This is a genomic window from Glutamicibacter nicotianae (assembly GCF_006539525.1).
Classification (GTDB): Bacteria; Actinomycetota; Actinomycetes; order Actinomycetales; family Micrococcaceae; genus Glutamicibacter; species Glutamicibacter nicotianae.
The window spans coordinates 115,343-171,015 of sequence record NZ_BJNE01000001.1 but is presented as its reverse complement, the minus strand read 5'-3'; the positions used below and the strand labels follow the sequence as shown (position 1 = coordinate 171,015).

Annotated in this window: 57 protein-coding genes and 3 pseudogenes (2 of these 60 running past the window's edge); 14 read left to right on the top strand and 46 right to left on the bottom strand. The window is 64.4% G+C overall.

Translation table 11 applies throughout. The annotated features are described in order from the left end of the window. The 21 genes and pseudogenes from carA to ANI01nite_RS00695 all read right to left on the bottom strand — a co-directional run. Positions 1-975, bottom strand: the 5' portion of a protein-coding gene (gene carA / locus ANI01nite_RS00790) for a glutamine-hydrolyzing carbamoyl-phosphate synthase small subunit (RefSeq protein ID WP_066138470.1). The gene continues 195 nt to the left of window position 1, outside the view; only the first 975 of its 1,170 coding nucleotides appear in the window; it begins with the start codon at positions 973-975; its stop codon lies beyond the left edge, outside the window. Continuing rightward, positions 976-1,482: a PH-like domain-containing protein gene (locus ANI01nite_RS00785; protein ID WP_066138472.1), complete on the bottom strand. Its 507-nt coding sequence runs from the start codon at positions 1,480-1,482 to the stop codon at positions 976-978. It lies immediately after the preceding gene. Further along, positions 1,475-2,779 carry a dihydroorotase gene (locus ANI01nite_RS00780; RefSeq protein ID WP_141355296.1) on the bottom strand — a complete coding sequence of 435 codons (1,305 nt, stop codon included), beginning with the start codon at positions 2,777-2,779 and terminating at the stop codon, positions 1,475-1,477. Before ANI01nite_RS00780 ends, ANI01nite_RS00785 begins: the two co-directional genes overlap by 8 nt. A gap of 11 nt (positions 2,780-2,790) precedes the next feature. Next, complete coding sequence (locus tag ANI01nite_RS00775; protein ID WP_141355295.1) at positions 2,791-3,753, bottom strand: aspartate carbamoyltransferase catalytic subunit; 963 nt, start codon at positions 3,751-3,753, stop codon at positions 2,791-2,793. Further along, positions 3,750-4,319, bottom strand: coding sequence for a bifunctional pyr operon transcriptional regulator/uracil phosphoribosyltransferase PyrR (gene pyrR / locus ANI01nite_RS00770; RefSeq protein WP_128470252.1), 570 nt, complete (start codon positions 4,317-4,319; stop codon positions 3,750-3,752). The genes ANI01nite_RS00775 and pyrR overlap by 4 nt, the downstream gene beginning before the upstream one ends. 267 nt (positions 4,320-4,586) lie before the next feature. Further along, positions 4,587-4,880 carry a mycothiol transferase gene (locus ANI01nite_RS16930; RefSeq protein ID WP_255314328.1) on the bottom strand — a complete coding sequence of 98 codons (294 nt, stop codon included), beginning with the start codon at positions 4,878-4,880 and terminating at the stop codon, positions 4,587-4,589. A 17-nt stretch (positions 4,881-4,897) separates the two neighbouring features. After that, positions 4,898-5,095 (bottom strand): annotated as a pseudogene (locus ANI01nite_RS16925) (mycothiol transferase); the annotation flags it as partial. 158 nt (positions 5,096-5,253) lie between these two features. Next, complete coding sequence (gene nusB / locus ANI01nite_RS00760) at positions 5,254-5,664, bottom strand: transcription antitermination factor NusB (RefSeq protein ID WP_038991129.1); 411 nt, start codon at positions 5,662-5,664, stop codon at positions 5,254-5,256. Next, a complete protein-coding gene (gene efp / locus ANI01nite_RS00755; RefSeq protein WP_038991131.1) occupies positions 5,664-6,224 on the bottom strand; it encodes an elongation factor P in 561 nt (186 codons plus the stop codon). Before efp ends, nusB begins: the two co-directional genes overlap by 1 nt. 110 nt (positions 6,225-6,334) lie before the next feature. Continuing rightward, on the bottom strand, positions 6,335-6,865 hold the full coding sequence (locus tag ANI01nite_RS00750; protein ID WP_038991136.1) for a tetratricopeptide repeat protein: 531 nt from the start codon (positions 6,863-6,865) through the stop codon (positions 6,335-6,337). 4 nt (positions 6,866-6,869) lie between these two features. Beyond that, positions 6,870-7,961 carry a 3-dehydroquinate synthase gene (gene aroB / locus ANI01nite_RS00745; RefSeq protein ID WP_066138477.1) on the bottom strand — a complete coding sequence of 364 codons (1,092 nt, stop codon included), beginning with the start codon at positions 7,959-7,961 and terminating at the stop codon, positions 6,870-6,872. A gap of 80 nt (positions 7,962-8,041) precedes the next feature. Beyond that, positions 8,042-8,530: a shikimate kinase gene (locus tag ANI01nite_RS00740; RefSeq protein ID WP_066138479.1), complete on the bottom strand. Its 489-nt coding sequence runs from the start codon at positions 8,528-8,530 to the stop codon at positions 8,042-8,044. Between the two features lie 13 nt (positions 8,531-8,543). Further along, positions 8,544-9,743 (bottom strand): chorismate synthase, encoded by a 1,200-nt coding sequence (gene aroC / locus ANI01nite_RS00735; protein ID WP_038991142.1) that lies wholly within the window; start codon positions 9,741-9,743, stop codon positions 8,544-8,546. Positions 9,744-9,772: 29 nt separating this feature from the next. Then, the gene (locus ANI01nite_RS00730) at positions 9,773-10,621 is read right to left on the bottom strand and encodes a shikimate dehydrogenase family protein (RefSeq protein WP_141355294.1); all 849 of its coding nucleotides are present in this window, start codon (positions 10,619-10,621) and stop codon (positions 9,773-9,775) included. Between the two features lie 65 nt (positions 10,622-10,686). Further along, positions 10,687-12,108: an endolytic transglycosylase MltG gene (gene mltG, locus ANI01nite_RS00725; RefSeq protein ID WP_141355293.1), complete on the bottom strand. Its 1,422-nt coding sequence runs from the start codon at positions 12,106-12,108 to the stop codon at positions 10,687-10,689. A gap of 45 nt (positions 12,109-12,153) precedes the next feature. Continuing rightward, positions 12,154-12,627: a Holliday junction resolvase RuvX gene (ruvX, locus tag ANI01nite_RS00720; protein ID WP_066138484.1), complete on the bottom strand. Its 474-nt coding sequence runs from the start codon at positions 12,625-12,627 to the stop codon at positions 12,154-12,156. Then, a complete protein-coding gene (gene alaS, locus ANI01nite_RS00715; protein ID WP_141355292.1) occupies positions 12,620-15,310 on the bottom strand; it encodes an alanine--tRNA ligase in 2,691 nt (896 codons plus the stop codon). The genes ruvX and alaS overlap by 8 nt, the downstream gene beginning before the upstream one ends. Positions 15,311-15,329: 19 nt before the next feature. After that, positions 15,330-15,539 carry a hypothetical protein gene (locus ANI01nite_RS00710; RefSeq protein WP_038991150.1) on the bottom strand — a complete coding sequence of 70 codons (210 nt, stop codon included), beginning with the start codon at positions 15,537-15,539 and terminating at the stop codon, positions 15,330-15,332. Positions 15,540-15,619: 80 nt separating this feature from the next. Continuing rightward, the gene (locus tag ANI01nite_RS00705; protein ID WP_038991152.1) at positions 15,620-15,991 is read right to left on the bottom strand and encodes a DUF948 domain-containing protein; all 372 of its coding nucleotides are present in this window, start codon (positions 15,989-15,991) and stop codon (positions 15,620-15,622) included. 125 nt (positions 15,992-16,116) lie between these two features. Beyond that, complete coding sequence (gene rpsD / locus ANI01nite_RS00700; protein WP_038991153.1) at positions 16,117-16,740, bottom strand: 30S ribosomal protein S4; 624 nt, start codon at positions 16,738-16,740, stop codon at positions 16,117-16,119. A 187-nt stretch (positions 16,741-16,927) separates the two neighbouring features. After that, positions 16,928-18,334, bottom strand: a complete 1,407-nt coding sequence (locus ANI01nite_RS00695; protein WP_022875202.1) for a replication-associated recombination protein A — start codon at positions 18,332-18,334, stop codon at positions 16,928-16,930. 89 nt (positions 18,335-18,423) lie between these two features. Between ANI01nite_RS00695 and dtd the strand changes: the two genes are divergently transcribed. Continuing rightward, entirely contained in the window at positions 18,424-18,861 is a 438-nt protein-coding gene (gene dtd, locus ANI01nite_RS00690; protein ID WP_073706204.1) for a D-aminoacyl-tRNA deacylase, read from the top strand. Here the strand turns inward: dtd and ANI01nite_RS00685 are convergent. From ANI01nite_RS00685 to hisS, 4 genes are all read right to left on the bottom strand, one after another. Next, complete coding sequence (locus tag ANI01nite_RS00685) at positions 18,858-19,136, bottom strand: PadR family transcriptional regulator (protein WP_255314323.1); 279 nt, start codon at positions 19,134-19,136, stop codon at positions 18,858-18,860. The genes dtd and ANI01nite_RS00685 overlap by 4 nt on opposite strands. A 43-nt stretch (positions 19,137-19,179) precedes the next feature. After that, entirely contained in the window at positions 19,180-20,298 is a 1,119-nt protein-coding gene (locus tag ANI01nite_RS00680; protein WP_141355290.1) for a hypothetical protein, read from the bottom strand. A 146-nt stretch (positions 20,299-20,444) separates the two neighbouring features. Continuing rightward, positions 20,445-22,247: an aspartate--tRNA ligase gene (gene aspS, locus ANI01nite_RS00675; protein ID WP_141355289.1), complete on the bottom strand. Its 1,803-nt coding sequence runs from the start codon at positions 22,245-22,247 to the stop codon at positions 20,445-20,447. 89 nt (positions 22,248-22,336) lie between these two features. Further along, a complete protein-coding gene (gene hisS, locus ANI01nite_RS00670; RefSeq protein WP_141355288.1) occupies positions 22,337-23,659 on the bottom strand; it encodes a histidine--tRNA ligase in 1,323 nt (440 codons plus the stop codon). 143 nt (positions 23,660-23,802) lie between these two features. Between hisS and ANI01nite_RS00665 the strand changes: the two genes are divergently transcribed. Further along, positions 23,803-25,161 carry a DUF349 domain-containing protein gene (locus tag ANI01nite_RS00665; RefSeq protein ID WP_141355287.1) on the top strand — a complete coding sequence of 453 codons (1,359 nt, stop codon included), beginning with the start codon at positions 23,803-23,805 and terminating at the stop codon, positions 25,159-25,161. Between the two features lie 60 nt (positions 25,162-25,221). Then, positions 25,222-25,845, top strand: a complete 624-nt coding sequence (locus tag ANI01nite_RS00660; protein ID WP_141355286.1) for a hypothetical protein — start codon at positions 25,222-25,224, stop codon at positions 25,843-25,845. A 22-nt stretch (positions 25,846-25,867) separates the two neighbouring features. Here ANI01nite_RS00660 and ANI01nite_RS00655 read toward each other — a convergent pair whose 3' ends face one another. The 9 genes from ANI01nite_RS00655 to pdxT form a co-directional block, all read right to left on the bottom strand. Beyond that, entirely contained in the window at positions 25,868-28,135 is a 2,268-nt protein-coding gene (locus tag ANI01nite_RS00655; protein ID WP_128470236.1) for a RelA/SpoT family protein, read from the bottom strand. Positions 28,136-28,373: 238 nt separating this feature from the next. Next, on the bottom strand, positions 28,374-29,342 hold the full coding sequence (gene secF / locus ANI01nite_RS00650; protein WP_073706197.1) for a protein translocase subunit SecF: 969 nt from the start codon (positions 29,340-29,342) through the stop codon (positions 28,374-28,376). Then, the gene (secD, locus tag ANI01nite_RS00645) at positions 29,335-31,077 is read right to left on the bottom strand and encodes a protein translocase subunit SecD (protein ID WP_073706196.1); all 1,743 of its coding nucleotides are present in this window, start codon (positions 31,075-31,077) and stop codon (positions 29,335-29,337) included. The genes secF and secD overlap by 8 nt, the downstream gene beginning before the upstream one ends. Positions 31,078-31,137: 60 nt before the next feature. Continuing rightward, the gene (yajC, locus tag ANI01nite_RS00640) at positions 31,138-31,548 is read right to left on the bottom strand and encodes a preprotein translocase subunit YajC (protein WP_233125269.1); all 411 of its coding nucleotides are present in this window, start codon (positions 31,546-31,548) and stop codon (positions 31,138-31,140) included. A gap of 187 nt (positions 31,549-31,735) precedes the next feature. Beyond that, entirely contained in the window at positions 31,736-32,785 is a 1,050-nt protein-coding gene (gene ruvB / locus ANI01nite_RS00635) for a Holliday junction branch migration DNA helicase RuvB (protein ID WP_128470234.1), read from the bottom strand. A 26-nt stretch (positions 32,786-32,811) separates the two neighbouring features. Further along, positions 32,812-33,429 carry a Holliday junction branch migration protein RuvA gene (gene ruvA, locus ANI01nite_RS00630; RefSeq protein WP_066138500.1) on the bottom strand — a complete coding sequence of 206 codons (618 nt, stop codon included), beginning with the start codon at positions 33,427-33,429 and terminating at the stop codon, positions 32,812-32,814. A 106-nt stretch (positions 33,430-33,535) separates the two neighbouring features. Next, positions 33,536-34,135: a crossover junction endodeoxyribonuclease RuvC gene (gene ruvC, locus ANI01nite_RS00625; RefSeq protein ID WP_141355285.1), complete on the bottom strand. Its 600-nt coding sequence runs from the start codon at positions 34,133-34,135 to the stop codon at positions 33,536-33,538. Between the two features lie 3 nt (positions 34,136-34,138). Next, positions 34,139-34,897 carry a YebC/PmpR family DNA-binding transcriptional regulator gene (locus tag ANI01nite_RS00620; RefSeq protein ID WP_073706193.1) on the bottom strand — a complete coding sequence of 253 codons (759 nt, stop codon included), beginning with the start codon at positions 34,895-34,897 and terminating at the stop codon, positions 34,139-34,141. A 3-nt stretch (positions 34,898-34,900) separates the two neighbouring features. Beyond that, positions 34,901-35,512, bottom strand: coding sequence for a pyridoxal 5'-phosphate synthase glutaminase subunit PdxT (pdxT, locus tag ANI01nite_RS00615; protein WP_141355284.1), 612 nt, complete (start codon positions 35,510-35,512; stop codon positions 34,901-34,903). 158 nt (positions 35,513-35,670) lie between these two features. Between pdxT and ANI01nite_RS00610 the strand changes: the two genes are divergently transcribed. Next, the gene (locus ANI01nite_RS00610; RefSeq protein WP_141355283.1) at positions 35,671-36,504 is read left to right on the top strand and encodes an aldo/keto reductase; all 834 of its coding nucleotides are present in this window, start codon (positions 35,671-35,673) and stop codon (positions 36,502-36,504) included. A gap of 21 nt (positions 36,505-36,525) precedes the next feature. Then, positions 36,526-37,182, top strand: coding sequence for a DUF6226 family protein (locus ANI01nite_RS00605; protein ID WP_141355282.1), 657 nt, complete (start codon positions 36,526-36,528; stop codon positions 37,180-37,182). Between the two features lie 5 nt (positions 37,183-37,187). On the opposite strand, the gene ANI01nite_RS00600 is transcribed toward ANI01nite_RS00605, so the two are convergent. After that, positions 37,188-38,393, bottom strand: coding sequence for a CapA family protein (locus ANI01nite_RS00600; RefSeq protein ID WP_141355281.1), 1,206 nt, complete (start codon positions 38,391-38,393; stop codon positions 37,188-37,190). Between the two features lie 76 nt (positions 38,394-38,469). Here ANI01nite_RS00600 and ANI01nite_RS00595 point away from each other — a divergent pair, with 76 nt between their 5' ends. Then, positions 38,470-40,482 carry a M3 family metallopeptidase gene (locus tag ANI01nite_RS00595; RefSeq protein ID WP_141355280.1) on the top strand — a complete coding sequence of 671 codons (2,013 nt, stop codon included), beginning with the start codon at positions 38,470-38,472 and terminating at the stop codon, positions 40,480-40,482. Beyond that, entirely contained in the window at positions 40,482-41,249 is a 768-nt protein-coding gene (locus tag ANI01nite_RS00590; RefSeq protein ID WP_038991188.1) for a GNAT family N-acetyltransferase, read from the top strand. Before ANI01nite_RS00595 ends, ANI01nite_RS00590 begins: the two co-directional genes overlap by 1 nt. Positions 41,250-41,322: 73 nt before the next feature. Here ANI01nite_RS00590 and ANI01nite_RS00585 read toward each other — a convergent pair whose 3' ends face one another. Together ANI01nite_RS00585 and ANI01nite_RS00580 are read right to left on the bottom strand one after the other, a co-directional pair. Beyond that, positions 41,323-41,883 (bottom strand): dihydrofolate reductase family protein, encoded by a 561-nt coding sequence (locus ANI01nite_RS00585; protein WP_141355279.1) that lies wholly within the window; start codon positions 41,881-41,883, stop codon positions 41,323-41,325. Positions 41,884-41,910: 27 nt separating this feature from the next. Further along, positions 41,911-42,792: a class II glutamine amidotransferase gene (locus tag ANI01nite_RS00580; protein ID WP_141355278.1), complete on the bottom strand. Its 882-nt coding sequence runs from the start codon at positions 42,790-42,792 to the stop codon at positions 41,911-41,913. Positions 42,793-43,185: 393 nt separating this feature from the next. Here ANI01nite_RS00580 and ANI01nite_RS00575 point away from each other — a divergent pair, with 393 nt between their 5' ends. Together ANI01nite_RS00575 and ANI01nite_RS00570 are read left to right on the top strand one after the other, a co-directional pair. Further along, positions 43,186-43,440, top strand: a complete 255-nt coding sequence (locus ANI01nite_RS00575) for a carboxymuconolactone decarboxylase family protein (protein WP_255314322.1) — start codon at positions 43,186-43,188, stop codon at positions 43,438-43,440. Between the two features lie 337 nt (positions 43,441-43,777). Beyond that, positions 43,778-44,422 (top strand): alpha/beta hydrolase, encoded by a 645-nt coding sequence (locus tag ANI01nite_RS00570; RefSeq protein WP_141355276.1) that lies wholly within the window; start codon positions 43,778-43,780, stop codon positions 44,420-44,422. A gap of 28 nt (positions 44,423-44,450) precedes the next feature. Here the strand turns inward: ANI01nite_RS00570 and ANI01nite_RS00565 are convergent. Beyond that, a protein-coding gene (locus ANI01nite_RS00565; RefSeq protein ID WP_141355275.1) for an IS3 family transposase occupies positions 44,451-45,676 on the bottom strand; the annotation gives its coding sequence in 2 pieces (ribosomal slippage) (positions 44,451-45,394 and positions 45,394-45,676; 1,227 coding nt in all). Between the two features lie 49 nt (positions 45,677-45,725). Here ANI01nite_RS00565 and ANI01nite_RS00560 point away from each other — a divergent pair. Then, positions 45,726-46,003 (top strand): annotated as a pseudogene (locus ANI01nite_RS00560) (IMP dehydrogenase); the annotation flags it as partial. A gap of 209 nt (positions 46,004-46,212) precedes the next feature. On the opposite strand, the pseudogene ANI01nite_RS17180 reads toward ANI01nite_RS00560, so the two are convergent. Both ANI01nite_RS17180 and ANI01nite_RS00550 read right to left on the bottom strand, forming a co-directional pair. Continuing rightward, positions 46,213-46,296: pseudogene (locus tag ANI01nite_RS17180) on the bottom strand (zinc finger domain-containing protein); the annotation flags it as partial. Positions 46,297-46,718: 422 nt separating this feature from the next. Further along, on the bottom strand, positions 46,719-47,717 hold the full coding sequence (locus ANI01nite_RS00550; protein WP_141355274.1) for an arsenic resistance protein: 999 nt from the start codon (positions 47,715-47,717) through the stop codon (positions 46,719-46,721). 105 nt (positions 47,718-47,822) lie between these two features. Between ANI01nite_RS00550 and ANI01nite_RS00545 the strand changes: the two genes are divergently transcribed. From ANI01nite_RS00545 to ANI01nite_RS00530, 4 genes are read left to right on the top strand one after another with little or no spacing between them, the layout of a single operon-like run. Beyond that, positions 47,823-48,245, top strand: coding sequence for a MerR family transcriptional regulator (locus ANI01nite_RS00545; protein WP_141355273.1), 423 nt, complete (start codon positions 47,823-47,825; stop codon positions 48,243-48,245). A 40-nt stretch (positions 48,246-48,285) separates the two neighbouring features. Continuing rightward, a complete protein-coding gene (gene cmtR, locus ANI01nite_RS00540) occupies positions 48,286-48,645 on the top strand; it encodes a Cd(II)/Pb(II)-sensing metalloregulatory transcriptional regulator CmtR (RefSeq protein WP_007633539.1) in 360 nt (119 codons plus the stop codon). Further along, complete coding sequence (locus ANI01nite_RS00535; protein WP_174787656.1) at positions 48,642-50,543, top strand: heavy metal translocating P-type ATPase; 1,902 nt, start codon at positions 48,642-48,644, stop codon at positions 50,541-50,543. Before cmtR ends, ANI01nite_RS00535 begins: the two co-directional genes overlap by 4 nt. Further along, complete coding sequence (locus ANI01nite_RS00530; protein ID WP_141355271.1) at positions 50,540-51,103, top strand: signal peptidase II; 564 nt, start codon at positions 50,540-50,542, stop codon at positions 51,101-51,103. The genes ANI01nite_RS00535 and ANI01nite_RS00530 overlap by 4 nt, the downstream gene beginning before the upstream one ends. A gap of 195 nt (positions 51,104-51,298) precedes the next feature. Here ANI01nite_RS00530 and ANI01nite_RS16915 read toward each other — a convergent pair whose 3' ends face one another. The 6 genes from ANI01nite_RS16915 to merA all read right to left on the bottom strand — a co-directional run. Then, positions 51,299-51,424, bottom strand: coding sequence for a zinc finger domain-containing protein (locus ANI01nite_RS16915; RefSeq protein ID WP_223289965.1), 126 nt, complete (start codon positions 51,422-51,424; stop codon positions 51,299-51,301). Between the two features lie 591 nt (positions 51,425-52,015). Then, positions 52,016-52,897, bottom strand: a complete 882-nt coding sequence (locus ANI01nite_RS00520; RefSeq protein WP_255314321.1) for a cytochrome c biogenesis CcdA family protein — start codon at positions 52,895-52,897, stop codon at positions 52,016-52,018. A 39-nt stretch (positions 52,898-52,936) separates the two neighbouring features. Next, positions 52,937-53,464, bottom strand: a complete 528-nt coding sequence (locus ANI01nite_RS00515; protein WP_067476994.1) for a TlpA family protein disulfide reductase — start codon at positions 53,462-53,464, stop codon at positions 52,937-52,939. Continuing rightward, positions 53,461-53,754 (bottom strand): mercuric ion transporter MerT, encoded by a 294-nt coding sequence (gene merT / locus ANI01nite_RS00510; protein ID WP_009378284.1) that lies wholly within the window; start codon positions 53,752-53,754, stop codon positions 53,461-53,463. The genes ANI01nite_RS00515 and merT overlap by 4 nt, the downstream gene beginning before the upstream one ends. 28 nt (positions 53,755-53,782) lie before the next feature. Beyond that, entirely contained in the window at positions 53,783-54,451 is a 669-nt protein-coding gene (gene merB, locus ANI01nite_RS00505) for an organomercurial lyase MerB (protein ID WP_093252920.1), read from the bottom strand. A 50-nt stretch (positions 54,452-54,501) separates the two neighbouring features. Beyond that, positions 54,502-55,673, bottom strand: partial view of a mercury(II) reductase gene (merA, locus tag ANI01nite_RS00500; protein ID WP_141355269.1) — the 3' portion only. 250 nt of this gene lie beyond the right edge of the window; the window shows 1,172 of its 1,422 coding nt (coding positions 251-1,422); the start codon falls outside the window, past its right edge; the stop codon is at positions 54,502-54,504.

Genomic DNA, 55,673 nt, shown 5'->3' with positions numbered 1-55,673 from the left:
GACCGGCGCGGTGACGGTGCCTTCGATCGGCGCGTCGACGGCGAAGCCGTGGTTCTGGCTGGTGATTTCCACGCGGCCGGTGGCCTTGTCCATCACCGGCTGGTTGATGCCGCGGTGGCCGAAGCGCAGCTTGTAGGTGTCGAAGCCCAGCGCGCGGCCCAGGATCTGGTTGCCGAAGCAGATGCCGAAGTACGGCATGCCGGCATCGAGCACCGAGCGCACCAGTTCCACCTGCGCGGTGGCGGTGGCGGGGTCGCCCGGGCCGTTGGAGAAGAAGACGCCTTCGGCGCCGGTGGCCTTGATGTCCTCAAGGGTGGCGTTGTACGGCAGCACGTGCACGCGCAGGCCGCGCTCGGCCAGGCGGTGCGGGGTCATCGACTTCATGCCCAGGTCGATGGCGGCGACGGTGCGCTTGGGCTCGCCGGTGTAGCCGTGGTCGGCCGGCTCGACGATGTAGGCGGTGTCAACCGACACCTCGGCGGAGATGTTGCGCCCGGCCATCGACGGCTGCGCCTTGACCAGTTCCACCAGTTCGGCGTCGGACTTCGCGGCGTCATCGCCGGAGAAAATGCCGGACTTCATGGCGCCGGCGTCGCGCAGGTGGCGGGTCAGCGCGCGGGTGTCCACGCCCTGGATGCCGACGATGCCGTACTCGACAAGGTCCTCGTCCAGGGTGCGCTCGCTGCGCCAGTTGCTCGGACGGCGGGCGGCGTCGCGCACCACGTAGCCGGCGGCCCACATGCGGGTGGATTCCGGATCCTCGGAGTTCACGCCGGTGTTGCCGATGTGCGGGAAGGTCTGCACGATGATCTGGTGCGCGTAGGACGGGTCAGTCAGGGTTTCCTGGTAGCCGGTCATGCCGGTGGTGAAGACTGCTTCACCCAGGGTGGTGCCCACGGCGCCATAGCTGCGTCCGCGGAAGATGCGGCCATCTTCGAGTACCAACACGGCTGGTAGGTTGCTCAGGGAATTCACTTATTTGTCTCCTGCTCGGCTTACGTCGTCGTGCGACGCCAGCAACTGATAAATCTTGGGGGTGTCCTCGTGGTAGCGGGGACGGAATCCGGTGTCGAAGGTGAAGCCGTCCTTGTTCCAGGTGATGACGATCAGGCCGTTCTTCTCCACGACCTTGCCGATCATCCCGCTGCTGCGCTTGACCTCTTCGTAGTGCTCCCACGGGATGTGCACGTCGCGCGCTCCGGAACGGATCAGGTGCACGCCTTCGCTGCCCAGCTCCAAGGTGGCGTTGGTGCGCACGCCGAGCTCATGCACGGCAATGCGGTCCAGCCAGTCGTCGAATTTCGTGGTGACCACGTACATGCCCTCGAAGCTGTGCTCCACCTGGTCGGCGAACTCCTCGAACGGCTCGGGAATCGCCGATTGCCGGGCCTTGAGGTTGCGCCAGCCCAGCAGGATCAGCGTCACGGCGGCGACGACCGCGACGATCGTCCAGATGAGCGGCTGAAGTGCTCCCTCAGGCATTGATCGACCTCGGGGTTGCCAGCTGGCCATTGAGCACGGTGGCGTGCCCGTGGAAGAAGGTGGCGCGCACCAATCCGGGCAGCTCCATGCCGGCGAACGGCGAGTTGCGGCCCTTGGTGGCCATGGCTGCCGGGTCGACGATCCAGCGGGCTGCCGGATCCACCAGGGTGAGGTTGGCCGGCTCACCCACCGCGATCGGGCGGCCCTGGTCGGCGACGCGGCCGATCTGCGCGGGCACCTCGGAGGTGATGCGCGCGACGTCAGCCCAGCCCATCAAGCCGGTGTCGACCAGCGTGTGCTGCACGATCGACAGCGCGGTCTCCAGCCCGGTCATGCCCATGGCCGCCGCGCCCCACTCGCAGTCCTTGGCTTCGGACGGGTGAGGGGCGTGGTCGGTGCCGATCACGTCGATGGTGCCGTCGGCGACGCCCGCGCGCAGCGCCATCACGTCTTCCTCGCGGCGCAGCGGCGGGTTGACCTTGAACACCGGGTCGTAGGTGCGGACCTTCTCGTCGGTGAGCAGCAGGTGGTGCGGGGTGACCTCCGCGGTGACCTGGATGCCGCGGGCCTTGGCCCAGCGGATGATCTCCACCGAGCCGGCAGTGGACACATGGCAGATGTGCAGCCGCGCGCCGACATGCTCGGCCAGCAGCACATCGCGGGCGATGATCGATTCCTCGGCGACCGCAGGCCAGCCGGGCATGCCCAGGATCGAGGAGACTTCGCCCTCGTTCATCTGGGCGCCTTCGGTCAGCCGCGGTTCCTGGGCGTGCTGGGCGATGACCCCGTCGAAGGCCTTCACGTATTCCAGGGCGCGGCGCATCAGCAGCGGGTCGAAGACGCAGATGCCGTCGTCGGAGAACATCTTCACCGCGGCACGGGAATCGGCCATCGCGCCGATTTCGCTCAGCTGCTTGCCGGCCAGGCCGACGGTGACCGCACCGACCGGGCGGACATCCACCCAGCCGGCCTTGCGGCCCAATTCGTAGACCTGCTCGACGACGCCGGCGGTGTCGGCCACCGGGGTGGAGTTGGCCATCGCGTGCACGGCGGTGTAGCCGCCGCGGGCGGCTGCCTGCGAACCGGTTTCCACGGTTTCGGCGTCTTCGCGGCCCGGTTCGCGCAGGTGGGTGTGGGTGTCGACCAGGCCCGGCAGCAGCACCAGGTCCGTCGCATCGATCACCTGCGCGTCGCCGGCGTCGGCGATGGTGCCCAGCTGGGCGATCTTGCCGTCGGCGATCAGCACGTCGGCAGGTTCGCCGCCGAGGATGGAGGCCTGCTTGATCAAGTAGTTCATGGTTTCTTCCTTCAGATCAGGTCGCCGGAGAGGAGCATGTAGAGGCTGGCCATGCGCACGGCCACGCCATTGGTGACCTGGTCGAGCACGGTGGAGCGCGGCGAGTCCGCGGCGGCCGAGGAGATCTCCAGGCCGCGGTTCATCGGACCCGGGTGCATGATCAGGGTTTCGGCGCCCAAAGCGTCCAATTCCGCCAGGCGCGCATCGTCCAGTCCCCAGTAGCGCGAGTATTCGCGGGGGTTCGGGAAGTAGGCGGCATTCATCCGCTCACCCTGCACGCGCAGCATCATCAGCGCGTCGACGCCCTTGGCGATCACCTCGTCCAGGTCGTAGCTGATGGTGCACGGCCAGGATCCGGCGCCGACCGGCAGCAGGGTCGGAGGGGCGACCATCGTGACTTCGGCACCGAGGGTGTTCAGCAGCCACAGGTTGGAGCGGGCGACACGGCTGTGCAGGATGTCGCCGACGATCGCGACCTTCAGCCCGTCCAGGCCGCGGCCTGCCGGGCTGGTGCCCTCGCGCAGCGCCACCTGGCGGCGCAGGGTGAAGGCGTCGAGCAGCGCCTGGGTGGGGTGCTCATGCGTGCCGTCGCCGGCGTTGACGATCGGCAGCCCGATCCAGTCGGTGGCCGCCAGCCGGGCCGGGGCACCGGAATCCGGGTGGCGGATGACCACCGCGTCGGCGCCGATGGCCAGCAGGGTCTGCGCGGTGTCCTTCAGCGACTCGCCCTTGGATACGCTCGATCCCTTGGCCGAGAAGTTGATGACGTCGGCGCTCAGGCGCTTGGCGGCGGCCTCGAAGGAAATCCGGGTGCGGGTGGAGTCCTCGAAGAACAGATTCACCACGGTGCGTCCGCGCAGGGCCGGCAGCTTCTTGATCTGGCGGGTTCCCGATTCACGCATCTCTTCGGCGATATCCAGGATGGCGATGGCTTCGTCGCGGGTCAGATCCGCGGTGGAGAGCAGGTGCTTCATGCGGCGCCCTCGATCACTACTTCGTTGGTGCCATCGATTTCTGCCAGGTGCACGCGCACCTTTTCGCTCTTCGCGGTCGGCAGGTTCTTGCCCACATGATCGGCGCGGATCGGCAGTTCGCGATGCCCTCGGTCAACCAGCACGGCCAGGCGCACGATGCGCGGGCGTCCCCAGTCGGCCAGTGCGTCCAGGGCGGCGCGGATGGTGCGACCGGAATAGAGCACGTCGTCGACCAGTACGACAACCTTGCCCTCGATGCCGCCTGCTGGAAGGCGCGTTGGCGCCGGGGTGCGGGTGGTGGAGTGGCGCAGATCGTCGCGGTACATGGTGATGTCGAGCTGGCCGACCAGCGATGCCGGGTCGAGATTGCCATCGGCGGTGGCTGCGATGCGGGCTGCCAGGCGCTGGGCCAGCGGGAATCCGCGGCTGGGAATGCCAAGGAGGACCAGGTCGTCGGTGCCCTTGTTGGCCTCGATGATTTCGTAGGCTACGCGAGTGAGTACACGTTCGATGTCGTCGCCGGTTAATACCGTGCGCGCGGCATCTGGCACTGAATTCTCATCCATGCTGTGCATCTCTCCCTTCTCCGCCTCACGGGACGGGATTTAAAGGAATATTGCTAACTCAAATTATCACGAGCGCGAGGCGATTCCCTAGCGGAAACCTATGCATGACACTGAATAGGGCATGGGATCGGTCACAAGGATGCAGCTGGCGGTTCTCGCCGAGGGGCAGAATCACGCAGATCCCGTGAACCGACCCTGCCGCAGGCACGGCAGGTGTTGCGATCGACACACGCACTAAGCGGCCAGGACCGTTGGAAGTGTGCTGCGCTATTGGCCCACCCTCCCGTCGAAGCATTCGCGCAGCAGATCTGCATGCCCGCTGTGCCTGGCGTACTCCTCGATGCGGTGGACCATCAGGTCGCGGATGACCACCTGCTCGCGTCCTGCGCGCTGGCCGAGGTCTTCGAAGCCGGCCAGCAGGCGGTCGGTGGCATCTTGCTCTTCATGCAGGATGCGCAGCGCCTGGGATGCCTGGGCGGGGTCCGGGCGCACCGCCTCGAAGTCGGATCCCGCCGGCCCGTAGATCTTGCCGGCAGGCTCGCCGCGGCGATCCAGTTGCACCAGTCCCGCTCGACTTCGCCGAGGTGGCACAGCAGGGCCAGCAGGCTGAGCATGGAGGGCGGGACCGGGCGCGAGGCCATCTGGGCCGCGTCCAGGCCCTGGCATTTGAACTCGATGGTGAGCCGGTAGTCGCGCAGGTAGCGTTCGCAGGTGGCCCGCTCCCGTGCCGGGTCGTCCCCTGCTTCCCGCGGATCCTGGTCGGGATCAAGCCACATGTCCGGCACGATCACGGATTTGCTCCAGCGTTCGGGCTTCTGGTTCATGCACCCTAGCCTCGCCGTCGCACGCCCCGCGGGCAATGGCTGCGCAAAAAAGCCCGGGCCGGAACCCCGCAAAGGGGCTCCGGCTCGGGTTCGGAAACGTGAGGATCGAATTAGTCGACCAGGGTGTCCTTGACGCTCTGGATACGGCCCAAAACGCCATTGACGAACTCCGGCGATTCATCGGTGGACAATTCCCGCACGTTCACCACGGCTTCGGCCACGGCGACAGCGTCGGGAACGTCATCGTTGTACAGCAGCTCCCACACGCCGATGCGCAGTGCGCTGCGGTCAACAGCTGGCATGCGCTCGATGGTCCAGTCCTTGACGTAGCTTTCGAGAACTTCGTCAATGCGAGCCAGATGGGCGGTCACGCCTTCGATGATCGCCAGCGAGTACTCGTTGAGTACGATGTCCGAGTTTTCCCGTCGTGCGATGGCTACGGCCAGCGGATCTGCATCGCGGGCCTCGGCTTCGAACAGGAACTCAAGGGCTCGGCGGCGGGCTTTGGCGCGGGCTCTCACTAGTTGACACGACCCAGGTAATCGCCGGTGCGGGTGTCAACCTTCACCTTGGTGTTCTGCTCGACGAACAGCGGCACCTGGATTTCCTTGCCGGTTTCCAGGGTTGCCGGCTTGGTGCCAGCCGAGGAGCGGTCGCCCTGCAGGCCCGGCTCGGTGTAGGTGATTTCCAGAACGACCGATGCCGGCAGTTCCAGGTACAGCGGGCTGCCGTCGTACATGGCGATGGTCAGGTTCTGGTTCTCCAGCAGGAAGCCGGCGGCATCGCCAACGGTGGCGCCGGGAACGGTGAGCTGGTCGTAGTCTTCCAGGTTCATGAAGACGTAGTCTTCGCCATCCTGGTAGAGGTACTGGTAATCGCGGCGGTCAACGGTGGCCAGTTCGATCTTGGTGCCTGCGTTGTAGGTCTTGTCCAGGACCTTGCCGGAGATGACGTTGCGCATCTTCGTGCGCACGAATGCGCCGCCCTTGCCTGGCTTGACGTGCTGGAAGTCGATGATGGTCCAGAGCTGGCCATCGATCTTGATGACCTGTCCATTCTTGATGTCAGTTGTATCCGCCACGTTTCCTCAATCCTCTATTTTCGCCAGCTGCAGCCGGCATTATCAAAAATCCATGTTCAAGTTTACCCTACGCGCAATGGGGCACAAAGGGTTGGGCGCGGTGGCGCGCATTACTGCGCGGCGCGCTCTTCGGCAATATGCATGCAGGTGCTGGCCGCGTTGACCAGGTATGCGTCGTCGTCCAACTCGATGCGCAGCTCCAGGGCCTTGCGGAATCGGGTGGCCGCCGCCTTGTAATCGCCCTTCGCGAAGAAGGACAGGCCTGCATGGTAGTGCATCAGCGGCTCGTACGCGGTGCCGGCGAATTCCTCGGCCAGCTTGCGCAGGCGGTTGATCGCGCGATCGAAGTCGCCCTGCATGCGGGTCAGCTCGGTGTCCAGGACGCGCAGATGGGCGTTGGTCGGATCAACGAAACGCGATTCCGCGATCAGCTCGCCGGCCTTGGCCAGCTCGCCCCGGGCGAGCAGCACCATTACCTGGTCGGTGGGCGAACCCACCAGCAGCTGCTGCTCGGCGGCCGCCTCGTCGGCGATGTAGGGCTTGAGCGTCTCGGGATCGATCAGCACGCCTTCAACAGCTGTGCCGACACCTTCGCGGTTTACCGATGCGACGTCAATGGCGTATGCGGTGTAGTCGACCATGTGCTTACTCCCCGATTTCCTGGTAGGCGGCGAAGAGCAGCGAGTTATCGGGCACTTCATAGATGCGCGGCTTGCCGATTTCCTCCAGCACGACGAAGCGCAGCTGGCTGCCGCGGGCCTTCTTGTCGCGCTTCATGCCGTCGAGCAGCGCCGCCCAGCGGTCGTTGCGGTAGGTGGTCGGCAACCCGAGGGACTTCAGGATCGCGACGTGGCGGTCGGCCACGGCGTCGGAGGTGTAGCCCACCGAGCGGCCCAGTTCGGCGGCGAAGGCCAGGCCGATGGACACGGCTGCGCCATGGCGCATCTGGTAGCGCTCGGCCAGCTCGATGGCGTGGGCCAGGGTGTGGCCGTAGTTCAGGAATTCGCGGTCGCCGGATTCCTTCAAGTCGCGCGAGACCACGTCGATCTTCACGGCGATGGTGCGCTCGACCAGCTCGCGCAGGCGGTCGCTGGCGGGATCGACGGCATCGGCCGGATCCTCTTCGATCAGTTCCAGGATGCGCTCGTCGGCGATGAAGCCGCATTTGACGATTTCCGCCATGCCGGTGACCAGCTCGTTCTTCGGCAAGGTGGCCAGCGCGTCGAGGTCGGCGAGCACAGCGGCCGGCGGGTGGAAGGCGCCGACGAGGTTCTTGCCCTCGGCGGTGTTGATTCCGGTCTTGCCGCCCACGGCAGCGTCGACCATGGCCAGCAGCGAGGTGGGAATATGGATGACCTTCACGCCGCGCAGCCAGGTGGCAGCAACGAATCCTGCCACGTCGGTGACGGCCCCGCCGCCCACGGAAATGACTGCATCGGAGCGGGTGAAGTCGTTCTTGCCCAGCACTTCCCAGCAGAAGGAGGCAACCTGGATGTGCTTGCCTTCTTCGGCATCCGGAATTTCCGCGGTCAATGCCTCCAGGCCGAACTTCGCCAGTTCGTCGCGAACCACGTCGCCGGTGGCGCGCAGTGCTCGCGGGTGGATGACCAGGACCTTCTTGACCGCGGGACCAAGCAGGTCGGGCAGTTGGCCCAAGAGGCCGTTGCCGACCATGACGGGGTACGACTCCGCGGGGGTGCTTCCGGTGACCTTCATGGTGGTCGGTGCGATAGGCATCAGTCTAGCTTCCTCCTGATGGTGGTGATTTTTCTAGCGTACGCGTGAGCCCGGCCAGAAGTTGCATCTCGTGAGGCTAATCACAGCCGTTCCAGCTGCGGCAATACCTCGTCGAGAATTTGCGAAACGGACTTTCCATCCACGAGAACATGCACGTCAGCGAGCATTTCATAAATCGGGCGGCGCTTTTCGTAGACGGCGATCCAGCTCTTGAGGGCTTCGTCACCAGCCAGCAGCGGGCGGTGCCCGTCGCCCTTGATGCGCTCGGCGGCAGCCTGTTCGCCGAGTTCCAGGTAGATTACCGTGCCGCGCGAGAGCAGCTGCTGGTTCTCCTCGCGCAGCACTGCGCCTCCGCCGGTGGCGACCACACCGGTGCGCAGCCGGCACAGCGCCTGGACTTCAAGGTCGCGGAAATGCGCTTCGCCATGCTCGGCGAAGATCTGCGCGATGGTTCCGTGGTGGGCGACGATGGCCGCGTCGGAATCCGCGAAGCTGGTAGAAAGGGCCGTGGCCAGTGACTTGCCCACGGTGGACTTGCCACTGGCCATCGGACCAATGAGGTAGATCATTGAAGCGTGCTTCCTAGACGCCGGTCGAACCCAGATTGCCCGGGATGCTGGCCAGGTAGGACTCGATATTGCGCTTGGTCTCGGCCACCGAATCGCCGCCGAACTTCTCCAGCAGGGACTGGGCCAGCACCAGAGCGACCATGGCCTCGGCGACCACGCCGGCAGCCGGCACGGCGCAGACATCCGAGCGCTGGTGGTGCGCGGTGGTGTCCTCGCCGGTGGCGGTGTCCACGGTGCGCAGGGCGCGGGGCACGGTGGCGATCGGCTTCATGGCGGCGCGCACGCGCAGCACCTCGCCGATGCTCATGCCGCCCTCGATGCCGCCGGCGCGGTTCGAGTTGCGCTTGATGCTGCCGTCTTCGGCGTGCACGATCTCATCGTGCGCGGCCGAACCGCGGCGCGCGGCGGTGGCAAAGCCGTCGCCGACCTCGACGCCCTTGATGGCCTGGATGCCCATCAGGGCGGCGGCCAGTCGCGCGTCCAGGCGGCGGTCCCAGTGCACGTAGGAACCGATGCCCGGAGGCAGGTTGTAGGCGAGGACCTCGACGACGCCGCCCAGGGTCTCCCCTGCCTTGTGGGCGTCGTCGACCTCGGCGACCATGGCTACGCTGGTCTCGGGGTGGAAGCAGCGCAGCGGGTCGGCGTCCAGGGCGGCGACATCGGCTGCGGTGGGCAGCGGTGCATCGGCCGGTGCGGCCACGGCGCCAACGGCCGTGGTGTGCGAGACGAGCTGGATGCCCAAATCATTGAGGAAACGCGAGGCCACCGTGCCCAGTGCGACGCGGGCCGCGGTTTCGCGGGCGCTGGCGCGCTCGAGGATCGGGCGGGCGTCCTCGAAGCCGTACTTCTGCATGCCCGTGAAATCGGCGTGGCCCGGACGCGGACGGGTCAGCGGCGCGTTGCGCGCCAGCGAGGCCAGCTCATCCAGATCCACCGGGTCGGCGTTCATCACGCGTTCCCACTTGGGCCATTCGGTGTTGCCGATTTCGATGGCTACCGGGCCGCCCTGTGTCTTGCCATGGCGGACGCCACCGAGGAAGGTGACCTGGTCCTTTTCAAATTTCATGCGCGCGCCGCGGCCATAGCCGAGACGGCGGCGTGCCAGTGCCTCCCGCACTGCTTCGCTATCCACCGATACTCCGGCGGGTAGGCCTTCAAGAATTCCAACGAGTGCCGGGCCATGCGATTCGCCCGCGGTCAACCAACGCAACATGTCATCTATTTTGCCATGACACGAACTAATTACTGGTGTCGGGCCAGACCCAAAGAGTCATACATCGCATTTGTGACGTCCGCTCGGCGCGATTCCTGCCAGGCTCCGGCACTGAAGAATCGCACTTGTTCCACGGCTTGGTGCACGAGCATATGGATTCCGGAGATTACGGTGCCTTGCCATGCTTGTGCCAAGGCAGAGGGCCACGGGTCGTAGGCGACATCCAGCAGGATGCCGCTGCCTGCGCCGATCACCGGCACCCAATCGTCGGCCGCACGCGGCGGCAGCGTGGAGAACACGAGCGGGATACCGTTCAGTGTCGCGGCCAGCGCCTGGTCGATTCCCGAAATCTCGTGGACGGTCGTTTCCATCCCGAGCTGGTGGGCCAGATCGACGGCCCGGGAGGCCCGCGAGGCGGCACGCACGACAAGCTCCAGCTGGCGCACGCCCACTTCAGCGGCGGCCTCGATGGCTGCCAGCGCGGTGTTGCCCGAGCCCAGGATCATCGCCTGCGCGCACTGGTCGAGCCCGAAATCGTCGAGGGCCTGGACCAGGCCGTCGACGTCGGTGTTTTCCCCGTAGAGGGTGCCGTCGTCGCGGACCACGATGGTGTTCAGCGCGCCGAGGCGCTGCACGCGTGCGGACAGGTCGTCCATCAATGGCACGAATGCGTCCTTCAGCGGCATGGTCACCGAGCAGCCGGCCCAGTTGCCTGCGCGCAGCGCGGCTGCATGCCCGGCAGCCTGGCCCGGTTCCATGTCGATCGCGCTGTAGCTGATCGGCGCGCCGAGCAGCTGGTAGGCGGCGCGGTGCAGCACCGGCGATTTGGAGTGGCTGATGGGGTGGCCGAGGACGGCTGCCTGCTTCATTTTCTTCATGGACTTCCTGCTGGTAATTGCCCGGCCCTGGGGGCGGCAACGCGTCTTTCGTTCGCGGGCTTGCGCTAGCAGACGTCTGGATGCTCGTCGCACCAGGCGTCGAATTCGGCCTTGTACCGCTGGTGCTCTTCGTAGGTCGAGGCGAACTTGGTCTCGCCGGTTTCGATGTTGACGGTCACCCAGTAGTAGTAGCCGTTGTCTTCCGGATTGGCGGCGGCCTCGATCGCGGGATTCGCTGGCGAGCCGATCGGAGTTGGCGTCAGGCCCTTGTGCACGTAGGTGTTGTATTTGTTCGACGCGTCCTGCTTCTCCTGCGCGCTGAACTGCAGCGAGTAGCGGCCCAGCCCATAGATCACCGCGGAGTCGACCTGCAGCAGCCCGTGCGTCTCGCGGTTGCCCGGATCCAGCCGGTTCTCGATCGCTCCGGCGACCGTGGCGTAGTCCGGGGTGCGCGCCTCCGCCTGCAGGATCGAGGCGATCTTCAGGATGCGGTAGCCCTCGTCGAGGTCGGTAATGCCCGCCTGCTCGAGGGAAACCTTGGTGGCCTTGACCAGCTCGGCCAGCACTTCCTTGGCGCTGGTTTCCAGCGGGAAGCGGTACTCCCCCGGGTGCAGCCAGCCTTCGAGGTTCGTCACGGAGTCGGGCAGGCCGAACTCCTGCGGCTTGCTGGCCAGCGCCTGCAGGTCCTTCTCCTTCAGGCCCGAGCCCTTGGCAATTTCCTTGATCGCGGCATCCATGCGCATATTGGCCTTCAACGCGATGTAGAAGACCTTGTCCGGACGCTGGTTGATGAGCAGCTCCGCAGCGTCGGCTGCTGGCATCTGCTTCTTGAGCAGGTAGGTGCCGGGGTGGATGAGCTTGTTTTGGGCTTCGGAGTCGGCGACGGCGTCAGAGAACAGGCCATCGTCGGAGACGACGTCGAGCTCTTCGAGCTTGCGCGAAATGATGTTCACGCCCCAGCCATCTTCCACGGTGAATTCCACGGTGGCGCCGCCCGGGCCCGGGTAGTCGTCCGGGTTGAACTGCTTGAGCACGGACTTGACGAAGAAGACCGAGCCGGAGACCACCAGCGCGAAAATCAGGACGGTGGCCAGCATCACCAGGTTGCGCTTGCGCTTGGTGCGCTTGCGCCGCTGGGCCTTGTGGGCCGCGGCTTGCTCGTCCTGCGGCTCGTCGCCGAAGACAACTGCCGGCTGTACGGCGTGCGTTTCCCCGGTGTAGTCCTCATCCTGGGCGTCTGCAGGATCGTCGGATTCCTGCATTTCGGCGTCAGCGGCCACTTGGGCGGGGAGGAACCTGGTGTGGGTGTCTTCCCCGCCCGAAGCGCCGGGTTCCGCGGTGGCCGCTAGCGGTTCGCCGTAGTGCTCGGCGCCGGCCAGTTCCGGTTCTGAGGGTTGTGCAATGGGCACGCCGGTTCCGGCGGCAAAGCGTTCATATAGCGCGCGATGCGTTTCGCGTTGCCGTTCGTGGCGGGCTTCTTCTCGCATCAACTCTCATCTCTCGGGTCGTTGTGGAGCACTAGCGGTGGTGGGCTAGCGCAGCACAATCCGGCTGGCTTGCACGCGGACGTTGTTGCGCCGCATTTCCAGCACTTGCTGCAGGATCTCGGTGGCTGCGACCTGGTCGACGACCTTGCGGTGCTCTGCCATCTTCTTGCCCGAGGCGTGCAACGACCGATGCGCGTTCACGGTGCTCAGGCGTTCGTCGACCAGGAAAACCTCAAGCTCGATATTAGCGCTTGCGGCTTCTTCCGCCAAGGCAATCGCGTAGTCACGTGCCATTTTGGTGGATTCGGTCGAGTTGCCGGCCAGCGATTTCGGCTCTCCGACGAAGACCTCGGTGACGCCGCGATCGGCAATGATGCGCAAGAGCATCCGCAGATCCGAATTCTTCTTGGCATCCCGGCGCAGGGTCATCACCGGAGTGGCGAGGATTCCCGAGGGATCGGATGCGGCGACGCCGACGCGGGCCAGGCCCACGTCGACGCCGAGAGCGGCATTAGCCATTGGCCAGTGCCGTCTGGATGGCAGCCAGCGCGTCGTCGATCTTCGACGCGTCCTGGCCGCCGCCCTGGGCCATGTCGTCCTTGCCGCCGCCACCGCCGCCGAGCACGCCGGTTGCGGTGCGGACGAGGGCGCCGGCCTTGAAGCCGTTGGCGCGGGCCTCCTCGTTGGTCACCGCCAGCACCAGCGGACGGCCGTTGGACACGCCGATCAGCACGATGACTGCGGCTTCGGAGCCCAGCTTGCCGCGCAGGTCCAGCGCCATGGTGCGCAGCGCATCGGCGGAGTCGACTTCTCCGGCGTTGTGCGCCAGCAGGCGGGTGCCGCCGATGGTGACGACCTTCTGCAGCAGCGCCGCGGACTGGGCCAGCATTGCCTGGTTCTTCAGTTCGGCAATCTGCTTCTCAGCGGCCTTGAGCTTGGCAACGGTATCGTTGACGCGCTCGGAGACCTGGCTGGATGGCACGCGGAACAGGCCGGAGAGCTCGGAGACCAGGGCGCGCTCGGCAGCGCCGTGGCGGAAGGCTTCCATGCCCACCAGCGCCTCGACGCGGCGGTTGCCCGAACCCACCGAAGCCTCGGAGAGCAGGGTCAGCTGGCCGATGCGGGCGGTGGTATCCACGTGGGTGCCGCCGCACAGTTCGCGCGACCAGGCGCCGTTCATCTCCACCACGCGCACGTCGTTGGCGTACTTCTCGCCGAACAGGCTCATTGCGCCCAGCTTCTTCGCCTCGGACAGCGCCATCTCGTTGGTGATGACCTGGTGGTTGGCGGCGATGGCAAGGTTGACGACCTCTTCGACCTCGCTGCGCGCGGCAGCGGACAGCGCCTCGGCCCAGGAGAAGTCGAAGCGCAGGTAGCCTGCCTTGTTGAAGGAGCCGGCCTGGGTGGCGGTCGGGCCAAGCAGCTCGCGCAGGGCGGCATGCACCAGGTGGGTGGCCGAGTGCGCCTGCTCGCCGGAGCGGCGGCGCACGGCGTCGACCTGGGTGCGCACCAGTGCCTCGGCAGGCAGTTCGCCTTCGCGCACGATGACCTTGTGGACGCTCAGGCCCTTGACCGGGGCCTGCACATCGGTGACTTCCAGCACGAATCCGTCGCCGGTGATCAGGCCGCTGTCACCTGCCTGGCCGCCGGATTCGGCGTAGAACGGGGTTTCGTTGAGCACCAGGTCGATTTCCTGGCCCTGCTCGGCGAACGGCACGACCTGGCCATCGCGGATGATGCCGCGGATGGAGGATTCGCCTTCGAGGGTGTCGTAGCCGGTGAAGTGCACGTTGCCGGCCTCGGCCAGCTTGTTGTACACCGACAGGTCGGCGTGGCCGGCCTTCTTGGCCTTGGCGTCCTTCTGGGCGCGGGTGCGCTGCTCGTTCATCAGTTCGCGGAAGCGCGACTCGTCGACGGACAGGCCAGCCTCGGCGGCGATCTCCAGGGTCAGGTCGATCGGGAAGCCGTAGGTGTCGTGCAGGGTGAAGGCGTCGTCGCCGGAGAGGTTCTTGCCTTCCTCCTTGGCGTGGTTCAGCGCCTCGTCCAGGCGGGTGGTGCCCGAAGCGATGGTGCGTCGGAAGGCGCGTTCCTCGGCGTAGGCGATGCGGGCGATGCGCTCGAAATCGGCCTCAACCTCCGGGTAGACGCCCTTCATGGCGTCGCGCGAGACCGGAAGCAGCTCAGGGAGCACCTCGGTGTCCACGCCCATCAGGCGCATGGCGCGCACGGCGCGGCGGATCAGCCGGCGCAGCACGTAGCCGCGGCCTTCGTTGCCCGGGGTGACCTGGTCGGAGATCAGCATCAGCGAGGAGCGGATGTGGTCGGCGATCATGCGCAGGCGCACGTCGGTGGCGTGGTTCGGGTCGGCAGGATCCTCGGTGGATGTGTAGGTGACGCCGGCCAGTTCGGCTGCCTTGTCGAGCACCGGACGGACCTGGTCGGTCTCGTACATGTTCTCGACGCCCTGCAGGATCATCGCCAGACGCTCCAGGCCCAGGCCGGTATCGATGTTGCGCTTGGGCAGTTCGCCGGCAACGTCGAAGTCGGTCTTGGAGCGTACTGCCGAGAGGCGGTACTGCATGAACACCAGGTTCCAGATTTCCACGTAGCGGGTCTCGTCGACGGCGGGGCCGCCTTCGACGCCGTAGGCCGGGCCGCGGTCGTAGTAGATCTCCGAGCATGGTCCGCCGGGGCCGGGCTGGCCGGTGTTCCAGTAATTGTCTTCCTTGCCGGTGCCGACAACGCGCTCGGTAGGCATGCCGATCTCTTCTTCCCAGATGCGGCGGGCCTCGAGGTCCTTCTCGTCGCCGTCTTCGTAGACGGTGACCCACAGGCGGTCCTTGTCCAGGCCGTAGCCGCCGTCCTCGACGGAACTGGTCAGCAGCTCCCAGGCGAAGTGGATGGCTTCCTTCTTGAAGTAGTCGCCGAAGGAGAAGTTGCCGCACATCTGGAAGAAGGTGCCATGACGGGCGGTCTTGCCGACCTCTTCGATGTCACCGGTGCGGATGCACTTCTGCACCGAGGTGGCACGGGAGTATGGCGGCTCTTCGCGCGCGGTGAGGTAAGGGATGAACGGAACCATGCCGGCCACCGTGAACAACAGCGAAGGGTCGGCCGAGACCAGCGAGGCGCTCGGCACCGCGGCATGGCCCTTAGAGACGAAAAAGTCGACCCAACGACGGGCAATTTCCTGCGTTTTCATCGTGTTACGGATGATCCCTTCACTTAGCGGCGTCCACGCCCAAGGCGGAACGCAATTCTTCTTCGCGGGAGCTCATTCCCTGGCGGAAGGCTTCCCAATATTCCGAGGCGCGGTCGGCGTACTTGCCGACCTGGCGGTTCAGCGCCGCCCCGGACGAAACTTCAGCGTATTTCTTGGACGCGAGCACGCCAACGCCCACTCCAATCGAAACCCACAAGAGCTTTTTCATTCTAGTCTCCTTGGCGGCCACCAGATGGCCGTATCCTATTCAGCACGCCGATACGTGTTCGATCAAACAGCGTTGCCTGCTTAGCGGCTGCGGCGTGCCTTGCCGCTTGGCTTGGTGTTCATGGCAGCCTTCACGCCTTCGGTGAATGCTGCAACCTTGATCAGCGGCTTGCCAACGGTGGCTGCTATCAGCGAGGACAGCGCGGAAACGTTGGCGGTGGTGTCAGAAACGTTGCTGGTGATGACGTCGACCTTCTTGAGCTGGTCATTGGTGGTCGCAACGGTGGTCGCGACTTCGCCGATCAACGGAGTGGTTCCGTCAGCCAGGTCCTTGATCGATTTGCGCAGCTCGTCGAACACCTTGCCCAACTTGATGATCGGCACTGCCAGCAGCACAACTAGTACGACAAACGCGCCGGCGGCGATGAGCCCTGCAATATCCGAACCCGACATGTGCTTCCTCTTCTGCTTTGGGTTTTTGGTGCCAGTCCACCTTATCGAAGTCAGAGCATATATAGGTAGTTAAGCGACAAGCCCGCAACCGTTTCCGGCTGCGGGCTTGGAACTAGCGCACGGATTTAGCGTGCGTAGTACTCGACCACGAGGTTCTCTTCGCAGGTCACTGGGATTTCGGCGCGCTCTGGGGTGCGCACGAAGGTCGCCTGGAGGGCTTCCAGCTTCACGTCCAGGTAAGCAGGAACAGCTGGCAGCACCTTTGCGTGCTCGCCGGCTGCAGCCATCTGGAATGGAACCATCTTCTCGCTCTTCTCATGCACGTGGATCAGCTGACCCGGCTGCACCTTGAAGGACGGACGGTCTACACGCTGGCCGTTGACCAGGATGTGGCGGTGTACAACCATCTGGCGAGCCTGCTGGATGGTGCGGGCGAAGCCTGCACGCAGAACCAGGGCATCCAGACGGGACTCGAGCAGAGCCAGCAGGTTTCCGCCGGTTTCGCCGCCGAGGCGCTTAGCTTCCTTGAAGGCGCTCAGCATCTGAGCTTCGCGGATGCCGTACTGGGCACGCAGACGCTGCTTTTCGCGCAGACGTACTGCGTAGTCGCTGTCCTGCTTCTTACGGGCGCGGCCGTGCTGGCCTGGACCGTATGGACGGCGCTCCATGTACTTTTCAGCTTTTGGAGTCAATGCAAGGCCGAGCGCACGCGAGAGGCGTACGGTACGGCGGGCACGGGCGTTAGCCATGGTGTGTCCCTTTCGATTAGCGACGGTATCTACTGGCCTCCAGGAGGGAGAGTGTGTGGGCGTCGCGTCCCTGCTTCACTTCAACCTCGCTGTGCAGCCGATCACTCGAATGCACAGGCAAGGCTTGCCAGCCAAGGATCAAGTTTACACGAAATCGCCGTTGCTTTCGCTGAGTCCTAGCGCACACTTAGCGCTTGCCCTTGGAACGCAGCGGATCCTTGCCGCGGATGATCTCGCGCAAGCGGGCCAGGCGGGACCCAAGGGTCTTTTCGGCGCCGTTATTGGTGGGCGTGTAGTAGTTGGTGCCCACCAGGTCATCGGGCAGGTACTGCTGGGTGGCGATGGAATGCGGCGCATCGTGCGAGTAGATGTAGCCCACCCCGTGGCCCAGCGATTTGGCACCTGGATAGTGCGCGTCGCGCAGGTGGTCGGGTACCAGCGAGCCCTTGCCTTCGGACACATCGGCCAGGGCGGCGTTGATCGCGTTGTAGGAGGCGTTGGACTTCGGAGCGGTGGCCAGATGCACTGTCGCCTGGCCAAGCATGATCCGCGCTTCGGGCATGCCGGTGAGCTGAACCGACTGGGCAGCGGCGACCGCGAGCGGGAGCGCGGTGGGATCGGCCATGCCGATGTCTTCCGAGGCCGAGATCATCAGCCGGCGGGCGATGAAGCGGGGGTCCTCCCCTGCGGAGAGCATGCGGGCCAGATAGTGCAGGGCAGCGTCCACATCCGAGCCGCGGATGGACTTGATGAACGCGGAGATGATGTCGTAATGCTGGTCGCCATCCTTGTCGTAGCGCTGTACCGCCTGGTCCATGGCCAGCTGCACATGGCCTGCGGTGATGTGCACCGGCGGTGCGACATCCTTCCCGGCGGCGTTCCAGGCGACCGCGCCGGCGGCCTCCAGCACGGTGAGCGAGCGGCGCGCATCGCCCTGGGCCAGGCGGACAATCGCCTCGCGCTGCTCGTCGTCCAGGATCACTTGTCCATCGAAGCCGCGCTCGTCGGCTACAGCGCGCTCGAGCAAGGTGGACAGGTCGCCGTCGGTCAGCGGGCGCAAGGTCAGCAGCAAGGAGCGCGAGAGCAACGGAGAAATCACCGAGAAGGAAGGGTTTTCGGTCGTCGCGGCTACTAGGACGACAACACGGTTCTCCACGCCGGGCAGCAGGGCATCCTGCTGGGCCTTGTTGAAGCGGTGGATCTCATCGAGGAACAAGACGGTGGTGATCCCGCGCAGATCTCGGTCGTCCTTCGCCTGCTCGATGACCCGGCGCACGTCCTTGACGCCTGCGGTGATCGCGGAGAGCTCGACGAACTTGCGGTCGGTGGCGCGGGCGATCACGTGGGCGATGGTGGTTTTGCCGATCCCCGGAGGGCCGTAGAGGATCACGCTGGCCGGGCCTGCCAGGCCGGTTTCCGGATGCTCGGCGAGCTGGCGCAGCGGAGAGCCAGGACCCAAGAGGTGCTGCTGGCCAACCAGTTCGTCCAGGGATCGCGGGCGCATGCGCACCGCCAGCGGCGGACGCGGCCGGTTGACTTGGGAGGTGCTCCCATCGTGCTGATCATCGGACAAGGAATCGAACAAATCGCTCACCCCCTAAGCCTACCGATACTCTGGTAGTCGCGCGGCGCAAGCCAACGCGTCGTCGCACTCACACACCGCCTCTTGAAAGGACTTGCTCCATGCGCGCCGTCGTCCAGGTCGCCAGCACCGCCCACGTCGAAATCGAAGGGGAGATCGTAGGCCGTCTCGCTTCCCCCGGGCTGGTGATCCTGCTGGGGGTCACCCATGACGATGATGAAGCAACGGCACGCAAGGTTGCGGAGAAGATCTGGCGGCTGCGGATCTTGAAGGACGAATCCAGTGCAGAGTCCACTGCCGCTCCACTGCTGGTGATCAGCCAGTTCACGCTCTACGGCTCGGTGCGCAAGGGCCGGCGCCCGTCCTGGTCCAATGCCGCGCCGGGCCCAGTGAGCGAACCGCTCTACGAGTACTTCGTGTCCTACCTGCGGGAGCTGGGGGCCCACGTGGAGACCGGGAAGTTCGGGGCGATGATGAATGTGTCGCTGGTGAATTCCGGGCCTTTCACGGTGATTGTGGATTCGGCCGATCTGGCCTAGGTTCCGGTGGATTGAACCAGTGCTGCCAGCTTATCGAAACTGTCGCGCTGGCGGCCCAGTTCGGCGCGACCGGCGGCAGATAGCCCGTAGACCTTCCGTCCAGGACCACCTTGGCCTTCTTCCCACCGCGTGTCCACGTAGCCCGCGGCCTCAAGCTTGGACAATGCGGGATAGAGCGTAGCACCCTTGATCGGACCGAAACCCCGTTCCTGCAGGGATTTGGACAGCGCATAACCATGAGCCGGGCTGCTGGAGAGCTCTGCAAGAAGCAACATAGGCAGTATCGCGCGTTGCCAGCTACCGGGAAATGGCGCATCTTTACCCATCTTTTCCTTCTTCCAGCCCGCGGGACTGGGCACGCCTTTCGGCCAGCCTGTCCTCGACATAGCTTGCCCGGTTCGCAGGACGCAGCTCATAGAGTGTCCCTGCAGCAAAAATCAGCATGCAGACCGCGAAGAAGATATCCCAACCGCTGCGTTCTGGAGCGATCACTGCCGGAACAAGGCTGATGCTGTACAGACCCACGACGGCTAGCGGAAACAGGCGACGAAGCAACCAGCGCCGCTTTAACGCTTTGCCGGTGTTGACCGACAGCCCGATGGCGAATTCGATCGGCGTGCCGAACTCTTCGGAAATTCTGGCATTGCCGTCCTCCCTGTGCAGGGCTGACCAGTGTTCGCGGGCAGATTCAAGGGCGAAGTCCGCCTCTTTGCTCCGCATTCCATAGCGCCCGCGTAGTAAACGCGAAACCTCGGCAAACCAGGACTCAGGATCCACATCCACGCAGACCGCTTCTCGTTTCGCGCCAGATTCCTCTGCGAACGGCAACCAAAAAACGCTGACAACCAGTGCAACGCCGATGATCGGCACCAGCCAGTTGGGCAGCGGCATCGCTTCCTCCGCGCCGAGTACTGCGATCAGCACGGCTACAGCGGTGGCAGCAGTGGCTGCGGCAAGGCCGAGTATCCAGGATAGGGCGAATTTGCCCCTGACCCGATGCAACCACCACAGGTGTCCAGATACTGCCAAGCCGGCCCCGGCGGACAAAGCCGCCAGCTGCCAATAATGCCACGATGTCGCGGCCCATCCATCTCTGAATCCGATCCAAATACCGAACCCTGCGCATAACAGCCCGACGACCAAGCCGGCACCAGCAATCAGGCCCCAGCTATTACTGACCGGCAGCTCCGAATCAGCCAGTTGCTGAGGGGTCAAGCGCGCATAAGCGCGGACTTCGCCGAATTCGGCGGGATCACCGAAGAGTTCTTCCGCGCTCTGCCCGCTGTCGCGGATGGCATCCAGGACCTTCCCCAGTTCCGCTGCGCACTGTGAATCATCCAGGTCCTTCCACCACAGAGCAATGTTGAAGTCCCGCGCCCATTCACGGTCGCTTTCTGGGTAGAGCTCAATAACGTCGTCGGGAAGCACTAACGACACGGGTTCTCCTGGGATCGAAAACTAGGTTGAAAACCAACCTAGTATTAAAATCGCCATTAATCCATTGCTTGGCCAACAAATACGCAAAAGAAGCCGGATGGAACACATGAAATGCGTTCCACCCGGCTTCCTTGAACAGCGAATGCCTACTTGGCTTCTGCTTCAGCCTTGTCGCCTTCTTCGGCCTTCTTCTTTTCCGGCTTGAAGTCGATGCCGGCTTCCTTGCGCTGCTGCGGGGTAATTGGCGCAGGAGCCTGGGTCAGCGGATCGAAGCCGCCACCGGTCTTCGGGAAGGCGATGACGTCGCGGATGGACTCCGAGTTGGTCAGCAGCTGCAGCACGCGGTCCCAGCCCAGGGCAATGCCGCCATGCGGTGGGGCGCCGTACTTGAAGCCCTCGAGCAGGAAGCCGAACTGGGTGTCGGCCTGCTCCTGGGTCACGCCCATGACCTTGAAGACACGCTCCTGCACGTCGCGCTGATGAATACGTATCGAGCCGCCGCCGATTTCATTGCCGTTGCAGACAATGTCGTAGGCATAGGACAGGGCCGAGCCAGGATCGGTGTCAAAGGTATCCATGAACTCAGGCTTCGGGCTGGTGAACGCGTGGTGCACAGCGGTCCAGGCGCCGGCGCCCACTGCCACGTCGCCGGAAGCGACAGCGTCGGAAGCGGCTTCGAACATCGGTGCATCAACGATCCAGACGAAGGCCCAGTCGCCGTCCTTGATCAGGCCGGTGCGGTGGCCGATCTCGACACGAACCGAGCCGAGCAGCGCGCGGGATTCGTTCTTCTTGCCGGCGGAGAAGAAGATGCAGTCGCCGGCAGAGGCGCCGGTGGCCGCGGCCAGGCCGGCCTTCTCCTCGTCGGACAGGTTCTTGGCCACTGGGCCTGCCAGCTCGCCATCTTCCTTGATCAGCACGTAGGCCAGGCCCTTGGCACCGCGCTGCTTGGCGAATTCCTGCCAGGCATCCAGGGTGCGGCGTGGCTGGGATGCGCCTCCAGGCATGACGACGGCACCGACGTACTCGGACTGGAACACCTTGAAGGAGGTGTTCGCGAAGTACTCGGTCATCTCCGTCAGTTCCAGGCCGAAGCGCAGGTCCGGCTTGTCCGAACCGTACTTGGCCATTGCCTCGGAGTAGGCCATGCGGCGGATCGGGGTCGGCACCTGGACGTCGATCAGGCTCCACAGCTCCTTGACCAGCTTCTCGCCGAGCGCGATGATGTCGTCTTCCTCGACGAACGATGCCTCGATGTCCAGCTGGGTGAACTCCGGCTGGCGGTCCGCGCGGAAGTCCTCGTCGCGGTAGCAGCGGGCGATCTGGTAGTACTTCTCGAAGCCGCCGACCTGCAGCAGCTGCTTGAACAGCTGCGGGGACTGAGGCAGCGCGTACCAGGAGCCCGGGGTCAGGCGTGCAGGCACGACGAAGTCGCGGGCGCCTTCCGGGGTGGAGCGGGTCAGCGTCGGGGTTTCGATTTCAATGAAGCCCTCATCGTGCAGCAGGTTGCGTGCGACGCGGTTGGCTTCGGAGCGCAGGCGGATGTTGCGTGCCGGGGTCGGGCGGCGCAGATCCAGGTAGCGGTGGCGCAGGCGCGCCTCTTCGCCGACCTCGACGTGCTCATCGACCTGGAACGGCAGCGGAGCGGCGGTGTTCAGCACGGTCACGGTGTCCGCGATGACCTCGATCTCGCCGGTTGGCAGGTTCGGGTTCTCGTTGCCTTCCGGGCGGCGCTCGACATTGCCGGTGATCTGCAGGACGAACTCATTGCGCAGCGGATGGAAGTCCTCTTCATCGCGCACGACGACCTGGGCCACGCCCGACGCGTCGCGCAAATCCAAGAAGGCGACTCCGCCGTGGTCACGGCGGCGTGCGACCCAGCCGGTGAGGGTGACTTGCTGTCCAATGTGCTCGGCGTTCAAGACGCCCAGCTGATGAGTGCGTAGCACTACGATCCTTTCGGTTTGTGTGGAAAGTTTCTTCCCATGAAGTTTAGTGCACCATTACTGGTGCGCGGACGGGCGGCAAAGCCCTGAAACTAGCTGATGGCGATCTTAAGATCTGATTCGGCCGGCGTCCAAGTGGCCGGATCGGCTGGCACCTGCTCGCCGGAGCGGATGTCCTTGACCTCGTGGGTGCCGTCGGCGTGGGTGAACCATACGAACGGAATCCCGCGGCGATCAGCGTATTTGATCTGCTTGCCGAACTTTTCCGCGCTGGCCGCGACCTCGCAGGCAATGCCACGCTCACGCAGCTGCGCGGCGACATCCTGCGCTTCGTGCCAGGAGTCCTCGTTGGCCAAGGTGACATATGCCACCGAAGGCACCGAGCGGCTGGCGGTGACCACCTCTTCGGCGAGGATGCGCGAGACCAGGCGGGTGACGCCGATGGACAGGCCCACGCCCGGGTAGTTCTTCTTCCCCTTGGAAGCCAACGATTCGTAGCGCCCGCCCGAGCAGATTGAGCCCAGGGATTCATGGCCCACCAGCACGGTTTCGTAGACGGTGCCGGTGTAGTAGTCCAGGCCGCGGGCGATGGACAGGTCTGCCATGACCTTGCCCGGTGCGCGCTTGGACGCGGCGTCGATGACCTGCGCGAGCTCATCCAGGCCGGTGTCCAGCAGCTCGTGCGCCACGCCCAGTGCGCGGACCTGCTCAATGAAGGAGGTGTCCAGGGTGCGGATCTTGGCCAGGGCCAGGGCGGCGGCCGCCTGCTCTGCGGTGGCGCCGACTTCCTCGATGAGGATCTTGGCAACTGCGTCATCGCCGATCTTCTCCAGCTTGTCGATGGCGCGCAGCACGGCATCCGGATCGTCCAAGCCCAGGCCGCGGTAGAAGCCTTCGGCCAGCTTGCGGTTGTTCACGCGCAGGCGGAAATCTCCGATCGGCAGGGCGGAGAGCGCATCTGCGATGGTCAGCGCCAGTTCCACGTCGTAGCTGAAGGGCAGGGCGCCATCGCCCACGACGTCGATATCTGCCTGGGTGAATTCGCGGAAACGGCCATCCTGCGGGCGTTCGCCGCGCCACACCTTCTGCATCTGGTAGCGGCGGAACGGGAAGGCCAGGTGTCCGGCGTTCTCCACCACGTAGCGGGCGAAAGGCACGGTGAGGTCGAAGTGCAGGGCCAGCGCGTTCGGATCGTTCTTGTCATCCTCGGCGGCCAGGCGCGACAGTCCGTAGACTTCCTTGTCGATTTCGCCCTTGCGCAGCAGCTGCGCGCGGGTTTCCACGGCACGGGTCTCGATATTGGCGAATCCATGAAGCTCGAAGACATGGCGCAAGGTGTCCAGCACGTGCTGTTCGACAGCCCGTTCGGCTGGAAGCCATTCCGGGAAACCTGATAGTGAGGCCTTGCGTGCCATGAAACTCCTTAGTGCAAATTGGGCTACCTATCCATCTTATAGCCCGAAACCCGAGAAACCTGTGCACGTCGGCTTACTAAGAAGCGGAGGTCACAGGTAGAGTTGGCTAAAGCAAGTGCTCGTAAAGTGAAAGAGTTTCAGCGGTGACCACCAGTCAGCAATCCGACGACAGCCAGAAGACCCCCTTGCCACAGGCGCAGAAGCCTGCCGCAAAGCCGGTTGTAGCGCCAAGCGTCGCACACACCACTCCCCTCGATGAAGCGGCCAAGTTCGCCCGCGTGACCGAGGACGGCCACGTCTCCGTTATCATCGACGGCACCGAGTCGCCCGTGGGCCAGTACCCGGACGCAACCCAGGAAGAAGCCCTTGGCTACTTCGTGCGCAAATACGATGACGCGCTCTCGCAGCTGATGCTGCTGGAGCAGCGTGTTGTCGCCAAGGCCCCGGCCGGCGAGCTCAGCAAGGCTGTGCAGGCGCTCTCGGCCACCGTCGCCGAACGCCATATGGTCGGCGACATCCCGGCACTGGAATCCCGCCTGGAAGATGTCCGCGTCGCCGTCGAGGCATTGGCCAGCGAACAGCGCAAGGCCAACGACGAGGCGCGTGCCGAGCAGCTCGCTGCCCGCGAAGCCATTGTCGAGCAGGCCGAGGCCCTGGCCGCCAAGCGCCCGGAGCAGATCCAGTGGAAGACCGCTTCGGCCACGATGAACGAGCTGTTCGATGCCTGGAAGGGCGCGCAGCGTTCCTCGGTCCGCCTGCCGCGCGCCACCGAGGATGCGCTGTGGAAGCGGTTCCGTTCGGCCCGCACCACCTTCGACCGCCACCGCCGCGCGTACTTCTCGCAGCTGGATTCGACCAACGCGGCAGCCAAGGAAGTGAAGGAAGAACTGATCGCCCGCGCCGAGGCGCTGCAGGGTTCGACCGACTGGGCTGCCACAGCCGCCGAGTACCGCAAGCTCATGGATGAGTGGAAGAAGTCGCGCCGCGCCTCGCGCAAGGACGACGACCAACTCTGGAGCCGCTTCCGCGCCGCCCAGGATGTCTTCTTCCAGGCTCGCGCCGCGGCCAACGCCAAGATCGATGAAGAGTACGCCCAGAACCTCGTGGTGAAGGAAGCGCTGCTGGAAGAAGCCCGCGCGCTGCTTCCGATCAAGGATCTGGCCGCCGCCAAGAAGGAGCTGGATTCGATCCGCACCCGCTGGGAAGAAGCCGGCAAGGTGCCGCGCAACGACCTGCAGCGCATCGAGTCGGCACTGCGCCAGGTCGAGGACGCGGTCAAGGGTGCCGAGGACGAGCAGTGGCGTCGTTCCAACCCGGAGACCAAGGCCCGTTCCAACTCCATGCTCTCGCAGCTGCAGGACACCATCGCCGCTCTGGAAGATGATCTGGCAGCAGCGCAGGCCAAGGGCAATGCCAAGCAGATCGCGGCAGCCCAGGAAGCCCTGGATGCACGCCGCATGTGGCTGAGCACCTTGGAGAAGTCGGCAGCCGACTTCCAGTAAGTAATCCACAGATCGCTTGCAACCCGCCAACGCGGCGGTGCGGACTGGTTCAGTAGCTCTATGGAAACGAGAAATTCCGCAGCTACCGGACCCCGCGCCGCCGCGTTGCGCATTCCCGGGGATCTCTGGATCGCCGGCGAGATGTTCACCCGTAATGAGTTGGACGCCATGGCTTCCAACGGCTTATTGCGCGAGGTGCTTGGTGATTACTTCCTGCCCAGCAGCATCCAGGTCAACGCCTCGGTGCGTGCCCGCATTGCAGGCTTCGCCTGCGGCCGGGAACTGGACCGCGATGCCGTGCTGGCGCGGCAGACCGCGGCCTGGATCCACGGGCTCTTGCCCTCGGTCTTCACCTTGTGCATCTACACCAAGAACTACCATCGGCCCTTTTATCCCGGGCACGGCCTGAAGGCCGAATTCGCCCAGATGCAGGTGCCGGATACGCAGATGGTGTTCCGCAGCCGACTCAAGGTCACCACGGCATTGCGCAGCGCCTGCGATTGCGCCAAATATGATCCGTTGCCCATTGCCAGCCGGGTGCTGGGCACCGTCATATCCCTGGCAGACCCCTACCTGAACTTGGATTTGATCCGGCAGGCGCTGGATAGCGAGGATCCGTCACCTGAACGATCCAGGGCGCTGCGCCTGGTGCAGTCCTTCTCCGGCACAGCACAGGCCGCATAGGCCGCGGGGCCGGCCAGGCAAGTTACCGGCGCGATCCCGCAGTGGTGCGGTAGACATCGTAGACGCCATCAATCCGCCGCACCTGGTTCAGCACGTGGCTCAGGAACTTCGGGTCGCCCATTTCGAAGGCGAAGCGCGAAATGGCAACACGGTCCTTGCTGGTCTGCACACTGGCGGAGAGGATGTTCAGGTGGCTTTCGGAAAGGATCCGGGTCACGTCGGAAAGCAGCGATTTGCGGTCCAGCGCCTCGACCTGGATCTCGACCAGGAACACGCCGTGGTGCTTGGTGGCCCATGTGACGTTGACGAGCCGATCGGGCTGCTCGGCGAGCTGCGTCAGGTTCAGGCAATCCGTGCGGTGCACCGAGACGCCGGCGCCTCGGGTGACGAACCCTTGGATCTCATCTGGCGGCACTGGGGTGCAGCAACGCGCCAGCTTGACCAGCACGTCGCCCAGGCCTTCCACGATCACACCGGCCTCATTGCCCGTAGACGGGCTAGGAGCGACCGGGTGGATTACCGCTTCCTCATCGACCTGTTCGGCTTCTGGCGGGCCGATCAGAGCCGTTAGATGCTCGATGACGTTTTGCGCACTGGTATGGCCGTCGCCCACCGATTGGTACAGCGCAGAAATGTCAGTGTGGTGCAGCTCGTTGGCTACCGCGGTGAGCAAATCGTGCGTCATCAGCTTCTGCAACGGCAGCTGGTTGCGACGCAGTTCCTTGGTCAGCAGCTCCTTGCCCTTTTCGATGGCCTCTTCGCGGCGCTCCTTGGAGAAGTAGCCGCGGATCTTCGCCTTGGCCCGCGGCGACTTGACGAAATTCTGCCAGTCCTGGGATGGGCCGGCGCCCTCGGCCTTGGAGGTGAAGACCTCCACCACATCGCCCTGCTTGAGTTCGGTATGCAAGGGCACGAGCTTGCCGTTGACGCGCGAACCGATGGTGCGGTGCCCTACGTCGGTGTGGATCGAGTAGGCGAAGTCCACCGGTGTTGCCCCAACTGGAAGGGACATGATGTCGCCCTTCGGGGTGAACACGTAGACCTCGGCGGAACTGATGGTGTAGCGCAGGCCGTCCAGGAATTCTTCGGAGTCGGCGGTATCAGCCTGCCATTCCATCAAGGACCGCAGCCAATCCATGTTCTGCTCCGGAGAGAGCATGGAGTTGTCGGTCTGGCCATGCTTGTACTGGAAATGCGCGGCGACGCCGTATTCAGCGCGCACATGCATGTCATGGGTGCGGATCTGGATTTCCACGGGCTTGCCCTCGGGACCCATCACCGTGGTGTGCAGCGACTGGTAGAGATTCAGCTTCGGGATGGCGATGTAGTCCTTGAAGCGGTTGGGCAGCGGATTCCACTCCGCGTGCACGACGCCCAGCGCGCCGTAGCAGTCCTTGACGGTGTCGACCAGGATCCGCACGCCCATCAGGTCATGGATGTCGTCGAAGTCCTTGCCGCGCACGATCATCTTCTGGTAGATCGAATAGTAGTGCTTGGGCCGACCGGATACCGAGGCGTGGATGGCCACATCTCCCAGATCGCGCGAAAGGGTCTGGCGGATTGATGAAAGGTACTTTTCGCGTTCAGGGGTGCGGTCGCCGACCATGCGGACGATCTCCTGGTAGACCTTGGGATGCAAAGCGGCGAAGGACAGGTCCTCCAGCTCCCATTTGACCGTGTTCATGCCCAGGCGGTGTGCCAGCGGAGCGAAGATTTCCAGGGTTTCCTTCGCCTTGCGGGAGGAGGATTCCGGCGAGACGTAGCGCCAGGTGCGGGCATTGTGCAGGCGGTCGGCCAGCTTGATCAGCAGCACGCGGATGTCGCGGGACATGGCGACGACCATTTTGCGCACGGTTTCGGCGGGGGCCGCATCGCCGTAGGTGACCTTGTCCAGCTTGGTCACGCCGTCCACCAGCATGGCGATTTCTTCGGAGAATTCCTTCTTCACCGACTCGAGGGAGTACTCGGTGTCTTCGACCGTGTCGTGCAGCAAGGCAGCGGCGAGAATCGAACCGGTCATGCCCATTTCTGCCAAGATCGTGGCGACCGCGACCGGGTGCGTGATATAGGGGTCGCCGCTCTTGCGCTTTTGGCCCTCATGATATTTTTCGGCGACCTCGTAGGCACGGACCAGCAAATCCAGATCGGCTTTCGGATGTTTCGACTTGACCGTGCGCAGCAGCGGTTCGAGAGTCGGCGATGTGCTCGGGGTGCTCCCCCGGCCTGCAAAGCGCACCAAACGAGAGATAGAGCGTCGTTTCGAATTGTTCAGGTTAGGCGTATTCGCCATGCCCCGCTCCTTCCCGTTGCCGTTGGAATTGTCCCGAAGCCTGAATGGAGCCCGGTCAAATCCATCGGTAGTTTCGGGCCGCCAGATCACCGGTGGCCGTGCACTTGAAAAACACCTTCTTTAGTTCAAACGTTATAGCACGTTCGCGCGGTGACAACTAATTACGCATCTTCCAGCTTAAGCGAAATGGTGCCCCCGGCATCTGCCGGGGGCACCATTTTCTAGACTTCAGATTGCGTTAGAGCGCTGCCATCTTCTTGTCGTGCGCAACCACGTCCTCGTCCTTGTGGCGCAGCCAGTGGAACATCGGTGCCTGGACGAACAGGGTCGACAGGGCCGAGACGATGATGCCGACGAACAGCGCCAAGGACAGGTCCTTGAGCGTACCGGCTCCCAGCAGGTAGGAGCCGATGAACAGGATCGCGGCCACCGGCAGCACGGCAACAACCGAGGTGTTGATCGAGCGGACCAGGGTCTGGTTCACCGCGAGGTTGACCAGCTGCTCGAAGGTGCGCTTGGTCTGCTGGGTGTAGTCCTTGGTGTTTTCGCGGACCTTGTCGAAAACCACCACGGTGTCATACAGCGAGTAGCTCAGGATGGTCAGGAAGCCGATGATCGCGCTCGGCGTGATTTCGAAACCGGTCAGCGAGTAGATGCCCCCAGTCACGATCACCACTGCCATCAGGCCGACGATCGCTGCCAGCGACATCTTCCAGGTGCGGAAGTAGGCTGCCATCAGCAAGCCCACCAGGACCACGAAGACGACCAGGCCAAACAATGCCTGGCGTGAAACGTCTTCGCCCCAGGTCGGGCCGATGAAGTTGCTGGTCACTTCGTCGCTGCTGACGCCGTAGTTCTTCGCGAGCTGATCGGCAATGGCCAGGGTCTGGTCATCGCTCAAACGCTCGGTCTGCACGCGCATGGTGCCCGGAGCAATATTGGTCACCGTTGCCTCAGATCCCGAAGCCACCGAGCTGACCGTCTCTTCGCCAATCGAGATATCCGTGTTCTGCACATCCGAAACGGTGAATTCGGAACCGCCGCGGAAGTCGATACCCAGATTGAATCCGCCCTTGACCACCGGGATCAGGATGGACAGGATCACCAGGATGCCGGCGATCAGGAACCACAAGCGGTGCTTGGAAGTGAACGGGTAGGAACGCTTGCCGGTGTAGAGCTCGTTGCCCCAAGTGACTAGCTTATTCATTGTTCTCCTCCTGGGCCTTGGCCTGCGTGCTGCCAGACGCGTTCGAGCCAGCGGACTGCTCGGTCTGTGCACGGCGGCGTTCGGCAATGGTCATGCGCTTCGCTGCCTCAGCCGATGCCTTCGCATTCTTCTTGCCGCGATTTGCCGCAACATTCTCATCGAAGCGGCGAACCTTGCCCGCGCCCTGGTACAGCGGCTTGACGCCAAGCAACGATGGATCCATGCCCGACATCGGGTGGCCGTTGGCGAAGAACTTGGTGCGTGCCAGCAGCACCAAGGTCGGGTGGGTCAGGCCGTACACGACGATGAGGTCGATGATGGCGGTCAGGCCCAGGGTGAAGGCGAAGCCTCGCACGTTGCCCACGGCAACGATGTAGAGCACGATTGCGGCCAGCACGTTCACTGCCTTGGATGCCAGAATGGTGCGCTTGGCGCGCTTCCAGCCGATATCCACGGCGCTTGCCAGCGGCCTGCCTTCGCGCAGCTCATCGCGCACGCGCTCGAAGTACACGATGAACGAGTCGGCGATGAGGCCGATGGCAACGATCAGGCCGGCGACGCCTGCCAGCGACAGGCGGTAGTTCATGCCCCAGCCCAGCAGCACCAGCGCCAGGTAGGTGAGCACGCCGGAAACCAGCAGCGACGCGATGGTCACCAGGCCCAAGGCCCGGTACTGGAACAGCGAGTAGATGAAGACCAGAACCAGGCCGATGATGCCGGCGATGAGGCCAGCGGTGAGCTGGTCAGCGCCCAGGGTTGCGGAAACCTGGCGCTCGGACTGGATGTCGAAGCTGATTGGCAGCGCGCCGTACTTCAGCTGCTCGGCCAACGCCTGCGAGCTTTCCTGGGTGAAACCGCCGGAAATCTGCGGACGGCCATCGGAAATCACTGCATTGGTGGTTGGCGCCGAAATGGTTTCGCCATCAAGCACGATAGCGAACTGGTTCTGCGACCCCTGCAGGGCAATCAGACGCTGGGTGGTATCCGCGAAGAGCTTGGTGCCTTCGGCGTTGAACTCGATAACGACGACCCATTCGCCGGTCACCGATCCATTGACGCCGCGGGCCAACTGGGCGTAGGCGTCCTTGATCATGTCACCGGAGATTTCCTGCGGGCCGAGGATGTACTTCACGCCCATCTCGCGGTCGCAGGAGATCATTGGCTTGTCTGGGTCGGCGGCTTCGCCACCGCGATCCTTGAGCTCTACCTCGCAGTCGTAGCCTTCGAACTCCTGGAACAGCTCTGGGGTGATCCAGTTGGTATCCGATGGATTCTCCGGCTTGCCGCTAGGCTTTGGCAGGTCTTCCTTGGGGGTGCGGTCTTCCTTCGGAGTGGCCGCGAATCCACCGGTGATCAGCACCGGGCGGAATTCCATGTTGGCCGAGGCCTGGATCAAATCGCGGGTGGTCTGGTCCGGGGTACCGGGCATCGAGACCACGACGTTGCGTCCGGACTGGGTGGTGATTTCCGATTCGGTGACACCGGAACCGTCCACGCGCTGGCGGATGATCTCCACCGCTTGGTCCAGCTGCTCTTGGTTGATCGCCTCGTCGCCCTGGACCCGAGGGGCCAGGATCATCTCGGTGCCGCCTTCGAGGTCGAGGGCCAGCTTCGGCCCCCATCCGGTTTTGCCGTTCACCGCACCACCCACCAACACGCCGGTTGCGATGATGAAGACGACCAGCAACCACAGCAACGCTTTGCGCGCCTGCTTAACAGGTCTGATTGATGACATCTAATGTGCTTTCTGGTTCGGGTGGCTTAGCCTTCAGGCCACCGCTATGCTGCCCGGGACTTAGGCGTTGCGCTCGTCCTTGCCCTCGTCGTTCAAGCGACGCAGGGACTCTTCCGGGGTTTCGGTGGTGCTGGAGGGTGCTGCTGGTTCGTCGGCAGCGGCCGGGGTTGCCGCATCCTTGTCCAGGAAGGTGGCGATGGCCTGGCGGTGCAGGGTCAGCACCACGCCTGGCGAAACCTCAACCTGTACGCGATCCTCTGCGTCTACACCGACGACGGTGCCGAAAATTCCCGAGTTGGTCATCACCTTGGCGCCTGGCACGGTGTTGTTCTTCAGCTTCTCCTGCTGGGCGGCCTGCTTCTTGCGGCCACGGAACATCATGAAGATCAGCACTGCAAACAGGGCGACCATCAGGATCAGCGATGGGTTGAAGCCGCCACCAGCGGCCTGTGCGATTACGAGAGGATTCACGTATTTACCTGCTAACGATTCGTTGCGATTTGATCTGGAATTCTGGGATGCCGCTGCGCCATTTTCTGGCGCGAAACAGCAAAGACGCCCCACCTTACCCTGAAATGGGCACAGGTCGGGCGTCTTTAGTCTAATGGGTCACGGTGAACCGGCAGGCCATTTACGCGGGCAGTGAAGTAATGCTCGCCTAATCCTCATCGTTTTCATAGCTTTGCGCACTGGCGAAGATGGCATCCTTGGGCATGGCCAAGCCCAGATGCTCCCAGGCTCCGGGCATGGCGATGCGCCCTCGCGGGGTCCGGCCCATCAATCCTTCGCGCACCAGGTATGGCTCGGCGACGGTTTCGACGGTTTCGGTTTCTTCGCCCACGGCAATGGCCAGGGTTGAAAGCCCCACCGGTCCCCCGCCGAATTTCGTGCACAGTGCTTCCAGCACTCCGCGGTCCAGGCGGTCCAGTCCGCGCGCATCGACCTCGTACATGTCCAGAGCGGCAGCCGCTGCCTTGGCATCGATCTCTTCGAGCTTGTGCACCAGGGCCCAGTCGCGCACGCGGCGCAGCAGGCGGTTGGCGATACGCGGGGTTCCGCGGGATCGACCGGCGATCTCGGTGAATGCAGCTGAGGTCACGCTCAGATCCAGCATCATTGCCGAACGGCGCAGTACCAGCTCGAGTTCCTTGACCGCGTAGAACTCCAGGTGCCCGGTGAAGCCGAAGCGGTCGCGCAGCGGCCCAGGCAGCAAGCCCGCACGCGTGGTGGCCCCAACGAGCGTAAACGGCGGAAGTTCCAGTGGAATGGCTGTCGCGCCAGCCCCCTTGCCGACGACGATGTCGACCCGGAAGTCTTCCATCGCCATGTAGAGCATTTCTTCGGCAGGCCGCGACATGCGGTGGATTTCATCCAAGAACAGCACCTCGCCCTCGGTCAGCGAAGAGAGGATCGCGGCCAGGTCGCCCGCGTGCTGGATTGCCGGGCCGGATGAGATGCGCAATGGCGCGTTCATCTCGGCGGCGATAATCATCGACAAAGTGGTCTTGCCCAGCCCGGGCGGACCCGAGAGCAGTACGTGGTCCGCGGTGCGTTCGCGGATCTTGGCTGCTTCGAGTACCAGCGAAAGCTGCTGGCGCACCCGGGATTGGCCGACGAAGTCGTCGAGGTTCCGCGGGCGCAGGGCAGCTTCGATAACCCGTTCTTCGGGTTCGCTGCCGGCGTTCGTGAGCCCGGTGGAGTCATTCATGAAAAGTCGATCCTCTCGCAGACCGCTTAGACGCGGGTTCCGCTGGACATGCTGCGCAGCGCGGCACGCAGGATTTCTGCGACGTTACCGGTGGCAACGACATCCGGATCGGCCTTGGACAGCGACTTCAGAGTACTGGTTGCATCCTTTTCGCTCCAGCCCAGTCCGGTCAGCGCTTCGATCACCTGCGGTTCCCAGACGCTGGCGGTACCGCCGCCGGACACCGGAGCCACCGGCGCGCCGGTCGGGACCAGCTTGCCGTTCAGTTCCAGCACGATCCGGCTGGCGCCCTTGGGGCCGATGCCGGACACCTTGGTGAAGGCGGCGGTGTCCTTCGTGTTCGCCGCGATGCGCACTTCTTCAGGAGAATGCACGGCAAGGATGGCCAGGCCGGTGCGCGGCCCGATTCCCGATACGGAGATCAGGACCTCGAAGACATCGCGCTCCTCAGCGGTGGCGAAGCCGAAGAGGGTCATGGAGTCCTCGCGCACCACCATGGAGGTGAAGACCGTCGCCTCGCGCCCCTGATGCAGGCCGGACAGCGTTCCGGGGGTGGCGTTGACCAGCATTCCGAAGCCGTTAACGTCGATTACCGCGGTGTTCAGTGCAACCGCCTGCACGGTGCCGGTCAATGAGCTGATCATGCCACTCCTTGGATGTATGTTCGATGAAACCCAGTTTATCGAAGATACCTACGAATATCGATCCGCCGCGTTTCCCGGTGGGTCGAGACCATTGCCCGGCAGCCGGCTAGCGGCGCACCGCGCGGCGCTTGGCCGACGCCTCGGCGGCAATCCATGCTTGCTGGGCACCGGTCAGCTGCGACGAACCGCCGGCATTCACCGCAGAGGCCGAGGCGTTCGATCCGGTGGCCGCCCCACGCCAGCCATGGGTAATTGCCAGAGCCACCGCGTCAGCGGCGTCGGCAGGTTTCGGCGGTTCATCAAGCCGGCAGATCTTGGCAATCATCTTGCCGATCGCCGCCTTGGTCGCCTGGCCGGAACCAGTCACCGCGGCCTTGACCTCGGTCGGCGTATGCAACGCAACAGGAATGCCCCGTCGCGCAGCTGCGGTGATCACCACGCCGGTGACCTGGGCGGTGCCGATCACTGTGGAGACGTTCGCCGAAGCAAATACGCGTTCCAGGGCGAGCACATCCGGCTGATGCTGATCCAGCCACGACTCGATCGCGTTGGCGATCGTCAAGAGCCGGACGTCGAGCGGGGTGCCCGGCGGGGTGCCGGCGACGGTGACGTCCACCAGCGAAACCTGCCTGTTAGCAGCGACGTCGACCACGGCAAGACCGCAACGGGTCAGGCCGGGGTCGACGCCGACAACACGTAAGGCCAAGCCCTACTGCTCTTCGTCCAATGCGGCGCGAACCTCATCGGACAGGTCGGCGTTGGTGTAGATGCCCTGGACATCGTCCAGTTCTTCCAGTGCGTCGTAGAGCTTCAGGAACTTGCGTGCTCCGTCGACATCCAGTTCCACCTTCATCGACGGCAGGAATTCCATTTCGTCGGATTCGTAGGCGATATCGTTCTCGTCCAGCGCCGCTGCGACCGCGCGCAGGTCCGAAGGATCGCACACGATGGCGAAGTTCTCGTCCTCGTCCAGGATCTCGTCGGCACCGGCATCCAGCACGATCATCAGCAGGTCATCTTCGGTCAGCTCGCCCTTGGGCAGGCGCACTACGCCCTGGCGGTTGAACAGGTAGGCCACCGATCCCGGGTCGGCGACGGTGCCGCCATTGCGGGTGATGCCCACGCGGACCTCGGAGGCTGCGCGGTTCTTGTTGTCGGTCAGGCACTCGATCAGCAGCGCCGAGCCCTGCGGGCCGCGTGCTTCGTAGATGATCTCGGTGTAGTCGACGACCTCACCGGTCAGGCCAGCGCCACGCTTGATTGCGCGGTCGATGTTGTTGATCGGCACGGAGTTCTTCTTGGCCTTGCTGACGGCAAGTTCCAGGGCCGGGTTGCCGGACAAGTCGGCTCCGCCGGCACGGGCGGCAACTTCAATGCCCTTGATGAACTTGGCGAAGGCCTTGGCGCGCTTGGCGTCGATCGCCGCCTTCTTATGCTTGGTAGTTGCCCATTTGGAGTGGCCTGACATGCTTTAAGCGTCTCCTCGCGTGAGATTGATGAAAAATTGATGGATAGCCGTGCTGCCGGTGACTTCCGGGTGAAAGCTGGTTGCCAACAATTTTCCCTGGCGTACTGCAACAATTCTACCCTGTCCGCCATTCGGCCCGGCTTGAACGGTGCTGATCACCTCGACATCCGGACCAACTTGCACGGCTTCCGGGGCGCGGATGAACACCGCTTCGAGAGTGTGCCCGTTGAAGTCCAGCTGGTGCTCGAACGAGTCGACCTGGCGCCCGAAGGCATTGCGCTTCACCGTCATGTCGATGCCGCCGAAGCTTTGCTGCACCGCGCCATCCCGCGCGATTGCAGGATTCTCAATGCGATCGGCGAGCATGATCATTCCAGCGCAGGAGCCGTAGACCGGCATGCCGTCGGCGATGCGTTCCTTGATGGGATCGGCCAGCCCGTAGTTGCGGGAGAGCCGGTCGATCACCGAGGACTCGCCGCCGGGAAGCACCAGCGCGTCGACCTGCGCCAAATCCTCGACTGTACGCACCATTTGCGCACGTTGCCCAAGCCGTTCAAAAGAGGCCAGATGTTCGCGGAAATCCCCTTGCAGCGCGAGGACGCCTATTTTCGGCATGGTTGTAACCTTCATGGTGTTCGGTGGCTGGCAACACGGAAATGCGCCGAAACAACGTTAAACCCATGGACCCCGTGCGCCGGTTTTGTTTCCCGGTGTGTCGCGGATTCTTCGGTGCAATCTCCCGGCAGCCCGTGAAGCTTGGTAGGTTCGAGAACATGACTGCTGATATTTCTTCCCTCGAGCTTGCCGGTGGCGTGAGCATGCCTTCCATTGGCTTGGGCACGTGGCCCCTGCGCGGCCAGGAGGCGGTTGCCGCGGTCCGTTCGGCCCTGGATACGGGTTACCGCCGCGTGGACACGGCGGAGAACTATGAGAACGAGGATGCCGTAGGCCAGGCCTTGGCGCTAAGCGGGCTTGACCGCGATGCATTGTTCGTCACTACCAAGTTCAACAAGATGTGGCATTCGGCCCAGGGCGTACGTCAGGCGTTGGACAACTCCCTGTCCCGCCTTGGCCTCGACTATGTGGACCTGTTCCTGATCCATTGGCCAAACCCGCAGCAGAACACCTACGTGGAAGCCTTCATTGAGCTGGACAAGCTCGTTGCCGAGGGCAAGATCCGGGCCGCCGGCGTCTCGAATTTCAAGCCTTACCAGTTGCAGAAGGTCCTCGATGCCGGGCTCGTGCCGGCACTGAACCAGATCCAGGTGGACCCTGAGCGGCAAACCGCCGATTGGCAAGCATTCAATACCGAACATGGGGTGCGCACCGAGGCCTATTCCCCCTTGGGACGCAAGAAGTCCGGGTTCCTTTCGGATCCCGCCCTGGCACGGATCGCCCGAGCGCATGGGAAGAGCACCGCCCAGGTGACCCTGCGCTGGCATGTCCAGTCCGGACGAGCCGCGGCACCGAAATCGGCCGATCCGCGCCGGCAAAGTGAGAACCTGGACATTTTCGGCTTCCAGCTCAGCCCGGAGGACATGGCCACCATCGATGCCATGGATACCGGAGTCGGCCCCTTCACGGATTCAGATGAATTCGGGCATTAATCCACTGATCGCCGGTCTTTGATGCGGAAGGAGGAACTGGGCATGCTCTTTGGCTACCAGCGGCCGGACAACGTCCCTGGGGAGTACTTCGACGAGCTTGGGACCCCGATCGCCTACGGCCAACGATGGGATGGGCACCCAGCTGACGACAGCTACTCGGTAACCGCCCACCCCCAGCGTTTTGCCCCGGTGCAGCAAGTAGCCCGGGCGTTGCTGAGCTGGATGCAGGAGCAATTCGAGGTGCGCTGCTTCGATGATCCCGGACTGGCCGCCGAACTGCGGATTCCGCCGGACACCGTGGTGAGTTCTGTCCGGATCCTTCCGGTGAATTCGCGCTGCGCTCCATTGGGCATGATCCTTACGACCTTTCCCGGGGTGCATCTGGAGCTCGGTGCGCTTTACCACGCGGTTTTCCCGACCTGCGGTTGCGACGCCTGCGATGAACACGTTCCCGAGATGATCGAGGAACTGGAAGCCCAGGTGGGGGCAGCCGTGTCCGGAACATTTGGCGAGTCCTTGGATATCGGCGCTGGCCGCCTCGTGCATCGTTTCGTTGCCAAGGAGACGGGATTCAGTGAGCAATCCGGCGGCCTCGATGACATATCGCCGGCCCAGCTGGCCAAGGCGCAAGCGATTCTGCCTCCAAACGGTGCATGGGAAGCGTGGCCCAGACGCTAGCTAGCTCAGTCCAGCGTCCACGCCTGCAGTCCATCCTCAAAGGCGCCATAGGCGTTCACGGTGGCTTCACTGCGCTTCAGGGACGCTTGCCCATCAGCTTCCGGAACGCATCCATCAGCGTTGAAGACTTGGCACCACGCTACCGGCCCGTTCGACAACTGGTGCGGAACCCACCGCAAGTTGCTGACCTCCCATTCGCCAGGTTCGTCCTGGGTGAATGTTGCCTTCACGCTGATGCCTTCGCGGTTGAGAATGGTCGGCGTTGCATGCTTGGCCACAGAGTTTCCCAAACCGTAGACGATCCAGGTTCCGTCGTGCTTCTCAATGGGCAGGACCGAGTGGGTGTGGTGCATGTAGATGAAATCGAAGACGCCAGATTCTGCCAGGGCCTGGCCGAGTTTTCTTTGCGAGGCGGTCGGCTCGGTGGTGTATTCAGCTCCATCGTGCACGGCTGCCACCACGATGTCCGCTCCGGCCTTGCGCGTTTCCTTGCCCCGGGTAATCAGCTCCTGCGCATCCACTCCGGTATCGACCTGCCAGTGAGCTGCTTCCGGCAGTCCGTTAAGCGAATAGGTGCTGGTTACTACCCCGAGCTTCACCCCGTTTGTTTCCAGGATGGACGGTTTTTCGGAGTCCTTTTCATTGCGGTAGGAGCCTGTCGCAAACAGCCCATTGGACTCCAGCGCATCGAGTGTTCGTTCGACTCCGGCCGTACCGGCATCGACCGTGTGATTGGTGGCAGTGGTGCATCCGTCGTAGCCAATGGCTTCGAGATCGGTGAGGATTTGTTCCGGGACGGTGAACCGCGGATACCCGGAATACGGAGGGATACCAATTGGTGTCTCCAGATTGCAAAGCGCCACATCTGCGTCCTGGACATAGGGGGCCAGGCCCGCCAGCAATGGGCTGAAATCGTAGTCCTCGCCATTGCCCGATTGTGCGCCAGCTGCCTTCTCGGCTTCATCCAATAGCTGAGGATGCAGCAAGACGTCTCCGGTGACCATCAGCGAGAGTTCTTCGGGACTCGACGGTGCGGCAGAGCTATCCTCCGTGGTTGGACTTGAAGCCGGATCCGATGAGGACTGAACGGAAGACTGCGGGGTTGCTGGTTCTTGATTGCTGCTCGGGATTGCAGAGCAGCCGCCAATCAGCAACGCGGCCATGAGCGTTGATCCAAGCGGAAGTATTACGGACGGAGCACGTTGGGGCATGCATCGAGCCTAGCCCAGCTTGATATGCGGGGTGTAAATGCAAGCTGAATCACTTTTTCCATGAAAACCTAGGCCTATGCAAAACCCTCTTCTGACTCCCAGTACCAGGCCCTATCAGTGGCCAGCCTTCGACCAGCTCACTGCAGAGCATTACGTGGAGGCAGTTCGTCTCGGGGCAGCCGAGCAACGCGAAGAGCTGCAGCGCATTATTGACGATACGCAGGAGCCGACTTTCGAGAACACCTTCCTCGCTTTGGAAGCCAGCGGGCAGACCCTGCGCCGTGCGCTCATGACCTACTTCTCGGTGATTTCTGCCCATGGCACGGAAGATCTGCGGGCGATCCAGTCTGAGATTTCATCGATCTGGTCCGAACAAGAAGATGAGATTTACCTAAGCCAAACCTTGTATTCCCGTTTACAAGCCTTGGATTGCGCGGAACTCCGGGGTGAAGACGCCCGCTTAGCGAATCAAACGTTGAAGAATTTCCAGTTGGCCGGTGCAGGTTTGGGCGAAGCCGAAAAGGATCGCCTGAAGGTACTGAACGCGAAGCTGGCCGAACTTTCAACGCAGTTCGCTGACCTCGTGCTGAAGAATCAGAACGCCCATGCGGTGCACTTCGAGAATGCTGCAGAACTCGACGGCCTGTCTGGTCCAGCCATCGAGTCAGCAGCACAGGCGGCGAAGCAAGCAGGCCACGCGTCGGGCTACCTTCTGACGTTGGTTTCGCCAACTCAGCAACCGGTTCTGGAGTCGCTGGCCTCAAGTGAATCCCGCCGCAAGGTGTTCAACGCATCAATTAGCCGTGGCACCGGGGAGAATGCGACAATTCACGTTGCCGCCGAAATGGCTCAGCTTCGCGCCGAACGCGCCGCGCTGCTCGGATTCGCCAATCATGCTGAAACCGTGCTTGCCCAAGCCACCGCTCCCTCCACCGCGGCGGTGGAAGAGCGCCTGGCAGAACTGACCCAAGCGGCCACCGCAAACGCGCGCAAAGAAGCTGAAGTACTGGGCAAGATTGCCGGTGCTGAAATCAACGCGTGGGATTGGAAGTATTTCTCCAATCAGGTCTTGCGTGATCAGTATTCGGTGGATTCCGAGGAACTGCGCAACTACTTCGAGCTGGACCGGGTGCTCATCGATGGGGTCTTCGCGACGGCTACCAAGCTGTTCGGCATCACCTTCAGCGAGCGGTTTGACCTGCCTGCCTACCACCCGGACGTTCGGGTCTTCGAAGTCTTCGACGCCGATGGCAAGCCTTTGGCGCTCTACACCGGAGACTATCTGGCCCGGGACACGAAGAAGGGCGGCGCGTGGATGACCAGCCTGCGCGATGCCGCTTCATTCCTGGAAGAACGACCGATCGTCACCAACACCTTGAACATCACCCCGCCTGCGCCAGGTGATCCAATCCTGCTGTCCATGGATGAGGCGAATACGCTATTCCACGAGTTCGGCCATGCGCTGCACGGCATGTTCTCCAGCGGAAAGTACGCGTCGCTTGCCGGCACCTCGGTCCCCCGCGACTTCGTGGAGTTCCCATCGCAGGTCAACGAGATGTGTATGCTCCACGAGGATGTTGTCACCGGTTATGCCGTCCACCACCAGAGCGGCGAAGCACTGGGTGATGCGCTGATCGAGAAGATCCGTGCCGCTTCACTGTGGGGCCAGGGCTTCGCAACCACCGAGTACCTGGCCGCCAGCGTGCTCGACTGGGCCTGGCATACCATCAACGCCGGGACAGTTATCGCCGATCCTCTGCAGTTTGAACAAGACGTGCTTCAGCAAGCCGGCTTCGATACCGAAATGATTCCGCCCCGTTACCGCACCGGTTATTTCCAGCACATTTTCGCCAATGGGTACTCCGCTGGCTACTACTCCTACATCTGGAGTGAGGTGCTCGATGCCGACACTGTGCAGTGGTTCGAGGAAAAAGGGGGCTTAATGCGCGAAAATGGTAATCGGTTCCGCGAGGAACTGCTGTCGCGCGGCAATACGCGCGATCCCCTTGAGTCCTACGAATTATTCCGCGGCCGCACCGCAGTGGTTGAACCGTTGCTGCGCCGTCGAGGATTGGTGAACGCAGAATAATGACCACTATTGCCTCCGCACAGGAAGCGCTAAGCCACTGGCATCAGGCACTTGCAGTAGCCACCGGCGGCAAGATCTTTACCACCCACGGATGCTCCTGGGCTTGGCAGCCGGTCCGCAAGCGCCTGATCCTGTTGTTCCCTGAGCATCCGGAGCAGGCGGGCCTGCGACCTGCGCTGGCCGAAGGCCACCGGCTCGGTGCCCGGCGCGTGGAAGCCTGGGTCAACTCAGGAGCCCACGCAGATGAGTTGAAAGCAGCAGGATTCTCCGACAACGCCCAAGTGTCCTGGCATGCAGGCCCGTTGGCCATTCCAATGGATCGCTGGAACGGCAAGATCCGCTTGGGCAATAACGTCCCTGAGGCCACGGGTGCTGATGCCGCCGAACTGAACGTGACGAACCTGTGGCGCGAAACCAGCACCCAGCTTTCCAGCGGTCACCCTGCTCTGCGTCGCGTCGAGCATGCCTTGGCCCGCACCGACGAAGGAGAGATTGTCGGCCGGGGCTTTGCGCAGCAGGGCCTGAACGGGCAGCTGATGGTGCATGCCTTGGCGGTAGGCAAGGAACATCGCCGCCATGGCATTGGCACCGCCTTGCTGCACGGCCTGTCGCGTTCCATGATCAATCCGTTGTCGCCACCAGACGACGAAGTGCCGCAGGAGCTGCTTGCCGCGGCCACGCCGTCCAGTGCCGACTTCTTCAGCGCGAACGGGCTCAAGCTTCTTGGGCGTGGACGCCACATGGTCTTGCGCTCGTGGAACCAATAACGAACAGCTAGGACGGCAGGAACTCGACCGGCCCCGGGGATTCCGGTGGCCGGTCGAGTCCTCTAGAACTTGTTCACGTGGTTGGGAGGACTCGGTAGACGAGGCGGGCAAACGGCCCGGCTTTCCGTGCTTCGGCCAGTTCCAGCCGATCACTGCCGATATTGCGCGGTAGCAAGGCGGCGCCTGCAGGCAGCGCTGCTGGAGCAACAGTCAACGCCAAGGAATCAAGTGCGTCGATGTCCAGGAACTGTCCCAGCAGCTCGCCTCCGCCGAGGACCCAAATGTTCTTCTCCCCCGCCGTCTCCCGAATTTCAGGCAAATATTCTTCGACCGAGCCATTGACTAGGCGGACATCAGCGCCCTCGGGAATTGGCAGGTCCCGCGAGGTGAAAACATACGTGGTGATCCCCCGATAGTATTCTTGCCATTTCTGCGGGTTCTCGATGAACCCTTCGTTCTCAATCAGCCACATGTAGGTATTCGCGCCTTCGACATGCACGCCGACATTTTTGGGTAGCAGGTCCGGGTCGGGTTCGTGGGCCCCTGGCACATCGAAGAGCCACTGCAGGCTGTGGTTCTCATCTCCCAGATAGCCGTTGAGAGTGACTGCTGCGTCGAAAATTATCTTGCCCATGCTCCCTAGTGTGCCATGTCCGGAGCGCTACAGGTGCAGATCCACAGGCGCAAAGGCCGGCGTCTGGCCAGTACGCAGCACCCCGATAGTACCCGAAGGAACCTCGCGCCAGGTCTGGCTGCTCCAATGCAGTTCCAGCGGCTCGGAAACGACCAGCTGCGCGTCCTGCGGCAGTTGGTCCTCGCGGCCGTCTCGGGTGAGCAGCATGGCAGGTCCTGCCGCATAGTAGAGCGAGGGCGCCATCGCGCCCGACACCACTGGGCTGGCCCAGCGCAGCACCACGAGCTGCTGCCCGTCCGAGGCGCACATCGTAGCGCGGAATGGGGCTTCGATACCGTGCTCGGCGCGGGCCCGCTCCACCCGGGCCACCATCCGCGACAGGCCCGCCACCGGGTCCCGGTCCAGGCCGTAGGACAGGGCGAGGTAGAAGCAGACCTCGGTATCGGCGTTGCCCAGAATCATCGGGTAGCGCGCCGGATCCACTTCGAAGGTCAGTTCGCGCTTGAGTATTGCGAATTCCGGGACCGTCCCGTTGTGCTGGAACATCCATCTCTCATCGACGAAAGGGTGGCAGTTCTGCTCGGCAATGGTCCCGCCCGGCGCCGCGCGCACATGCGCCAGGATGCATCCTGACGCGATCTGCGCCGCCAAGTGCCGAAGATTCTGGCTGTCCCAGGCCGGGCCGATCTGCCGGTACTGCCCGAGTTTTCCCGAACGCCCGGCCCAGGCCATGCCGAACCCGTCGCCGTTGGTCGGGAAGGCATGGTCCGCGAAGCCGGAGGCCAGCTCTTCCTGGGGCAGGTAGAGCTGCCGGGCGTGCAGGCTCTGGTCGATCAGCGAATGCGTGGGGCGCACCAGGATATCGGCGATGTCGATCGGGGAGCCGAGATAGGCAAGCCAGCGGCACATGTCATCTTCTTGGGGTCAGCGCGAATTCCGGGTTCCACCAACCTACGCCCGGCGGCATCCAACGGCAAGGCTTCGCAGGCAGACTTTGAATCACGGCAATAGCCATCATTCGGCCACTAAAGACAGAGACCCACGCCACCAGAATCTCGGTGGCGTGGGCCTCAATGCTAATGCGTGAGCGATTACCAGCCGCGCTCAGCCAGGCGGTGAGGCACTGGGACATCGGCTACGTTGATGCCGTGGTCTAAGATTGACGAACCTCAAAGTACGGCGAAAATCGGCCGGAGGTTCGAACGCGCCCGGACACCACGTCCGCCAACGCAGTGTTGTCCTGTGATAGCCGGAACTGACCACGGGTAAAGTAGACGGATGGTGTCCAATAGCTTCAGCCGAATGAATGAACTCTACATGATCAGTTCCCCTGAAACTGTCGATCAGAGGTTCCCCCCGGACCGCAGCCTCGTGACGATCACCGCCCTCACCGCCGGCGGCAACGCCAGTCAGCTGCCATACCACCTGAACTTCGGCAAAGAGAACGGGCTCACCGAGGCCGCGATCGTCGAAGCGATCACTCACCTCGCGTTCTACGTCGGTTGGCCCAAGGCAATGACCGCGTTCACCGTCGCGAAGGACGTCTTCTCCAAGTAGCACCCATCGGAGCCTCGGACGACTGCAGGCGCAGCCGTCCGAGGCTCCGCCATTCACTCACCACTGCGCTCGACTCTGAAGGAACACCTTGAAGGCCACACTGATGTAGAAGTCTGGCGACGTCTGTATCGTCGAGTCCCCGATCTCACCATCCAGCAGTCCACGGAAACCCTGATCCGCGTCACCTACGCCTGAGTCTGCGGCTCCGGCCTTCACCCGTACCACGATCTTCCCGACACCCCTAAGGGCCGCCGGATGGGCCACGAGGCGATCGGCGTCGTCGAAGCGGTCCGGCACATGCCCGCCTACGAACAGGCTTACTTGTAAGATTCATAAAATGGGCAAGTTAAACGCGGACATCGTGGTCCAGGTGAGGCATGGAGACGCCCATGCTCGCCCGTGGGTCCTGCTGCACGGGACGGACGGTCGAGAGACCGACCTTCTGTCGTTAGTTCACGCCGTCGCGCCGAAGGCCACCACGATCGCTCCGCGAGGCACCGTCAAGACGCCCGGCGGGTTCGCTCACTTTCGCCGTCGACCGGACCGCACGCTCGACGAATGCGACATTCGACGCCGCGTTCGCCCCTTGGCAGACGCCATCAGAGAGTCACTCTCCGAGAACTGTCTCGACGGACTTCCAGTGCTGGTCGGCTACTCCAACGGCGCGGTCATGTCCGTAGCACTTCTGACGCATGCCCCAGATTCCTTCGCCGCCGCAATCCTGCTTAGGCCCCTCACGCCGTACCGGGATGAAGCGATGCCTCCGCTGCAAGGGCTACCAGCGCTCGTTCTCGATGCAGCGAACGACAAAAGGCGCTCTTCAGGAGACGGGAAATTGCAGAGCGAACTCCTGGTTCAAGCAGGCGCGCAAGTAACGCGCAAGACGCTTCCCGGCGGTCACCCACTCTGTCGCGACGATGAGCGAGCGATCAAAGCCTGGCTCGACGCGCTATTGGCGACGCATTCCCCATCAAACCCCTGAATGAAGCGCCCTGGGCTTCGTTCCTCAGTTAGACGGTCGCGGGCGCGGTCGTCTTTGGGCGCGTGTAGGACGCTTCGGCTTCGGCCGGGGTGCGATAGCCGAGTGCTTCGTGGAGGCGCTTCGTGTTCCACCAGTTGACCCAGTCCAGCGTCGCGATTTCGACTGCGGTCACGGTCGGCCAGGCGCGGTGGCGATAGATGAATTCGGCCTTGTAGAGGCCGTTGACGGTCTCGGCCAGGGCGTTGTCGTAGCTATAGCCGACGGTGCCGACGGATGCTTTGACTCCTGCGGTGATCAGCGCGTCCGAGTAGGCCAACGAGACGAATTGACTGCCGCGATCGCTGTGATGGACCAGGCCGCTGCTGGAGGCCTCGGCGCGGGTGCTCAGCAGCGCGTGCTCGAGAGCCTGCGGTGGCAGTGCCTCGGTGTGGAGGCTGGCCGCGACGGCCCAGCCGACAATCCGGCGGTTGCAGGCGTCCGTGATGAACGCGGTGTAGCAGAACCCGGTTGGGATGAGATCGTAGGTGATGTCCGCGACCCAGAGCTTGTTCGGACCGAGCGCGGTGAAGTCCCGCTCAACCAGGTCAGGACGATGATCTGGCGCTCCCGAGGGCGTCGTCGTGAGCGCTTTGCGGCCACGACGAACCCCTTCCAGGCCAACTACTTTCATCAGCCGAGCAGTCTGGTCCCGGCCGACTTCCCAACCGGTCCGGCGCATCGCCTGGTGCATCTTGCGATACCCGTGGACGCCGTAGTTCTCGGCGTGGATCCTTCGGATCTCACCGATCAGCACCTCGTCGCGGATGGCCCGGGCAGAGGCCGGGCGCTGCTTCGCGGCTCGATAGCCGCGGGAGGTGAGGAACCCACAGGCTGTTGCGCTGAGCACGCGACAAATGGCCTCGACCCCGAACTGATCACGGTGCACGCAGATGAACCGGATCATTTCGTCGTGGGGCGGTCGAGCTCCGCTGCGAAAAACGCCGATGCCTTCTTCAGGATCTCGTTCGCACGGCGCGTCTCGGCAAGCTCGCGCCGCAGCCGGCGGTTCTCCTCCTCGAGCGAATCCTGCGGGCGGGACGTTCCTTCGGCGGGGCCGTAGCGATTGCACCAGATCCGCAGGGTCTCCTCACCGACGCCGAGATGAGGCACGACGACACGGATCGAATGAGCTCTGGGGCTACCTTCGAGGGCGTGCCGGTCGTAGACCATACGGACCGCACGATCACGGAGCTCTGGACTGAACTTCTTGGGCATACTCCGATTCTCCTTCGTGAGACTCGGAACGGAACCCAGGGCGCTTCACTTCAAGATCGTCCGCCCCGGCGGGACCATCAGCCGTGTCGGCGTGCCGCAGTACGAGGACGCCGCGGTCGGGTTCATGTCGCTGTTCGGAAAGAACGCCACTCTCACAGACGGCCCGACGACGGTTCGCGCCTACATCGAGCAGGTCATGCCTCAGGTTCTCGACGGCACCATCAATCCCCAACGGGTCTTCGACCGCGAGATGCCGCTCGACGACATCGCCGAGGGCTACGCCTCATGGACTCCCGCGAAGCCCTGAAGGTGCTCATCCGTCCCTGACAGTCACCGTCGAGAGGCTGCGTCTTCACGGGCGCGGCCTCTCGGCGCGTGATGCACCGGCTCGGGCGCGCCGTAACTGTTTGCTGCGGAACTTTGCGACCGAGGCCTGCACCGTCCAACATCCTGGGCGATAGCGATCGGTATACGTTGACGTAGTGCAGGTCGAGGCAGCGCCACGATCGAGGTCGGAGTGCGAGCGACCGCTCAAATTAGTGTTTTCGCTGGCAACGCGGGCAAAAGTGGCTCGATCGGCCCATGAACTTCTCTCGCTTGATCGGCGTCTCGCACCGCTTGCATGGCTGTCCAGCAAGCCCATAGACATTTAAGCTTCGCGCAAAGTAACCCTACTTCCCACGATAGATACATTGAAAAACTGGGAGAGTAAGACGATGGCGTTTTCGCTGGTCAGAGGCTACTTCACCGCTAAGTGACGTGCGTATGATGTGTGCTGCCTCCACACCAGAGTACGGCCTCACGACGTCAACCTACCAACTGCCCGATCGAAGGAAGGATCGGGCATCCGCGACCCGTGCGCACAGGACGCCTTCGCCATCGAAGCAGTCCCGGCCTCCACTTCTCCTTCTCTTGGCCTTCTGTTCGATCAGGTGGTAGTGGGGACCTGAGCGACGCCCGCCGGCCGCCCTGACGAGAGCCGAGGCCCGCCTTCGGCACTTCTCTGATTGAGGGATCCCGGCACCCCCGTTGCACGAGGCTTCTACGACACGGACTTCGCCGGTCCTATCTCAGGATCGTGAGCCATGCGGATGATCCACGGGATCAGTCGCACCAAAACCACCATGACGACCAGCTCGACCAGGGTCTGCGTGACGACCACGAGGGGCGCGAGGTCGAACGCCGCGGGCAGCGCGAGCACCAGCGGCAGCACGACGAGTGAGTTCCGGGTCGCGCCGCTGAACACGATCGCCCGTCTGCCCGGCACGTCGAGGCCCGCGACTCTGCCCGCCAGCATCCCGACCGGCACCATCACGGCGGCGAAGAGGACGTAGACCGGCACCGCGAGGAGCAGAGAGCCGAGCCGCGCGCTCACGCCAGCGATCTGCGAGGCGACGACGACCGCGAGCGTGGCGACCATGAGCGGCACCATCGCGCCCATGACCGCCTGTTCGACCCTGCGCGCGGCGCGCGATCTGGCCGCGGACAGCTGGGTCAGCGCCGCGCCCACGAGGGGCAGGGCGATGATGAGCACGAAGGCCTCGACGAACGGCGCGAACTCCACGGACCCCACGAACTCCGCTCCGACGAACAGCCATAGGTACAGCGGCAGCAGGAGCATTTGGGTGAGCATCAGCAGCGGGGCGGCTGCCAAGAGCTTCTCCTCGTCGCCGCCGGCAAGCCCGGCGAAGACGATCACATAGTCGATGCACGGGGTCAGCAGCACGAACAGCACGCCGACGAGGAGCACCTGGTCGTGGGCCACGATCCCCGACAGCAGCCAGACAACGGCGGGCACCAGCACGAAGTTCACGACGAGGATCGCGGCGAGGAAGCGCCAGTCGCGGAAGGCGTGCCCGATTCTGCCGAACGGGATGCCGAGGAACGTGGCGTAGAGCAGCAGCGCGAGCACTGGGTGGATCGCCAGCTCGGCCGGGTAGGCGACCACGGGCCAGGCCAGCCCGACGACGGCCCCGATCGCCAGCCCCGCGACATAGAGCGCGACCTGGTGCCGCTCCATCCATTCCACGCTCATCTGCATCTGTTCTCCCTCATCACGTGCAAGGGCGGGCAATCCCGCCTACAGAAAAACGTTAGACCTTGAACCCAGGTTGAAGGTCAAGCTAGCGAAGCATAGGCTCGAAGCATGAAGATCTCCGAGGTCGCCGAGCGCAGCGGAGTGCCGGCGAGCACGCTGCGCTACTACGAGCGCCTCGGCTTCCTCGCGGCGCGCCGGAGCCCGAACGGATACCGGGACTTCGACGAGGGCCACCTCGAGCGGCTCGACTTCATCGCTTCAGCCAAGCGGCTCGGACTCGAACTGCCCGAGATCCGCCGCCTCTTGGAGCTCGCCGACACGGGCACCTGCACCGGCGTCAAGGTCGCGCTGCAGCCGCTGCTGGCCGAGCAGATCGCCGCCGTCGAACGGCAGATCAGCATCCTGACCGTACTCCAGGAACAACTGAGCACGGCGCAGGCCTACGTCGACGACTGCCCGGACAGCGACGAGCAGTGCCGGTCCGAGTGCGCGTTCCGGGCCTTCGCACGGACCGCGCCGGTGCCCGATTAGTAATAGCCAATAGGTCAGCCATTACTGTACAGTTCAGTGCATGCTGACTATTGCTTCTCGCCTCGACGTCATGAACCGGCTGGGCCGGGCCATGGCGGACCCGACGCGCTCCCGGATCCTGATGACCCTGCTGGACGGGCCGAGCTACCCGGCCGTGCTCTCGCGCGAGCTGGAGCTGACGCGCTCGAACGTGTCGAACCACCTGACCTGTCTTCGTGACTGCGGGATCGTGGTCGCCGAGCCCGAGGGGCGGCAGACGCGCTACGAGATCGCCGACCCGCACCTCGCGGCGGCGCTCACGGCGCTGGTGGACGTGACGCTGGCCGTGGACGAGCACGCGCCGTGCGTGGACGCCGAGTGCACGGTGCCGGGCTGCTGCGGGACGGGAGCGGGCGCGTGAGCGCGGCGTGCGGCTGCGACGAGCCGGAGACCCGGGTCGGCGAGGAGGAGCGGGAGCGTCCGTGGTGGCGTGACCGCGGGATCATGGTACCGGTGCTCTCCGGCGTCGCGTTAGGCACGGGCCTGGTCCTGGAATGGACGGGTGCGGAGGTCCCGGCGCTGGTGGCGTTCTGGATCGGCCTGCTGCTGGGTGCGTCGACGTTCACCCCGGGCGCGATCCGCAAGCTGTTCAAGGGCAAGCTGGGCATCGGGCTGCTGATGACGATCAGTGCGGTCGGCGCGGTGATCCTCGGCTACGTCGAGGAGGCCGCGGCGCTGGCGTTCTTGTACTCGATCGCCGAGGCGCTGGAGGACAAGGCGATGGACCGCGCCCGCGGCGGGCTGCGGGCGCTGCTCAAGCTGGTCCCGGAGACCGCGACCATCCGGCGGGATGGCGGGTCCGTGGAGGTCGCCGCGAAGGACCTCCAGGTCGGGCAGCTCATGCTGGTGCGCCCGGGTGAGCGGATCGCGACCGACGGGATCGTCCGCACTGGTCGGTCGAGCCTGGACACCTCGGCGATCACCGGGGAGTCGATCCCGGTGGAGGTCGAGCCCGGCGACGCGGTGTCGGCCGGGGCGATCAACACCGTCGGTGCCCTGGAGGTCGAGACGACCGCGGCGGGCACCGACAACTCGCTGACCACGATCGTGGAGCTGGTGGAGCAGGCGCAGGCGGAGAAGGGCGACCGTGCCCGCCTCGCCGACCGGATCGCCCGGCCGCTCGTGCCTGGGGTGCTGATCCTCGCCGCCCTTGTCGCGGTCATCGGCTCGCTGCTGGGCGACCCGGAGCTGTGGATCACCCGCGCCCTCGTGGTGCTCGTCGCCGCGTCGCCGTGCGCGCTGGCGATCTCCGTCCCGCTCACTGTCGTCGCCGCGATCGGCTCGGCGAGCAGGTTCGGCGTGATCATCAAGTCCGGTGCCGTGTTCGAGCGCTTCGGCGTGATCCGCCACGTCGCAGTCGACAAGACCGGCACCCTCACCCGCAACGAGCCCGCCGTCACTGCCGTCCTCACCACGGACGGCGTGACCGAGGCGCAGGCATTGGTGTGGGCGGCGGCGCTGGAGCAGCACAGCACGCACCCGCTGGCCGCCGCGATCACCGCCGCCTCGCCCGGGGCTCCCGCCGCCCTGGAGGTCACCGAGCAGGCCGGGCACGGGATCGAGGGCACTCTCGACGGGGCCCGGGTCACGGTCGGCAGCCCTCGATGGCTCGACGCGGGAACGCTCAAGGACCAGGTCGCCGGCCTGGAGGAGCAGGGCATGACCGTCGTGATCGTGCACCGCGACGGCATCCCGGTCGCGGCGATCGGGGTCCGCGATGAGCTGCGCCCCGAGGTTCCCGAGGTGGTCCGCACCCTCGCCGCCCAGGGCGTCGGGGTGACCATGCTCACCGGCGACAACGCCCGCACCGCCCGGGCACTGGCCGCGCAGGCCGGGATCGAGGGCGTGCGCGCCGAGCTGCGCCCGGAGGACAAGGCCGCCGCGATCAGCGAGCTGGGCAGGCACGGCTCGGTCGCGATGATCGGCGACGGCATCAACGACTCCCCCGCCCTGGCCGCCGCGGACATCGGCATCGCGATGGGCGCGACCGGCTCCGACGCCGCGATCGAGTCCGCCGACGTCGCCTTCACCGGCCACGACCTCCGTCTGCTGCCGCGCGCGTTCGACCACGCCCGCCGCGGCAGGCGCATCATCAACCAGAACATCATCCTGTCCCTGCTGATAATCACCGCGCTGCTGCCGCTGGCCCTGTTCGGCGTGCTCGGCCTCGCAGCGGTGGTGCTGGTGCACGAGATCGCCGAGGTGATAGTTATCCTCAACGGGCTCCGCGCCGCCAGGACGAGGAAGACCGCCTCGTGAACGTGCCGGATGCCGTCGAGACGGCTGACGCCGGCGACGCGGACGAGAAGGCCCCGCCTCCTCCCACCCGGCGGGCGGTCGGCGCAGCTCTCGCCGTCGGCGCGCTCGGCCTCGCTCTGGACCAGGGGACGAAGGCCATCGCGGCCGCGCGGCTGACGCCGGGCGAACGGGTCCCGCTGCTCGGCGACTTGTTCGGCCTGTCCCTGGTCTACAACCCCGGGGCCGCGTTCTCGCTCGGCGCGGGATCGACGTGGATCTTCACGGCCGTCGGCGTCCTCGCTTCGGTGGCGGTGGTCGTGTTCGCCGTGCGGCTTCGGGGCTTGCGGTGGGGCCTTGCCCTGGGCATGGTCCTCGGCGGTGCGGTCGGCAACCTCGTCGACCGGCTCGGTAACCCGCCCGCGATCGGTCAAGGGCACGTCACGGACTTCCTCGCCTACGGGAGCCTCTTCGTCGGGAACGTCGCGGACGTCTTCGTGGTCGCCGGTGTCGGCCTGGTCTGCCTGAACCTCGCCTCGCCGAGGCCGGGCGAGAATCATCGCGTACGAAATGCCCAGCCGTGATGAAACTGGAACAGCTGAACATCGCCACCCACAGGAGATGTTTCGTCACGAAAGTGCGACCTCGGTATTCGGAGTCCGGTTCAGTTCTACTTCACCGAGTTCTTGCATCCGGCGGGGCGTATTCGATCGATGCTGGGGCCTACGTGCATTGATCAAGGCGCGTCGAAGCAACACTCATCGCGTGAAGCAGGGCCTCTATCGTTCCAGCTGGCAAACCGGGCAGAGGTGGCTCGATCGGTTCATGATCTTCTTCCGTACTATCTGCGTTCCGCAGCGCTCGCACGGGTGTCGAGCGATCCCATAGCCAGCCAGAAGGTGCACCCCGTAGCCTGCGTCCCACAATAGGAGCAATGAATTACGGGAGGTGTGACGAAGGGGTCTGAACTGTTCACCGGCGGATTCACGCCGGCGGGCGTGGTGACGTACAGTGCCTATGTTACGAGAACGGAGCCTCAGGACTTCAGCCTGAGAGGAACGGGCGCAGTCGAGGAAAGAGCCGGCCACAAGCGATCTACGGTCCAGGAAACCTCTGCCATCGACGGATGGACATTACATCCCTGCTGCGAAGACCCAGCTTCGACACCTCATTTTCGTTTGCCATCACATTCGAGCAGGTGGTCAGCGAAGATCCGGGTGTTGTCCTCGCCTGTTCGCGCGTCAGCCGCAGCGCAGCTTTGCCGATCTTCTGGACGTGCACGTCGTGCACGACCGAGCCGAGCGCCTAGTCCAAGACCGAGACTCGGATCATTGTCCTGATGAGCGGGCGTCCGTCGCGTCCACTCACCTTCTCGGTACGGGCCGGAAGTCTTCCCCGCCATATTCGCCGCCAGATGATCTTGGCGCTGTAGTTTTGGCGCTCGGCGGTAGTTACGACGTCGAGTCAATCGTCCTCAGATTCCGGCAGAGTCGTGCTCACTCCGTCGTCGCGCTCGGCCGGTCGTCGGCAGAGTGCGCTTGCTCGGCGTCGCAGCAGTCTCCCTTGGCCTTCCAGATGGACATAGGACGGCGTCCGGCGAGGGTTCCGAGCAGCAGCGCGACGAACACGGCCGCGACGGACACTCCGGTCACGACGCCGACGTGCCCCTGGACCCAGTCAGACACCGAAGTTGCGACCGCGGCGACGGCATTGGTGCGGCCGAACGCTGAAGCGTCATCGGTGACGGCCGGGTACCAGTACCAGGCCAGGTAGGCCCCGGTGAGGATGAGCACGGCGGCGGTGACCCTGGGGCCATAGCGTGCCAGTGAGGCAATGCGTCGCGAGAGCGCCGTACCGGCAGCGGCAGCGGTGACGGCGACGAGCAGCAGGACGCTCGCGGATCCCGCGGCGTAGACGGCGAAGACGAGGAGCAGGCCGGCGAAGCTGGCTGTGGCCTGCGCCTGCGCGACGACGGCGAGGAACACTCCGAAGGTGCACGACAGCGACGCCGCGGCGTAGCCGACCCCGAAGACGACCATGCGTGCGGTGCTCGGCGGACGCGCCGTGACCCGGCTGGGGATGCCGGGCAGCCGGAGCGAGAACGAGCGACCGGCCAGCATCGCAGCGCCGAACAGGACGAGCACGACGCCGACGGCGAGCCCCAGTGCTGGAGCGGCCTGGATCAGGCTCCGCGCTCCGGCACTCACAGCGATACCCGCCAGCGCCAGCGTGCCTGCGAACCCGATCGTCACGGCGAGGCCTGCCCGCAGCGATCGCAGGAGGCGCACCGGGGCCGGGGAGGATGCGGCGTCGCCCAGCGCGTGGGTGATCCATGCCGGAAGCAGTGCAAAACCGCAGGGGTTGACCGGGGCGATCATTCCGGCAGCGAAGGCGAGGGCAAGGAGTCCACCCATGGCTCAGGCCCCGGCCTTTTCGAGCTCGCCGATGATAGTCTCAGCGTCGGGGTCGGTGGCGCGGAAAGTCACCCGGCCGTCGGAATCGACGATGATGAGCGTGGATAGCGCGGCGACGTCGAATCGCTGGGACAGGGTTGCGCCCTGGTCGATGGCGGCGGGGACGCGTTCAGCCTCGACGTATTTCATGAAGCCTTCGATAGTCTCCTTGGTTTCGCGCGGATCCATGTCGACGGCGAGGAATCCGGCACCGGTGCCGTTCGCTTCCGCGCTGGCGGCGGCCTCGCCGAGGGATCGGACCCCGCCGACGCATTCGCCGCAGCCGACAGAGAAGAAGAACACCGCGGTGGGCTTCCCCGCGGCGGGCAGGCTGACCTGCCTGCCGTCGATGCTGGTCACGGCCGCGGGCGAGCCGACATCGGCTGTGGGCGCGGCGTCGTCAGATTTGCCGCAGGCGGTCAGGACCAGCGGTCCTGCGACCATGAGGCCTGCGAACGAGAGCGCCGCGCGGCGGGTGAGGGGGGTGGTCATAGGTTCTGGTCTTCCTTCGTGTCGGTGGCATGATCGGAATCAATGGTCGGGCAGCAGTCGTGGCCGGTGCGGTCGCTGCGGGTCCGGCGGTGGGCGGCGGCGAGTACGACGAGCACCACGAGCGCCATGCCGGTGCCTACCACACAGGGGTTGGCGAGGATCCCGCCGAGGCCGGCGAGCACGCCGCCGGCGATGAGCAGCGGCAGACCGCAGCACAGTGCCATGAGGAGCACGACCCCTGCCCCGAGCACCAGGCCGCCGCCGGGTCGGTCGTCGCGTCTGGTCGTCATCGGTGTTCTCGTTTCATTCGGGGCCCGGCTAGCAGCAGCGGTGGCAGCGGTCGGCAGTCTGGGCGTCGGCCCGGAGCCGGTCGAGCAGGTGGGAAGCGAGTTCGATGCCGATCTGATGGGCTTCGATCACCGGCACCGCTTGAGCCCCTGGGTGCTCAGCGAGCCATCCGGCGGCGTCGTCTGCAGATGTAAAGTAGTGCACCTGGTCGCAGAACGAGGAGCGGATCGAGGTGATCTGCTCCGGGTTCACCAGGGACACGACGGCGCTCGCGGGTTCGACGCGGGTGACGCCGGTGGCAGGGTCGACGTTGACGGCGACGACGATCCTCTCGCCGCTGGCCGGGGAGACAGACTCCACGCGGGCCGCCCGGTCGAGGAGGCCAGGGAAGACCAGGGTGTCCAAGGCGCACCAGGTGTAGAGCTCCTGACCGGCCACGGCGAATCGGTGCGGGGTCGGGCGCAGGGTGAGGCCCTGGCCGACGATGCGGCCCTGGTCGTCGTACTCAGTGTCGGGCACGGCGGCCAGTCCGTTGCAGACCTGCTCAGGGGTGCGGCCGGCGGCGGTGGCGAGCTGCTCGATCGTGACGGGGTCGCCGTCGACGAGCAGCCGCAGCAGCGGGACCAGCAGGCCGGGGTCGAGGCCGGTCTCCTCGGGCCTGTTGAGCCGATCGGGCAGTTGCGTGCTGAGGTCGGACATTTCGGTTTCCTCCAATTCTGAGTTCGGGCAGGTGCTGCTTCCGGGTCGGGTCAGGCGCAGCAGGACAGCTTCGAGACGTCGGCGGTGAAGGCCTTGGCGGCGATCCGGATGCCCTCGGCCATGGTCAGGTACGGGGCCCAGGCGTCGGCGACCTCCGCGACGCTCTTGCCGAGCACGTGGACTCCGGCAGCGGCGAGCTCTCCGGCGTCCTTGGCAACGGCGGTGAGGCCGAGGATCTCTCCGGTGTCCGCGTCGGCGACCATCTTGATGAACCCGCGGGTGTCCCGGTTCACCAGCGCGCGGGGCACGTACTCCAGCGGCAGCACCCGGCAGTCGCAGCGGATGCCTGCGTCGAGGACCTGCTTCTCGGTCATGCCGACCGCGCCGATGGCAGGCCCGGTGAACGTCACTCGCGGCAACCGGGCATAGTCCACCGACCTCTCGGCGTCGGCGAAGGCGTTCTCGGCGACCAGAGTGCCGTGGTGGGCGGCGACGTAGACGAATTCGGGGTGCCCGGTCACGTCGCCGGCGGCCCAGATCCGGGGGTTTGAGGACTGCAGCTGGTCGGAGACCACGATCTGCCCGGAGTCGCCGGTCTTGACCTCCACCGCCTCCAGGTTCAAGGCATCGGTCACTGGCCGGCGGCCGAGCGCGACCAGGAGCTGGTCGGCGCGGAACTCCTGCGAACCGCCGGGCACGTCGGCGGCCACGATGACCTTCCCGTCGGCGCTGCGAGCCACGCTGGTCGGGACCGCTCGGCGGACCACCCGGATGCCCTCGTCGGCGAAGACCTCGGCCAGCGCCTTGGACACCTCCGGCTCCTCCTTCGAGGCCAGCCGGGAGCGCACCAGGAGGGTGACATTCGATCCGAGGCGGGCGAACAGCTGGGCCTGCTCCAGCGCCACGTATCCGCCGCCGAGCACCAGCAGCGACTCGGGGACCTCGGTCAGTTCCATCGCCGTCGTGGAGGTCAGGTACCCGGCCTCCTCCAGCCCGTCGATCGGCGGGGCCCAGGGATGGGAGCCTGTGGCGACCAGGTACTGGGCGGCCTCGATCGTCTCGACAGCGCCCTCGACAGACCGAACCTCGAGGACCGGCGCTTCAGGGGTGCCGGCGAACGCGGCTTCGCCCTGCCGTACGTGCCAGCCGTACGACTCGGCGACGTCCACGTACTTTTCACCCCGCAAGCCTTCGACGAGGTCCTGCTTCCCGCCGATCAGCG

Bases quoted from the DNA above. Each gene is read 5' to 3' on its own strand.
- alaS (WP_141355292.1), bottom strand. From the start codon at position 15,310: ATGAAAACGCAGGAAATTGCCCGTCGTTGGGTCGACTTTTTCGTCTCT.
- ANI01nite_RS00610 (WP_141355283.1), top strand. From the start codon at position 35,671: ATGACTGCTGATATTTCTTCCCTCGAGCTTGCCGGTGGCGTGAGCATG.
- ANI01nite_RS00580 (WP_141355278.1), bottom strand. From the start codon at position 42,792: ATGTGCCGCTGGCTTGCCTATCTCGGCTCCCCGATCGACATCGCCGAT.
- ANI01nite_RS00705 (WP_038991152.1), bottom strand. From the start codon at position 15,991: ATGTCGGGTTCGGATATTGCAGGGCTCATCGCCGCCGGCGCGTTTGTC.
- ANI01nite_RS00605 (WP_141355282.1), top strand. From the start codon at position 36,526: ATGCGGAAGGAGGAACTGGGCATGCTCTTTGGCTACCAGCGGCCGGAC.
- merB (WP_093252920.1), bottom strand. From the start codon at position 54,451: ATGTCCGACCTCAGCACGCAACTGCCCGATCGGCTCAACAGGCCCGAG.
- ANI01nite_RS00775 (WP_141355295.1), bottom strand. From the start codon at position 3,753: ATGAAGCACCTGCTCTCCACCGCGGATCTGACCCGCGACGAAGCCATC.
- hisS (WP_141355288.1), bottom strand. From the start codon at position 23,659: ATGGCACGCAAGGCCTCACTATCAGGTTTCCCGGAATGGCTTCCAGCC.
- ANI01nite_RS00550 (WP_141355274.1), bottom strand. From the start codon at position 47,717: ATGCAGATGAGCGTGGAATGGATGGAGCGGCACCAGGTCGCGCTCTAT.
- merT (WP_009378284.1), bottom strand. From the start codon at position 53,754: ATGACGACCAGACGCGACGACCGACCCGGCGGCGGCCTGGTGCTCGGG.
- aroB (WP_066138477.1), bottom strand. From the start codon at position 7,961: ATGCCTATCGCACCGACCACCATGAAGGTCACCGGAAGCACCCCCGCG.
- ANI01nite_RS00545 (WP_141355273.1), top strand. From the start codon at position 47,823: ATGAAGATCTCCGAGGTCGCCGAGCGCAGCGGAGTGCCGGCGAGCACG.
- ruvA (WP_066138500.1), bottom strand. From the start codon at position 33,429: ATGATCAGCTCATTGACCGGCACCGTGCAGGCGGTTGCACTGAACACC.
- secF (WP_073706197.1), bottom strand. From the start codon at position 29,342: ATGAATAAGCTAGTCACTTGGGGCAACGAGCTCTACACCGGCAAGCGT.
- pyrR (WP_128470252.1), bottom strand. From the start codon at position 4,319: ATGGATGAGAATTCAGTGCCAGATGCCGCGCGCACGGTATTAACCGGC.
- ANI01nite_RS00740 (WP_066138479.1), bottom strand. From the start codon at position 8,530: ATGATCTACCTCATTGGTCCGATGGCCAGTGGCAAGTCCACCGTGGGC.
- ANI01nite_RS00620 (WP_073706193.1), bottom strand. From the start codon at position 34,897: ATGTCAGGCCACTCCAAATGGGCAACTACCAAGCATAAGAAGGCGGCG.
- secD (WP_073706196.1), bottom strand. From the start codon at position 31,077: ATGTCATCAATCAGACCTGTTAAGCAGGCGCGCAAAGCGTTGCTGTGG.
- ANI01nite_RS00660 (WP_141355286.1), top strand. From the start codon at position 25,222: ATGGAAACGAGAAATTCCGCAGCTACCGGACCCCGCGCCGCCGCGTTG.
- ANI01nite_RS00570 (WP_141355276.1), top strand. From the start codon at position 43,778: ATGGGCAAGTTAAACGCGGACATCGTGGTCCAGGTGAGGCATGGAGAC.
- mltG (WP_141355293.1), bottom strand. From the start codon at position 12,108: ATGCGAGAAGAAGCCCGCCACGAACGGCAACGCGAAACGCATCGCGCG.
- ANI01nite_RS00515 (WP_067476994.1), bottom strand. From the start codon at position 53,464: ATGACCACCCCCCTCACCCGCCGCGCGGCGCTCTCGTTCGCAGGCCTC.
- ANI01nite_RS00520 (WP_255314321.1), bottom strand. From the start codon at position 52,897: ATGATCGCCCCGGTCAACCCCTGCGGTTTTGCACTGCTTCCGGCATGG.
- ANI01nite_RS00685 (WP_255314323.1), bottom strand. From the start codon at position 19,136: ATGTTGCTTCTTGCAGAGCTCTCCAGCAGCCCGGCTCATGGTTATGCG.
- ANI01nite_RS00780 (WP_141355296.1), bottom strand. From the start codon at position 2,779: ATGAACTACTTGATCAAGCAGGCCTCCATCCTCGGCGGCGAACCTGCC.
- pdxT (WP_141355284.1), bottom strand. From the start codon at position 35,512: ATGCCGAAAATAGGCGTCCTCGCGCTGCAAGGGGATTTCCGCGAACAT.
- cmtR (WP_007633539.1), top strand. From the start codon at position 48,286: ATGCTGACTATTGCTTCTCGCCTCGACGTCATGAACCGGCTGGGCCGG.
- rpsD (WP_038991153.1), bottom strand. From the start codon at position 16,740: ATGGCTAACGCCCGTGCCCGCCGTACCGTACGCCTCTCGCGTGCGCTC.
- ANI01nite_RS00600 (WP_141355281.1), bottom strand. From the start codon at position 38,393: ATGCCCCAACGTGCTCCGTCCGTAATACTTCCGCTTGGATCAACGCTC.
- ANI01nite_RS00750 (WP_038991136.1), bottom strand. From the start codon at position 6,865: ATGGTCGACTACACCGCATACGCCATTGACGTCGCATCGGTAAACCGC.
- dtd (WP_073706204.1), top strand. From the start codon at position 18,424: ATGCGCGCCGTCGTCCAGGTCGCCAGCACCGCCCACGTCGAAATCGAA.
- ruvX (WP_066138484.1), bottom strand. From the start codon at position 12,627: ATGGCTAATGCCGCTCTCGGCGTCGACGTGGGCCTGGCCCGCGTCGGC.
- aroC (WP_038991142.1), bottom strand. From the start codon at position 9,743: ATGTTGCGTTGGTTGACCGCGGGCGAATCGCATGGCCCGGCACTCGTT.
- ANI01nite_RS00585 (WP_141355279.1), bottom strand. From the start codon at position 41,883: ATGGGCAAGATAATTTTCGACGCAGCAGTCACTCTCAACGGCTATCTG.
- ANI01nite_RS00655 (WP_128470236.1), bottom strand. From the start codon at position 28,135: ATGGCGAATACGCCTAACCTGAACAATTCGAAACGACGCTCTATCTCT.
- ANI01nite_RS00590 (WP_038991188.1), top strand. From the start codon at position 40,482: ATGACCACTATTGCCTCCGCACAGGAAGCGCTAAGCCACTGGCATCAG.
- ANI01nite_RS00595 (WP_141355280.1), top strand. From the start codon at position 38,470: ATGCAAAACCCTCTTCTGACTCCCAGTACCAGGCCCTATCAGTGGCCA.
- ANI01nite_RS00575 (WP_255314322.1), top strand. From the start codon at position 43,186: ATGAATGAACTCTACATGATCAGTTCCCCTGAAACTGTCGATCAGAGG.
- ruvB (WP_128470234.1), bottom strand. From the start codon at position 32,785: ATGAATGACTCCACCGGGCTCACGAACGCCGGCAGCGAACCCGAAGAA.
- ANI01nite_RS00730 (WP_141355294.1), bottom strand. From the start codon at position 10,621: ATGAAGAAAATGAAGCAGGCAGCCGTCCTCGGCCACCCCATCAGCCAC.
- ANI01nite_RS00785 (WP_066138472.1), bottom strand. From the start codon at position 1,482: ATGCCTGAGGGAGCACTTCAGCCGCTCATCTGGACGATCGTCGCGGTC.
- ANI01nite_RS00710 (WP_038991150.1), bottom strand. From the start codon at position 15,539: ATGAAAAAGCTCTTGTGGGTTTCGATTGGAGTGGGCGTTGGCGTGCTC.